We start from the raw sequence: 57671 nt of genomic DNA, 5'->3' as shown, positions 1-57671 counted from the left end.
TGAACCGCTGGTTGATCCGGATGATGTCGACCAGCTTGTGGGTGAGGTCGTCCTCGGAGCGCTGGCCGTTGTCGAGCGTGATCGAGGGACGAGTGGTCACCGGCGGGACCGGGAGCACCGTCAGGATCATCCACTCGGGGCGGGAGTGCTCGGAGTCGATGCCGAGGACCTCGAGGTCCTCGTCCGGGATGTCCTCGAACCAGTCGCGGATGTCCGAGGGCATCAGCTTGTTCATGTCCTCCTCGGTGAGGTCGACGTCCAGCGCCTTCTCGATGGCGCGGCGGTCCTCCTTGCGCGGGCGGAACTCGCCGGCCATGATCTCGTTGATCCGGTCGACGGCGATGTCCGTCTTCTCGGCGAGCTCCTGCGGCGAGGTGCCCGGGTCGTCCTCCTCCTCATCGGGCTGCATCGCGGCCGCGATTCGCTCGGAGTAGTCTCCGGAGAGCACGTCCTGAACCTCGTAGTAGGTGGTCGGCTTCTCGTGTTTGATGTCCGCCTGCGGCTCGCCGCAGAACGGGCACGTCGACGCCTTGCGGGCCTGCCGGACGGCGGCCTTCAGCACGTCGTGTTCGTCGTCGCCGAGCTCCTTCGCCCGCTCGTAGCGGTCGCGGAACTCGTCGCGCTGGGCGTCGTCCAGGGCGAGCCGACCGCACTCACGGCACGTCGAGCGCAGCAGCCGCCGGATGAGCTTCGTGAAGCCCACGTGGATGACCGGCGCGGCCAGCTCGATGTGGCCGAAGTGGCCGTTACAGGAGCCGGAGTGCGAGCCGCAGGTCCGGCACTCCAGGCCGGGGTCGATGACCCCCAGTCGCGGGTCCATCAGCCCCATGTCGATCGGATAGCCGTCGTCGTCGTACGTGTCGGCCGTGATCACCTTCGTCGCGGACATGTCCCGGTACGTCTCCGGGTCCATGAGGCCGAAGTCGATCCCGCCGAGCACTTTCGGTGTTTGCATTGACATCTAAATCGCGTCCTCCAGTTCGAGTTTCGGTCGGATGCCGAGGGCGATCATCTCGTCGAGCAGCAGCTTGAACGCGTAGCTGACCTCCAGCTCGTGGATGTCGTCCTCGTCGCCCGTGACCGGGTCGTACACGCGGCGCTGCTCGCGGTCCTCGACGGCGACGAGCCCGGTCTCCGCTGAGACGTGGACCGTCTCGGCGTCAGAGGACTCCAGCAGCCGCTCGTTGAGCACCATCGACGCGCCGTGGCCGATGATCGTGTCGCGCTCCATCTCCCCGACGCGCAGCCCGCCCTCGCGGGCGCGCCCCTCGGTCGGCTGGCGCGTGAGCACCTGGACCGGCCCGCGCGAGCGGGCGTGGAGCTTGTTCGACACCATGTGGTACAGCTTGTGGTAGAAGATCGTCCCGACGAAGATCTCGGCGTCGATCTTCTCGCCGGTGACGCCGGAGTACATGACCTCCTTGCCGGAGGACTCGAAGCCGTACTCCTCCAGCTGACCGCGGAGCTCCTCCTCGTCTTCCCCCTGGAACGGCGTCCCGTCGACGCGCGAGCCGCGGAGCGAGCCGACCTTCCCGCCGAGCATCTCCAGCACGTGGCCGACCGTCATCCGCGACGGCAGCGCGTGCGGATTCATCACGAGGTCCGGGACGACCCCCTCCTCGGTGAACGGCATGTCCTCCTGGGGCGCGAGGTGGCCGACGACGCCCTTCTGTCCGTGTCGGGACGCGAACTTGTCGCCCAGTTCGGGGACGCGCTGGTCGCGCACCTTCACCTTTGAGAGCTTGGAGCCGTCCTCGCCTTCCATCAGCGTCACCGTGTCGACGACGCCCGATTCGCCCGAGCGCATCGTCACGGAGGTCTCGCGGCGCTTCTGCGGTGAGAGCCCGCCCATGTCGTCCGGCTCTTCGAGGAAGCGCGGCGGGCTGGTCTTCCCGAGCAGGACGGACGACTCGTCGACCTTCGTCTCGGGGTTGACGAGGCCGTCCTCGTCGAGGTGGGTGTACGCGTCCTCGCCGCGCGCGCCGCGAACGTCCTGGTCCGGAATCTCGAAGCGGTCCTCCTGGCCGCCGGGGTACCGGCGCTCCTCGCCCTCGTAGGTCCGGAAGAAGTGCGAGCGGGTGAGCGCGCGGTCGACGGAGCCCTGGTTCATCACCAGCGCGTCCTCGATGTTGAAGCCCTCGTAGGACATCACGGCGACGACGAAGTTCTGCGCCGCCGGCCGCTTGTCGAAGCTGATCTGGTCGGACGTCTGCGTCTTCACCATCGCCAGCTGCGGGTAGTGCAGGAGGTGCTGACGCGTGTCCGGCCGGATGCGGTAGTTGGCCGAGGGGAGCCCAAGCGACTGCTTCATCATCCCCGCGCCCATGGTGATCCGCGGGCTCGCGTTGTGCTCGGGGTACGGGATCATCCCCGCGCCGATGCCGAAGACGAGCTGCGGGTCGATCTCGAGGTGCGTGTGGTCCTCGGTCACGTCCTCCTCGTCGACCGCGACGAGGATGTCCTCCTCCTCCTCCGCGTCGATGAACTCGACGTAGCCGCGCTCGACGAGGTCCTCGAACTCGACGTCGCCGCGTTCGAGGGCCTCGATCTCCTCGTCGCCGAGGAGCGGCTCGCCGTTCTCGACGACGATGAGCGGGCGTCGCGCCCGCCCCGCGTCGGCGTTGACGATGACCTCGCGGGTCCGGTCTTTCACCGAGACGTTCACCATCTCCGAGACGTCGCCGCGGCGGCGCGCCTCGCGTATCTGTTCGGCGAGCTCGTCCGGGTTCTCGTGGGTGCCGACGAGGCTCCCGTTGACGTACACCTTCGCTTCGCGTTCTGCTTGTGCCATGATCAGTCGTCCGCCGTCTGTCGTTCGACGCCCTCGATGCCGGGGATCCCCTCGACACCCATCGACGCCAGTTCTCGTTTCAGCCCCTGTTCGTCCTCAACCGTCTGCGAGAGCTCCATCGCCTGCGCGAAGTTCTTCACGAGCCCGCAGTTCGGCCCCTCCGGCGTCTCGGAGGGACAGATGCGACCCCACTGGGTCGCGTGGAGGTCCCGCGCCTCGAAGTGCGGCTGCGACCGCGACAGCGGCGAGCGCAGGCGCCGAAGGTGCGAGAGCACGCCCATGTAGTCGGTCCGGTCGACGAGCTGGGAGACGCCCGAGCGGCCGCCGACCCAGTTCCCCGTCGCGATCGGGTGTTCGAGGCGCTCGGTCAGCACGTCGGAGCGGACCACCGTGTTGACGGTGAGCTGCCGGTTCCGCATGTTCGCGCGCTCCAGCTGGTACTTCACGTCGCGCGCCAGCTTGTTGAGAGCGGTCCGGAACAGGTCGCGCATCAGGTCGCCGGAGACCTTCAGGCGCTTGTTCGCGTAGTGGTCCTTGTCGTCGGCCTCGCGGCGGTCGAGAGCGAGCTCGAAGCACGCCTCGGCCATGCGGCAGAGGTAGTACGCCTTGTTGATCCGCACGTCCTCCTCGTCGACGCCCTCCTCGTGGAGGTGCGGGAGGAGGTAGCGGTCGATGACGTAGTTTGCCCGCTTGAGCTGGTAGTTCTTCCCCTGACCGCTCGCGACGCGCTCGCCGAGGGTCTCGATTGCCTCCTCGGTCGTCTGGACCGAGGCCTCCTCTAAGTTCTCCAGCATGAACTTCACGATCTCGGGGTCGTCCGAGACGCGGTGGACGATCTCCTCGTCGGATTCGAGCCCGAGCGCGCGGACGAGCGTCACGAAGTCGATGGATCCGGAGACGGAGGGGAACGACACTTCGAGCAGCCCCTCGCGGTTGCGTTCACAGAGCACTAAGGCGCGGTAGCCCCGGCGCTGGGAGAACGTCTTCGCGACCTGGATCTCGTCGCCGTACTTCGAGTCGTACTCGGCGAGGATCTTGTTCGGCGCCAGGTCCTCCGAGGTCATCAGCACGCGCTCGGAGCCGTTGACAATGAAGTAGCCGCCGGGGTCGACGGGGTCCTCGCCGATGTCGATGAGCTCCTCGTCGGAGAAGCCCGCCATGTTACACTTGTCCGAGCCGACCATGATCGGCATCCGACCGACCTTCGTCTCGGTCGTGTCGACGACCTGCTCCGGTTCGTCCTCGCCGCCGCGGACGATGGACATCTCCATGAACACGGGCGCCGAGTAGGTGATGTTGCGGAGGCGCGCCTCCTGGGGATAGAGCAGCTCCTCGGAGCCGTCGGCCTCGCGGACGCGCGGGGTGACCATCCGCACGTCGCCGAGCTCGACGTAGACGGGCTCCTGGCCCTCCTTGTCGCCGATGTCCGTCTCGATCGTCTCCTTCTCGTCGACGACTTCCTGCATGCCGCGGTCCAGGAAGTTGTTGAACGAGCGGAAGTGGTGTTCGGCGAGCCGTTCGTCGGAGAAGTATTCGCGTGAAACCACGCGTCGGTCTTGCCTGTTCATGAGACGACCAGTCGATACACGACCGCCTCGTCGGTCGTGCGGGAGTCGCGGACGATCTTCACCACGTCCCCGACCTCGGCCTCGTCGGGGAGCGCGGGATCCGTGCGTTTGATCTTCGGTAAGTTCGTTTTCTTCACGTCGTACTCCGCCAGGACCTCTTCGACCTCCTCGGGGTCGTCGAGGAGGACGTGGTCCGGGACGAGTTCGTGTTGGCTTACGTCTACCATGGGTGCTGGTGGTGGGGAGAAGCTATCACGAGATACTACAGGTACGTATATGCGCCAGCGTCATAAGACTTACCAAGCGCCGCCGCGCGCGGCTCACGGGTCGCGGGGCGTTCGACACTCCCACACACGCGAGGTTGACACAAAAGGATATCGGAGGCGGCCCCCCTGTCACCGGACCTCATCCTCGTCGGCGATGACAAGCCTTATTTGCCAGACAGGGATACGAACTGGTACGACAAGCCCGGATGGTGTAGTGGCCCATCATACGACCCTGTCACGGTCGTGACGCGGGTTCAAATCCCGCTCCGGGCGTCCCCGGTTTCGGGGCGCTGTCGCTTGGTTGCCCGGATGGTGTAGTGGCCCATCATACGACCCTGTCACGGTCGTGACGCGGGTTCAAATCCCGCTCCGGGCGTTTCTGCTGTCGCAATTGCGAGCGAGGAGCGGTAGCGACGAGCGAGTACCGCGACAGCAGAAACCGTCGAAGGGATTTGAGTCAGGGAGTGAAGCGAGCGTAGCGAGCGGAACGACCGGGGTTCAAATCCCGCTCCGGGCGTTTCTGTCGACGCCGACTACGAGCGAGGAGCGATAGCGACGAGCGAGCCCGGTGTCGGCCCACCTTCCGGGCTACAGGTCCAGTTCCGCCCGCAGGTCGTCGACGAGGGACTCGGTCTTCGCGTCCGGGTCCTCGTCGGTGTCGACCGGGGGGCGCCCGTCGTACGTCTCGTGGACCATCGAGACCCCCTCGGCGAGCGTGTCGAGGCCGTATCCGCCCTCCAGCACGTACGCGTGGGCGGCGCCGGCGTCATCGGCGAGCGTCCGGATCCGGTCGGTCAACAGCGCGTACCCCTCCGAGGAGACGCGCATCCGCGAGATGGGGTCGTGGCGGTGCGCGTCGAACCCCGCCGAGACGATCAGCAGGTCGGGGTCGAACCGATCGATCGCAGGCCCAATCCCCTCGTCGACGGCGTAGAGGTAGTCGGCGTCGCCGGCACCGGCCGCCAGCGGGAGGTTCACCGTCGTCCCGTCGCCGTCTCCCTCGCCGGTCTCGTCGAGGTCCCCCGTGTCCGGGTAGAGGCCGTCCTCGTGGATCGACGCGTAGAGGACGTCGCCGCGGTCGTAGAAGATGTCCTGCGTGCCGTTCCCGTGGTGCACGTCCCAGTCGAAGATCGCGACGCGGTCAGCGAGGTCCTCGTCAAGGGCGGTCTGGGCCGCGACGGCGGCGTTGTTGAAGAAGCAGAACCCCATCGCGTCGTCGGTGACGGCGTGGTGGCCCGGCGGGCGGCCGATCGCGAACGGGGTCTGCCGCCCGGTCGAGCCGTCGAGCGCCGCGCGGGCGGCCCACTGGGCGAGCCCGGCCGAGGTGAGCGCCGCGTCCCACGTCCCGTCGCTGGCAACGGTGTCGGGGTCCCAGCTGCCGCCGCCGTCCGCGACGAACGACTCCAGTTCGTCGACGTAATCGGGGTCGTGAACGGCCGAGACGGCCGCCTTCGCCGCGGGATCGGCCTCGACGTACTCGACGCCGTGCCGCTTCGCGAGACCGCGGCGGATCGCGCGGAGTCGGTCCGGGTTCTCCGGGTGCCGCTCGCCGGTGTCGTGGTCGAGACACCGCTCGCTGTAGCCAAACTGCATCTACTCGAACAACGCGAAGTACGTCTCGATGTCCTCGGCCTGTACGGTCCGTCGGTCCGCGTGCCGGGCCAGCGTCGCGGCCGCGCTCGCGACGTTGTCGGCGTAGTCTTCCAAAATGTCGGCCAGCGCGACGCGCGCGTCGACGCCGACCCGATAGCGGTCGTCGATCCGGAGTCGAGCGATCCGGTCGATGGGCGCGACCGGGAGCGTGAGATCCTCCCGGCCGACGACCTGCTCGACGCCGAAGTCCGCGGCCATCAGCGTCTTCCGGCCGTCCGCGGTCGCATGCTCGGCCGCGTCGACGGCGAGCTCGGCGCCGTGCGATTGGATCCGTCGCGCGAGCTCCTCGGCGGCGTCCGCGCTGACGCGGAGTTCCCCCGCGTTCCGCCGGATGATCCCGTCGACCGGCGCGAACGGTAACTCGACACTCATACACACAGTCGCGTCCGTGTGTCGTATAACGCTTTCCGTTACCCGCTTTGCCGCCGGATCCGGACGGGCCGCCGCGGCGGTCGGGCGCGTCAGAAGACGTCGTCGGCGTCGATGGTCCCGTCGCGCTCCGGGCCGCGGACGGTTATCTCCTCGCCGAGCCGGAGGCTCGCGTCGGTGTCGACCGATTTCGTCTGCTGTCCGTCGTCGAGCACGACGGGGTCCCCGGTCTGGACGACCGTGCCGGTGAACTCGACGGCGCCGTCCGATCGCTCCGCCGCCGCGGTCGCCGCGCCGCCGCTCGCACCGCCCCCTTCCTCGTCGCCGGCCTCACCGGCGACGGCCTCGGCCGCCGCCTTCTTGCCGTCATCGGAGAAGGCACCGAGGCCGGTTTCGTTCGACCCGCGGCCGTCTCCGTCGCCCCCGGTGCTTCCGGCCCCGGACGCGCCGCCCGCGACGCCGGCCGCCGCGTCGCTCCCCTCGTCGAGGACGGAGACGGTCGAGCGCCAGTTCGCGGACGCCTCGAGGTCGTCCTGCCAGCCGTCCTGGATCTCGACGTCGGTGAAGACGACCCGGTCGGCCAGTTCGATCTCGCGGTCGGCCTTGTCGCCCCACAGCGCGACGCGGATCTCGCCGGTCTCGTCTTTGATCCGGACGTTGCGGACCTGTCCCTCGCTGCCGTCGTCGCGGTCGAACGTCCGCTTCGGGTCGGTCTCGATGACGCCGCCCCCGATGTCGACAGTCTGGCCGATCTCGAGGTCGGCGATGTCGGTGGTCTCCGGGACGTACTCGACGTCCTCGTCGACGCGCTCGACCGTGCCGCGGTCGCCGACGTGGAGCTCCAGGTCGCCGTCGCGCTCGCGGACGTAGCCGTCGCCGACCTCGACGACCTCGCCCGCCGCGAACTCCTCGGCGAGGTCGGCCTTCCCGTCCCAGAGCGTGACGCGCACGCGCCCCGTCTCGTCGCCGAGCGTGAGGTTGGCGACGCGTCCCTCGCTGCCGTCGTCGCGGTCGAACGTCCGGATCGAGTCGGTGTCTAACACCTGCCCCACGAGGTCCACGTCGGACGCCCCGAGCGTCAGGTCCTCGACGCGGTAGGTGTCGAGCACTTGGACGTCGACCTCGGCGTCCTCGTCCGGCTCGACCTTGTCCGCGCTCACTTCGAGGCCGCTGTACCCCTCCTTGGGACGGCCCATGACGCGGAGGACCTGCCCGACTTCGAGCTCCTCCTCGGCCGCCGCGGCCATGTCGTCCCACAGTGCGACCCGGACGGAGCCGGAGGCGTCGGCGACATCGACGTTACACACGCGACCCTCCTCCGCGTCCTCGTCGTCGCGCTCGAAGGTCCGGATCTCGCCGATGGCTGTCACCTTGCCGAGGAACTTCACCTCGTTCATCCCCGGTTCGATGTCGGCGATGGTGTCGGCCTCCTCGTCGCGCAGCTCGTGTGCGATGAGCATCGCGGCGGTCTCCTCGTCCGCGAGCCCGCCCATCTGCTCGACCTTGTCCTCGACGGCGGCCTCGAACTCCTCGAACTCGACGTCGGTGTCGAGGTCCTCGTACACCTCCTCTATGGCGCCCATACTCGTCCCTCCGTGGTCGACGGGTTCGCGCATAAGCGTTGCCGTTGGCCGGGGGTCGCGCCGGGCACCCCCCGGTCGGCACGGGGACCGGAGCGGGTCGCGGTCGCGGCTCGAAAGCGTCTCATGGGCGTTCATGGGTCCCGTCGATACAAAAGGTGTTCATCCGGCACGGGGAGTATGCGGACCGCAGGCACGCGGCCGCCGGACCGTAACCGTCTTAAGTTCCACCGCGATACGTAGAAATGAGTCCTGGTAGGGTAGTGGACTATCCTCTTGGCTTGCGGAGCCAGGGACCGGAGTTCAAATCTCCGTCAGGACGTTTTCGGACAAACCAAACGGCGAGCGTAGCGAGCCGTGCGTGTGTCCGAAAACTCCGCGAAGATTTGAGCAGGAAAGTCGCAGCGGCCGAGCGAAGCGAGGCCGAACGGCTTTCCGAGTTCAAATCTCCGTCAGGACACTCACTTTGCGGCTGCCTCACTTCGTTCGGCAGCGACTGCGTTCGGTCCCGACGTGCCCGACGCTTGTTTCACTCGCGTCGGACTCCGTCGAGACGTTTCGGCCACACCAAACGACGGGCGCAGTGGAGAGTATGTCGCCCCCGCGACTGGGGCTCAGAGCCGGTCACCCTCACTCCACGGGCGATCTGACCGAGCTGTTAATCGTGCGGGTGGAACCGCTCCATCGCTCGGCGGACCCCGTCGGTGGCGCCGATGAACGTCACGCTGTCGCCCATTTCGAGGACGCTGTCGGCCGAGGGAACGCGGTTCTCGCCGTCGCGGCTGATCACGGCGACGAAGGTGTCGTCCGGGATCCGCGCGTTGAGGTCGCGGATGCTCTTCCCCGCCAATTCGCGAGAGGTCACCTCAACCTCCTGAACGTCGTGGCTGTCGCCGAGCTCGTTCATCCAGTGGGTGAGCGCGGGGCGTTCTATCTCGTCGTCGATGGCCGCCGCGGTCGCCGTCGTGGCGTCGATGCCGGTGACGCCGATGCTGTCGAAGGCGTCGACGTTGTCCGGGTCGTTCACCCGTGAGTAGACGGACGCAACGCCGAACTTAGTGATGGCGAGCTGGCACGCGAGGAGATTGATGTCGTCGTCGGCCGTCGTCGTGATGAACCGCTTCGCGTCGTCGATGTCGGCGGCGCGAAGCGCCTCCGTGTCACTGCCGTCCCCCTCGTAGACGGTGAACCCCTCTGCGCGCGCCCGTTCGGCGACGTCCGGGTCCGTCTCGACGACGACGACGTACTCGCCCCTGTTCTCCAGTCGCGTGGCGAGCGCCTGACCGACCCGGCCCCCGCCGATGATTATCGTGCGCATTGGTGACACTCCGAGAAACTCTCCGATCTGCCGCGCGAACCCCGCCTCGACGAGGACCGTCGCGAAGATGACCGCGAACACCGTGCCGACGAGCAGTTCGCCGGCGGCGATGCTGCCAGCGAGCTCCAACTCGATGGCGAACAGCGTCGCCACGCTCGCCGGGATGATCCCCCGCGGCCCGACGGTCGCGATGAACAGGCGCTCCGGGCGGGTGAACCGCTCGACGCCGAACGTCGCGAGGAACGCACCGAGGGGTCGCAAGACGAGCATGATGACGGCGACGATCGCGATCACGCCGACCCCGAGGCCGGCGATCGCCTCGACGTCGATCAGCGCGGCGAGCGAGATGAAGACGAAGGATAAGACGATCGTGGTGGTGTTCTCCGCGAACGTCTCTATCTCCTCGCGGTTGTCGATCCCGAGGTTCCCGAGGAGGATCCCGCTCGTCGCCGCCGCCGCGATGCCCGCCTCCGCGGCGACGGCCTCGGCGGCCGCGAACGAGCCGATCGCGGCCGACAGCACGAGGAACTGCGACGCCTGCACGTCGCGTTCGGGGACGATGTCGCTGTCCAGTAACAGGTAGATGATCCCCGTGGCGAGCAGCCCCGCGGCGACGCCGACGCCGAACCGCTGGAGGAAGGACAGCACCGTCGCGGGGACGCCGAGGTCATCGAGCAGCAGCGTCTCGAAGATGACGACCGCGACGATCGCGGCCGTCACGTCGTTGACGATCCCCTCCGTCTCCAGCGCGGTCGCGACGTGGTCCCGCACCCGGACCACGTTGAGGATCGGCGTGATGACGGTCGGACCGGTCGCCACCAGCAGCGCGCCGATCAGCAGCGCGATCTCCCACGTGCCGTCCGTGAACGCGCGGACCGCCGCCGCGGTGCCGAGGAACATCACGACCGCGCTGATCGTCACCAGCCGGAGCGACACCGTCGACGCGCGGCGGATCCGGTCGATCCGGAGCGCGAACGCCCCCTCGAAGACGATGATCGCGACACTGAGTCCGACGATGATCTCCAGCCCCTCACCGAACGTCTCCAGCGTGACGAGGCCGAGCAGCTCGGGTCCGAGCACCACGCCGATTGCGAGGTAGAAGATGACGCTCGGCACCCGGAGCCGGTGAGCGAGCAGCTGGACCGCGAGCCCCGAGACGAGAATCACCGCGATCACTGGGAGTAGACTACTGGACACGTCGATCGACAGTACGACCCCCCACGTCGTTAGTGTACTGGTGGATCCGCCGACGCCGAGCGGAGTGGCGGAGACTAGCCACGACATTGGTTTCCATACACGGGAAACTATTAATCCGGTTCCGTCACACGGTGAACGTACACCCGGTCGGTCCCCACCGCCGGGTCGAATCCATGACCGTCCGCGACTCCATTCCGACGTTCGCCCCCCGCTGGAGCGTCCGGAAACGGGTCCGCGGGCCGGTCGCCGCTCTCCTCGGTGCCGTCGCCGCGTGACCCCGACGCGGGGGCGGCCCGCTCGCTGCCGACGCGAGCGACCGCTTCTACCGGACTGCTCTCGACACCGATCCGTCGCCCTCCGACCGCGCGGTGCGGTCTCCGGCGGCCGAACTGACGCCGACCGCGAGGCGCACGCCTCGCACCACACCCCAATCCGACGATGACAGCAGATCGACCCCCCTCCAGACGCATGGTTCGCCCCGACCTGTACGCGTGCCCGCACCCGACCGAGTCCCTCCCGTCGCTCGGCGCGACGATCGCCTTGGCGGCGCTGCCGGCCGTGGTGGTCGGAGTCCTCGCGTTTCCGATCGCGGCCGCGGTCGCGCTGGCGGCCCTCGCCGGCGCGGTCGTCGGCGCGGCGCTCCACCGACGGTATCCGAGCGCGGTCGGCCGGACGCTCCGCCTCCCGGCCGACGACGCGAGCATCCGAGAGACCTGACCGACCCCGCTGACGCACGAACCCTCCGCCTCCCGCTGACGCACGAACCCTCCGCCTCCTGCTGACGCTCCGCCCTCCCCCGAGCCGTTCGCGGAACTCGACATTTATCACTCGCCGCCACCGACCGCAACGCGTGAGCGACCGCGACTCGGAGGCACGGAGCGACCGCGGGGACGCCGTCCATCGCGATCGCGTCGTCGCCGGCGCCGCGCTGTTCAACGAGGGGCACCCCCTCGCGGCGCGTCACGTCTGGGAAGCGGCGGGGGCGTCGATCGATGACGGCGGCGGGGAAGACGCAGAGCGACCGGAGGACGCCGAGCGACTGCTTCGGGGGCTGACCGCGACCGCGACGGCGACGCACCGCGCGGCCGACGGCGACGAGCCGGGCGCTTCCGAGCGCGCGGCGGACGCCGTCACGGCGCTGACGGCGGACTCCGACTCGCTGGGGGTCGCGATGGCCCCCGTCCGGGAGTGGGCTGAGCGGCTCGCCGAGGCGCCAGAGGCGACGGGGCCGGCGACGCCGCCGCGGATCCGCGTCGACGGCGAGACGCCGACGTTCGGCGATCTGTCGCTCGGGGCGGTGGGTCTCGCGGTGCCGGCGCTCGCGGCGACGGGCGAGCCGGGCGACGCGGCGACGCTCGCGACCGCGGCCGAGTTCGCGTCCGCGGAGCGCGGGACCGGGCGGACCGAGTTCGCCGAACTGCTGCTCGCGTACCTGCGGACGCCGGACGCGCGGCCGCAGGTGGCCGCGCGACTGGGCGACCACGTGGAGCGAGAAGAGCGGAAGCGGCGGGACGTCGAGGACCTGTTCTAGCGGCGCGGTCCGGCGCGAGGGCGGCCGGCGGCGGCCACTCAGGCGTCGTCGCTCGGCGCGTCCGGGTCAGCCGGGAAGTTGGGCTCAGCGGGCGCGTCGGCGGCGTCCGCGCCGGCGGCGTAGCGGCCGCCGTTCGTCTCGGTGTCGCGGTCCGGCTTGGGTTCGCCCTCGAAGGTGTAGTCGCCCGAGTTGTCCGCGGGGTCGTAGCCCAGCGCCTCGCGGGCTCGCTCGATGGAGTAGTAGCGCCGGTCGTTGTCCGAGATGCCGTACACGACCTCGTAGCCGTACGTCGCCCGGAGACAGCGGTCGAACAGGTGCGCGCAGTCGCGGTGCGAGAGCCACATCGCCTGCCCCCGCTCGTACTCGCGGGGCGGGTGGTCCTTGGTGAGGTTCCCGATGCGGACGCAGACGACGCTCATGTCGAACTCGTCGTGGTAGAAGCGGCCGAGCGACTCGCCGGCCGCCTTCGAGACGCCGTAGAGGTTGCCGGGGCGCGGGAGTTCGCTCCCGTCGAGACGGTACTCGTCTTCGGGGCGGTACAGGTCGGGCGTCCGCTCGTCGGTCTCGTAGCCGCCGACGGCGTGGTTCGAGGAGGCGAACGCGAACTTCTCGACGCCGGCCTCGGCGGCGGCGCGCATCACGACCTGCGTCCCGTCGATGTTGTTCCGGAGGACGGAGTCCCACGGCGCCGTCTTCCGCGGGTCGCCGGCGAGGTGGATCACCGCGCCGACGTCGGCGATCGCCTCGCGGACGGCGCGCTCGTCGGTGATGTCGGCGACGTACCGGTCGGCGTCGGTGACCCCATCGGGCACCTTCGCCGCCGGGAGCGGCTCGCGGTCGAGGAGCCGCCAGTCGTAGTCGTCGCCGATACCGCGGAGGATGGCCTGTCCCACCCGTCCGCCGGCGCCCGTCAGCAGTACCGGCTCGTCCATTCGACTCTACGTGGGCGGGAGAACGGCATATATGACACGGTTCGACCGGTACGCCCGAATGCCGGCCGCGAGGCCGGGGTCACGAGAGGAAAACGGGGACGAGCGGTCGGGAGGGCGCGCCTATAGCTTCTGCCGCGAGACCTTGACGCCGGTGGGGGTGACGATGATCTGGTCGTCGCCCTTCTGGACGATGTCGCCGTCGACCTCCTGGACGACCTGCCGGAGCTCGTCGTAGACGTGTTCGATCGTCCGGTCCGACGTGGAGTGGCGGGTGATGTCGGCGATGACGAAGTCGCCGTCGTACACCGCGTCCTTGATCGGGATGACGTCGCTCTGGTCGGCGATCTCCGCGAAGTGTACCTGCGTGTCCGTTTCCGCGTGCGCGTCGGCGAAGTCGTCCGCGTCGAGTTCGACGTAGTCGTCGACGGAGCGGCTCCCACCCCCGCCGAGGATCTTGCTCATGATGCCCATACACACCACACGACGAGGTCGGACATTAGTTCTTACGTCAGACGCACCCCCCGGCGAGCGGACGCGGCCTCAGTCGAGTCGCTCCTGCCACTCTTGGACCTGCGAGAGCAGCTCCACCGGGGGCGTCTCCGCGACATCGACGTCGCTCAGCTCCTCGATCACGGCGCGGGTCTCGGCGTCGAGCCGCTCGGCCGCCTCGGCGTCGGATCCGGTCGCTGCGGTCTTCGCAGCGCCGCCGGAGCCGCCAGATTCGACCGGCGTGTCCGCGGAATTGCCTCCGTTCCGACGCGCGTTCGAGGGCTGGGCGTCCGCCCCTGTTTCCCCGTCGGCGTCGGACGCGTCCGAGAACGACCCGGACGAGAGGTCGAACACGACCTGCTGGGTGCCGCCTTCGCCGTCGCCGCCGGCGCCCCTGCGGCTCCCGTTTCTCCCGGTCCGCGAGCCGCGGGCCTCGATCGCCTTCTCCTCGCGGAGCCGGTCGAGGACCTCGTCCGAGCGGGAGACGACGGGGTCCGGGACGCCGGCGAGGTCGGCGACGTGGACGCCGTACGAGCGGTTGGTCGGGCCGTCCCGGACGGTGCGGAGGAACGTCACCTCGCCGTCGCGCTCGTCGACGGCGACGTGGACGTTCTCGACGCGCGGAAGGTGGTCGGCGAGCGTCGTCAGCTCGTGGTAGTGGGTGGCGAAAAGGGTGCGCGCGCGGACCTCGTTGTGGAGGTACTCGGTCGCGGCCCACGCGATGGAGATACCGTCGTAGGTGGCGGTGCCGCGGCCGACCTCGTCGAGGATGACCAGCGAGTCCTCGGTGGCCGAGTGGAGGATGTTCGACAGCTCTTGCATCTCCACCATGAACGTCGATCGACCCTGCGCCAGCTCGTCGAGCGCGCCGACACGCGTGTAGATGCCGTCGACGAGCCCCACCTCGGCGGCTCGCGCGGGGACGAACGAGCCCGCCTGCGCGAGCAGCTGGATCAGCGCGGCCTGCCGCATGTACGTCGACTTGCCGCTCATGTTCGGGCCGGTGACGATGAGGAAGCCGCGGTCGGCGTCGAGCCGCAGGTCGTTCGGGACGAAGTCGGTCGTCCCCTCGACGACGGGGTGGCGGCCGGCCTCCACGTCGAGCCGGCGCTCCGTCGTCAGCTCCGGGCGCGTCCAGTCGCGACGCGCGGCGTGGGTCGCGAGCGAGGCGAGCGCGTCGAGTTCGGCGACGGCGCGCCCGGCGTCCTGAAGCAGTTCCGCGCGCTCGGCGACGCGCTCGCGCAGTTCCTCGAACAGCTCGTACTCCAGCTCGCCGCGGGCCTCCTCGAGGCGGAGGACCTCCCGTTCCTTCTCCGCGAGCTCGTCGGTGACGAACCGCTTCGAGTTCTTCAGCGTCTTGATCTCGCGGTAGTGCTCGGGCACCTGATCGGCGACCGACTTGCCGACCTGAATGTAGTAGCCGTCCGTCTTGTTGCGGTCGACGGTGACGTGGCTGAGCCCGTGCTCTCGCTTCTCGCGCTCCGCGAGCCCGTCGAGCCACGAGTTCACGCCCTCGTGGCGGTCGATCAGGTCGTCGAGCTCGTCGTCGTAGCCGCGCTTCAGGAGTCCGCCGCTCGTCTTCGCCTTGGGCGGATCCTCGGCGAGGGCGTCGGCGAGCTCTTCCCGGAGCGCGGCCGCGCGGTCGCGGTCGACCCTACCGAGCACGGCGGCCGCGGGCGAGTCGGCGAGGGCGGTGTCGTCGAGCGCGTCCGCGAGGGCGGGCAGCAGCGCGAGCGTGTCGCGGATCGAGAGCAGTTCGCGCGCGCCCGCGCTCCCGCTCGTCGTGCGCGCCGCGAGGCGTTCGAGGTCGTAGGCGTCGCCGAGCACCTCGCGGAGCCGGTCGCGGGCGAGCGCCGCGGACGCCAGCGCCTCGACCGCGTCGAGCCGGTCGTCGAGCGTCTCGCGGTCACGTCGCGGCCGGGTGAGCCACTCACGGAGTAGCCGCCCGCCGGCGGCCGTGAGTGTGTGGTCCACCGTGTCGAACAGTGAGCCGTCGGCGTCGCCCCGCATCGTCTCCGTGATCTCGAGGTTGCGCTGCGTGGTCGCGTCCACGTCGACGCGGTCGTCCGCGCCGTACGCCGTCAGGCGCGTCATCGAGGCGAGCACGCCCGCCCCCGTCTCCTCGACGTACGAGAGGACCGCGCCCGCGGCGCGGACGGCGAGCGTCGAGTCGAGCCCGACGCTGTCGGTCGTCTCGCGGCCGAACTGCTCGCGCACCGCGTGTTCCGCGCGCCCGGCCGCAAACGCCTCCGCGTCGAAGGCGGTGACGCGCCCCGAGAGGTCCTCGCGGACCGCGCCGAGGAGGACGTCGTCGTTGCGGACCCGCGGCCCGGGCAGCACCTCGGCCGGGTCGAACCGGTACAGCTCCGCGCGCAGTTCGCCCCCGTCGTCGACGGTCGTGGCCAAGAATCGTCCCGTGGTCACGTCGGCGAACGCGAGGCCGTACGGCCCGTCGTCGGCGGGTCCGTCCGCCGCGCCGCGCCCGTCCTCCTCGCGGACGACCGCCGCGAGGTAGCGCGCGTCGTCGTCGCTCGTCTCCAACACCGTGCCCGGCGTGACAACGCGGACGATCTCGCGGGCGTGGTCGCCGCCCTCGGTCTCGTACTGGTCCGCGACCGCGACCCGGTAGCCGCGCTCGACCAAGGCGTTCACGTACGGCGTCAGCTCCGAGAGGGGCACGCCCGCCATCGGGTACGACGAGCCGTGGGAGGACTTCTGCGAGATCGACAGATCGAGCTCGTCGGCGACCAACTCCGCGTCGTCCGCAAAGAACTCGTAGAAGTCGCCGCACTGCATCGCGAGGACGTCCGCGTCCGTCTCCGCCTTGAGATCGAGGAACTCCCCGACGATCCCCGTTGCCATATGTCCCTACTCCCGCCGTGCGCGGCTAAAACCCTGCGGGTGTCCGTCCGGTCGGCCCGAGCCCCGCCGCGCGCCGGCGCGCCGTCATCCCAGCCGGTTCCGCTTCGTCGACGCCCGGTGAGCGATCCCGGACGCCCCGAACACGAGCGTGAAGAGCGCCGCGTACGCGTACCCGGAGACCGCGCCGAACGGGGCGGTCCCGGTCCACCCCGCCGTCGCCAGCAGTCCGCAGACGACCGCGAGCCCCGCGTAGTACTCGGCCCAGAGGATCTCGTTCTCCGAGACGATCTCCAGGTACACCTCCAGCTGTCGGCTCTCCTCGGTGAGCGACACCAGCCCCCGGTCCGACTCGTAGTCGATGAACCCGCTCGCCGCCAGCTTCGGCAGGTGCGACTGGTGGAGCGCGGTGTACACGCGCTTGCGCTGCTTGTACGTCACCGCCGGAATCTCGACGTCGTTCTCCCACGCGGCCAGCTGCTCGGCGATATCCCTGACGCGCGCCTCGGTGCCGTTGGTCTTCAGGTACTTGATCACGTTGCGACGCCGCCGATTGCTCAGCGCGGTGAACACCTCGTCGCGCGAGGGGCCCTCACCGTCGGTGTCCGACGACGCCGCTTGTTTGGCGAGTTGTGGTGTCATAGCTCATACATGCCGAATGAGAGTACGGTTATCATGGGAGGATATATCACTTCGCATTGTACCCACTAGAGCCGGTCCCCGGAAGATTCGCCCGAACAGAACCGTACACACTCGCCGTACTTCGGGCGTTCTTGACGTCTCCGACACAGTTCATCACATCGATACAAGTGGATTTGTCCGGGCGCTATAACGATGTTGTGGGCCGGAGAGCCCGCGTCGGACGCGGTAGGCGGCGCATACATAGGTCGGTGCGTCGCGTTCGGACCAGCATGAACGTGTCACGAGACTCGGTCGTCGGTCGCCTCCGGCAGCCCGCGCGCGCCGTCGTCGGTCGCCTCCGGCAGCCGGAGTACACCGGTGCGAACCGGTGTCTCCCCTGTACGGCCGTCAACGTCGGCATCGCGGCGGCCGGGGCGGGAGCGGTGGCCGCGGTGGGCGCGCCGCTACTCGGGGCGGTCGGGTTCGGCGGCGCGCTCGGGGCCATCTGGCTCCGCGGGTACCTCGTTCCCGGGACGCCGGAACTCACGAAGCGCTACCTCCCGGAGCGGGCGCTCGCGCCGTTCGGCAAGGCGCCCGGCAACGCCGAGCCCCGCAGGCTGGGCGTCGGTGAGGTAGACCCCGAAACGTACCTCCTCGACGCGGGCGTCCTCGTCGAGACGCCCGCGGGCGACGACTTCGCGTTCGCCCCCAACTTCGCCGCGTCGTGGCGGGCGGCGGCCGAGGACGGGGCGGGAGCGACGCCCGACGAGGGGAGACGGACCGACCGCGACGACCTCGCGGCGCTCGCGGCGCTCACCGGACTCGACCGGCACGAACTCTCAATCGACTGGCGGGGCGGCGCGGGGTTCGCGTACGCCGGCGAGGAGCGGATCGGTCACTGGGAGTCGCGGCCGGCGTTCCGGGCCGACGCCGCGGCCGACCGCGTGCTGACGGGGCTCGACGGCGACTGGGCGGATCGCCCGCTCGCCGAGCGGAGCGCGGTCCTCGGCGCCCTCCGGCTGTTCGTCGCGGAGTGTCCGTCGTGCGCCGGGGACGTGGCGCTCGAAGAGCGCGTCGTCGAGTCCTGCTGTTCCAGCTACGACGTGGTCGCCGGTCGCTGTGCGGGCTGTGACGCGCGGCTGTTCGAACTGCGACTGCCGGCGTCGCTCGCGGCCGCGAGCGAGTAGGAAGCCGAGGGAGGTCGGACGAGTCGAGAGGAATGGACGGTCAGTTTTCGGGGAGTGGGTTTCCTGGAAGTCGCGTCGGAGAGGCCTCAGCGTAGCCGCAGCTGTCGCAATACCGAGAAGCGGTTGACCCACAGCTGGGCGGCGCTGGCGGCGGCGAAGGCGCCGAGCGCGAGGCTGGTCCACAGCATGGGGTCGACCGCCGACACGAGCGGGACGTCGAGGAGCGCGGCGAGCACGACGAGCAGCGATCCCACCGCCAGCGCGCGGTACAGCTCCGACCACGTCGCGCCGCCGGGCGCGAGAATCTCCGTGTACAGGCGCACGTCGCGTGCGCGTCGAGAGAGTTCGAGCGTCTGCGACTCGCGGTCGTACGTTATCACGCCCGCCTCGGCCAGCTTCGGGAGGTGCGTCTGGACCAGCGACGTGTACACGCTCTCGCGACAGCGCTTCGGGGGCGGGGTCTCCCCCGTCTCGCGGCGCGCGACGAGCGTCGACAGCTCGTTGACCGAGACCGTCCCGCCGACGGAGCTGAGCTGTTCGATCGCGCGCCGTCGGCGCTCGTTCGCGAGGATGGCGTACACCTGTTCGGCCGGTAGCACGTCGTTTCGGAGTTTCATGGAGATGGGGGCCGGGCGGCCGCGCCCGGCGGCGCCCGAGTTCTGCTACTTCCTGCGTCTGACGGGGGTATATGTATGGGCTGGCTACCCGGGGGGACCGCCGATCGGGTGCGGGAGGTACGGGCCGCCTGCCGGGTTCGACCCGCCGAGTACGGTGTCCGTGCGGCGATCTGGGGTGTGGGTATGAATCGCATGCGGTCGCGATCCGCCACGGTAGGGGCGCCGGACCGCCCGTCGAACGCGACGTTTGACCGGTGGCGTGAAGGCTTCTACCGGCTGGAATCGGTCGTTCGACGGTGACGTGGGAGCGCGTAACTAGGTGGGTGTCCCTCGGAGGAGAAAGTAACCGATTCGGTCAGCCCAGCGCGGACGGGGGGCGAGTCGGAGGAGACACCATGAGCAAAGACACAAACGACAAAATCGGACTCTCGCGGCGCAAGGTGCTCGCGGGTCTCGGCGCGGTCGGCGTCGCGTCCGCAGGCGCGGGACTCGGTACCACGGCGTCCTTCAACGACACCGAGTCGTTCGACGGGAGCACCCTCACCGCGGGCGAGCTGGACCTGAAGCTGGACTACAAGTCGACGTACCTCGGCGGCCCCGGCCGTCTCGACGACATTCGGGCGATGGGGTACCCTGACGTCGAGGACCTCGGCGACGGGCGCTACCTGCTCGACCAGACGCCCGCGCCCGGAGAGGGGCAGAGCTGGGAGGACTACGTGACCGGCGAGATCGACTTCTGTTCACCGGCGATGGACGAGTTCCTCGTCAACGGCGACGGGATCCCGGTGTTCACGCTCGACGACGTGAAGCCCGGCGACTCCGGCGAGGTGACGATCAGCCTCCACATCTGTGACAACCCCGCGTACGTCTACCTCGCGGGCGAGCTAACCCAGGCGGAGAACGGGCAGTCCGAGCCCGAGGCGGACGCGGACGACACGCCCGACCAGGGCGACCTCGCCGACGCCATCGAGGTCTGCGTCTGGTACGACGAGGACTGCGACAACGTGTACGAGCCCACGGGCACGGGCGAGCGGCAGGAGCTTGAGGTCGCCTTGGTCAGCGACACCTCCGGCTCGATGAGCGGCGCGAACCTTTCGGCGCTACAGGCGGCCGCAACGAGCTTCGTCGGTAACCTCTCGTCGCCGGACGAGGCCGCCGCGATCTCGTTCGCGAGCGGCGCGTCGCTGGACCAGAAGCTGACGACCACCTACCAAGACGTCATCAACGCGATCAACAACTACACCGCGTCCGGCAGCACGAACGTCGCGGGCGGGATCAACGTCGCACAGACCGAGCTCACGAGCGGCACGAACGCGACGCCCGGCGCCTCGAAGGTCATGATCGTCTTGACCGACGGCTTCGAGAACGTCGGCGACGCTCGGACGGCCGCCACCGCGGCCAAGAACGCCGGCACGCGTATCTTCGGGATCGGGCTCGGCAACAACGTCGACGCCAGCCTCGTCCAGGACATCTCGTCGTCGCCCGGCGACGCGTTCCTCGCGCCCGACCCGGCCGACCTCGACACGGTCTACGCCGAGATCGCGCAGATCGTCTTAGCGGGCGAACAGAAGATCCTCTCCGGCACGATGAGCGAGGTCTTCGCGGAGCTGGCCGACGGCGAGGCGCTCGACGGCAACCGGCAGGAGGAGGGTCGGCAGCCGTACCCCGGCGCGACCACCCAGTGCATCGGCTTCGAGTGGACGCTCCCGGCGGATGTCGGCAACGAGATCCAGACCGACTCCGTGAGCTTCGATCTCGCCGTCTACGCCGAGCAGTCGCGGCACAACGACGACCCGCAGGTAGCGTTCAACGGGACCGACGTGAACAGCACCAGCCCCGGTCCCGCCCCCAACGGCACCGATAACGTGAGCAATCCGAACTAGCTCCTCTGAGCGACGCGGCCCCGGACGACGAGACACGTCCGGTTCCCGGCTCGGCGCCTTCGGGCGGCCGACGCGGCGGTTCACGACCGCCGCCGGGAGTTCCCTTCGGGGATGATACACAATGAACGACGACAAAATCGGACTATCGCGGCGCAAGATGCTGGTCGGACTCGGTGCGGTCGGCGTGGCCTCCGCGGGCGCAGGCCTCGGCACCACGGCGTACTTCAACGACACCGAGACGTTCGAAGACAACACGCTGACGGCCGGCTCGCTCGACCTGCGCGTGCTGTACGAGGCCTCCTACGACAGCGACGGTGCGGTCGAGAACATGGCGGACAGCGCCATGGGTACGCAGGACGGCGACCCCGCCGGGATGTTCTACGACCTCGACGACGTGAAGCCCGGCGACTCCGGCGAAGTGAAGTTCTGCTTCGAGATCGTCGACAACCCCTCGTACATGTGGGCGTGCGGTGACCTCTCGCAGGCGGAGAACGGCATCAACGAACCCGAATCGGCCGTCGACAGCACGCCCGATCTCGGCGAACTCGGCGACTCGATTATGGCGAGTCTCGCCTACTGTGACGAGGACGGTGAACCCCTCGCGGACGGAGAGATCGTCTCCGGCTCGCTCGTCGATGTCATCGCGGCAATCTCCAACGGCGCGGCCCTCGACGGCGACGGGATGGCCGGCCTCGTTCCCGGCGAGCAGGCGGAGTACGCCGACGTGGTCGAGCCCGAGGAGGGCGAGGCGTTCATCACCGGCCCGTGCGTATGCCTCTCGTGGGAAATCCCGACGAGCGTCGGCAACGAGGTTCAGTCGGACTCGCTGACGATGGAGTTCGAGTTCCACGCGCTCCAGTCGCGCCACAACGACGGCACGGCGAACCCGTGTGAACCCTCTATCACGACTACGACCGGCGAGGGCTTCGCCAAGCAGCAGGAGTTCGCCACCGAACAGGAGACCTCGTTCGCTCGCGGCCGCTTCGGTGGTCAGAACACGTGGGAAGTCGCGGTCGGCCCCGACGTCGGGAGCGCCAGCACGGCCGACTACAGCTGGTCGTCCGGTAGCACGGTCCCGTTCAGCTACACCTACGACGGCAGCGCCAACGCCTCGTTCACCCTTGACGGCGTGAACGTGGCCAGCACGATTCCCGCCCCCAGCGGGAAGCTCGGCATCACGACGAAGGCCGACGAGGCAACCGTCGCCGTGACAGACCTCGGACTGGACCTAGACGGCACCCCGGTGTCGCTCAGCGGTCCCGACGCGATCTCCGCGTCGAACGACGACGACGGTTCCGACCGCGATGTCACCTACCTCGTGTTCGACACCGACGCCGCGGACGTCGCGAACGCATTCACCATCAGCGGTAACGTGACGGTCACGCTACAGGGCGACTACGATCTGACAGCCGAGGAGGGAGTCGCCTTCGACATCAGCGTCGAATAAGACCGAAACGAGCGCGCGACTTCCGTCTGAAACGGGCGGGCGGAGCGTAGCGCACCCGACCGCGGCGGTCGCGGTCCTCCCACGTGGCGTACGACGGTTCGACTCCGTCGGTGGGACTCCCTTCGGGGATTCACAATCATGGCAGACAACGACAACATCGACTCCATCGGACTGTCGCGGCGGACCGTGCTGGCCGGCCTCGGCGCGGTCGGCGTGGCCTCGGCTGGCGCCGGTCTCGGTACCACGGCGTACTTCAACGACACCGAGTCGTTCGACGGGAACACCCTCACCGCGGGCCAGCTGGACCTGCTCGTCGACTGGCAACAGACCTACGACTTCGGCGAGGGCAACCAGTTCGTCAGCGCGCACCCGGACCACGACGGCGACGGCGAGCAGTCAATCGAGATCGACGGCGAGGTGTTCACGTACAGCGACTTCCCGGACGAGGACGACGAGGACAGCAACGGCGCGAACCTCCCGATCCTGGACTGCGAGACCATCCCGCCGCTGTCGGAGGCGGACTTCGGCACGGACCCCGTCACGGGCGAGGTGATGAAGACGCTGGTCCGGCTCACCGACGTGAAGCCCGGCGACTCCGGCGAGATCACCTTCTCGCTCCACCTCTGTGACAACCCCGGCTACATCTGGATGCAGGCGGCCAACGTCGACGACGACGGCGGCACCGAAACCGAACCGGAACTGATCGTCGACCCGGATAACCTCGGCGACCTCGGCGACGCCATTGAGGCGAAGCTCTGGTACGACGAGGACTGCGACAACGTGTACGACGGCGCGGAGCCGGTCGACATCATGCTCACGCTGGACTTCTCGGGGTCGATGCTGTACGATCAGTTCGACGGCGTGGTGAGCGAGGACAACATCACGGTGGGCGGGACCACCTACGACGAGACCACGAAGATCGACCTCGTCGAGCTCGGCACCCGCCAGTTCGTCGACTACCTCGAGTCGCAGGGGTCGGACGTCCAAGTCGGCGTCACGTACTTCGACGGCGAGGGGAGCGGCGACACCGAGCCTAGGACCGGGCTCCTCCAGCCGCTGACGGCCGACCTCGACGATGTCGACGACGCGCTCGACGGGCTCCGGAAGAAGCTCGCGAACGTCGTCAGCGGGACGAACAACGACCCCGACATCGACGACAGCGACGCGGACCCGTTCTCGAACGCGAGCGGCATCGCGACGGGGACGTACATCGGCGAGGGCGTCAACGACGCGCAGGCCGAACTCGACGCGAACGGCCGCGGCGGCGTCGAGTTCCGGAACATCGTCCTCTCCGACGGGGAGTCGTTCAACGGGACCGGCAGCACCCAGTTCGCCGACCCCGTGGACGCAGCCGACGACGCCCGCGCGGCGTCGCCGAACCCCGCGACGAACGTGTACACCATCTCCGTCGGCAGCGCGAACGACGCGGTGCTGTCGTCGATGGCCGGCCCCGCGGGGGGGCCGGGCGGCGATCCGTCATTCTTCAACGACGTCGACGACCCGCTCGTCATTCCCTCGGTGTTCGGGAACCTCGCGGCACAGACTGGACAGGAGAAGATCATCATCGAGGGCTCGCTCGCGGACGTGCTCGACGAGCTCGAGAGCGGCGACGGAATCCCGCTCGATGGGAACCGCGCGACGCCGTACGGCGAGCTGGCCGACCCGGCCGACGACGAGAACCGCGACCCGTTCGCGGGCGACGGCGTGATGCACTGCGTCGCGCTCGAATGGGAGCTGCCGATCGGCGTGGGCAACGAGGTTCAGGGCGACGCGCTCGGCTTCGACCTCGGCTTCTACACCGAGCAGGCGCGCCACAACGACGGCGCGGGGGTTCAGTCGGCCTGAGAGCGCGTCTCGGACCGCGTCACGGCGTCGGCGGGCGGGAACGAAGGTCTGTTGCCGATCGGCCGACCGCGGGCGGGTACGGCGTCCGTACCGCCCGGTACGGTCACCGATCCGGGCGGGTAGGGCGCGCATACATACGAGCGTCGTGAGAGTAGGAAGGGTATCGACGATACGGCCGTTCGGAGCCGCGACGACACACAATGACACAGAAAGAATCGGGACTCACGCGGCGGGAGGCACTCGCGGGCGCCGGAGCCGTCGGCTTCGCGGCCCTCGGGGCCGCCTCCGGACGACCGACGGGAACGGACAACTGGGACGAGTACACAAACTACACGTACGCTCAGACGGACACGCCGTTCAATCTGCTCGTCGGGTGGCGGCGCACGGAGAACGGGACGCTCGTTGATTCGAGCGCGGTCGGCGCGGTCGACGACGTCGGAGCGGTCGGCGTCCGGCTCGTCGACGTGGGCAACGCGCTGCCGCACGATTACGGCACCGCGAGCGTCGGGCTCCGGCTCGAAGATCCGGAGGACACCGCCCGCGTGTGGCTGCGGATCGACCCGCACCTCGACGGCGCCGACGCCGCGAGCGCCGCGCTCGCGGAGCGCGTCACGCTCACGGTCCGGCAGGACACCGGGATATTCGGCATCGGTAGCTGCGGCGGCGCCGAAGGCGAGTTCGCGAGCGCCGGGGAGCTGATCGCCGACGAGACGTTCGCGGACATCGACGGCTCCGCGCTCGCGGACGGGATCGAACTGCGCCCCGGGCTCCTCGGCGACGGCTGCCTCGCCCCGGGCGAACAGCGCTGCCTGACCTTCGCGTGGGAGTTCGACGGCGAGGGCGGCAACGCCGGACAGGGCGGCGCGGTCGACTTCCTCGTGGAGTTCGCCGCCGACGAGTGCGGCGCCGAGGGGAACCCCTTCGACGGGAACGTAGCGGCCGGGGGCGGCGGCGGCGCCGGAGGCGACGCATGAGCCCCGACGACGGCGGGCGGCGCCCGAGCGGGCTGAGCCGACGACGGCTGCTCGCCGGGATCGGCGGCGTCGGCGCGGTCGGCATGGCGAGCGGCATGGGCACGGGCGCGTACCTCGCCGATCGGGAGACGTTCCCGGGCAATGTCTTCGGCGCCGGCGAGGTCGGACTGACGGTCGATGGGGACCCCACCGACGGGACCGTCTCGCTCGGCCCGCTGACGGTCGATCGGACGACGTTCGACGAGCGTCCCGGGCCCGAGACGTTTGACGTGGGGGCGTCGGCGAACCCGGTACGGGTGTGGCTCGCGACCCCCTGTCCGGACGGCGATCGCCTCGGGAACGCCCTAGAGGTCGAGGTCGTCGTCGACGGCGAATCCGTGACCGGCGGGTACCGCCCCCTCGCCGAGGTCGAGCGCGACCTCGCGACCGGGGTGCGGATCGACGCCCGGTGTCTCGGGCCCGACGACGACCCGGTCGCCGTTGAGGTGTTCCCGTACCTCCCGGCGGACTCGCCCGACGTGGGCGGCGCGGCGACCGACCTGACGTTCCGGGTGTACGCGGAGCAGTGCCGCCACGTCGCCGAGGCGGACGCGGCGAGGTCGAACCCCTTCGTAGGGACCGAGTGCGCGTCGGCGTGCGTCCCCTGCGAGGACGAGAACGGCGTCGCGGTCGGCTCGCTCACGCTCCGGTACCTCGGCGACGACTCGGCGACCGTGGTCGTCGTCGCCACCGGCGGCGGCGCGGGCGGTCGAGGCACCGCCGGGACGACCGTGTTCGACGGCGAGGTGACTCCGGACGGGACTTTCGTGGTCGACGGGACCGCCGCGCCAACCAACGGCGACCCGGGCTGGATCGGCCCCAACATCTACCTCGACGACGGCGGGACGGGCACCGACCCCGAGACCGACGCCGACGGTACTGGCGGAAACGGCGGCGGCAGCAGAGGAAACGGAAATGGCGGCAACGGCGGCGGCCACGCGGGCGTCAACATCCACACGAGCTGTTCGGTTCCGCTCCGGGTCGGCGACGTCTACGGCGGGCTGTACGAGATCGCCGCGGCCGCGACCACGGGCGGTGAGCCGCTGTGCGGCACGGAGGAGAACTGATGACCAAACTACTCACATCACCACGGACGAAGCGCGCGGCGAACGTACTCGGGATCGTCCTGCTGATCGCCCTCGTCGCACCGTTCGCGGTGTACGCGGCGCCGGAGGTCGTCGGCGCGGACGAGAGCTTCGTCGTGCTCACGGCGAGCATGACGCCCGCCATCGCGCCGGGCGACGTGGTGATCGTCGCCGAGCGCGACCCGACTGCGATCGCCGAGGGCGACGTGATCACGTTCGTCCGCGGCACGAGCGACGTGCCGGTGACGCACCGCGTGATCGACGTGGTCGACGAGGCCGGGACGCTCGCGTTCGAGACGATGGGCGACGCCAACGAGGGGCCGGATCCGGGGCTCGTCCCCGCCGGGAGCCTCGTCGGCGCCGTGACGCTGACGATCCCGTACATCGGGTACGTGATCCAGTTCGCGGGGACGCGAGTGGGGTTCGTCGCGCTGGTCCTGTTCCCGTTCGGGCTGCTCGCCGCGACGGAGATCTGGTCTATCGTCCGGGGCCGCGACGGATCTGAATCGCAACCCTCGATGACCGTCGATCCGGTCGACCCCGTCGACGAACCCGGCGACGGAGACGGGGCGACGGCCGGACTCGATCCGGTAGTCGGGCCCGACCCGGCGGCTGGACCCGGTCCCGCGGCCGAAATCGTGACGGCGCAGGCGACGGAGGAGGCGAGCGGTTCCGGGGGCGTCTCGGTCGACGCCGTCGGCGGCGCGGCGGCGGTGCTCGCCGCGTTCGCCCCGTACGTGGTGTACGTCGCGTTCGAGCTCCGGACCGCCGTCGCGATATCGGTCGCGATCGGCGTGTCGACGCTGCTGCTCGGGGCGCTCGCCGCGTGGGTGCCCGCCAGCGGTGTCTTGGACCGCAGCGGTGGAACGCCGGATCCGGCTGTCGAAACGGACGCAAGCGGACCGACGACAGACGCGATGCGTAACAGAGACTCCCCCGAGTCCGACGGGGGCGCGTCCGAGCCGAACGACACCGTCGACTCGGCGGCGGTCGCCGCCGGGGCGGAGACGACGGCGGCCGAGGACGGGGCCGAGCCGGCGTCGACGCCCGGGTCGACACCGGTCTCACGTCCCGAGGCCGCCGGGGAGGGCGACTGATGGCCGCGAACCGTGGGCTCGTCGCGCTCGTCGCGCTGGCGGTCCTCGTGTGGGGCGTCGCGTTCGCCGGAGGGGGCACGGTCGCCGTCCTCTCGGCGAGCGTCGACGTGACCGCGACGTTCGAAACCCCGGACGAACTGAACCAGATCAACGAGACCTCGACCAACGGCAGCCAGACCAACGAGACCGCCGATGTCGATCTCACCGCGGTGGCCGTCGAGAACAGGACGAGCGACCCTGACGGAGACGGCGCCGGACTGGACCAGAATGTCTCGGCGCCCGTTGGGAGCAACGTTTCGGCGCCCGCTGGGAGCAACGTTTCGGCGCCCGCTGGGAGCAACGTCTCGGCGCCCACTGGCGGCAACGTCTCGGCGCCCACTGGCGGCAACGTCTCGGCGCCCACTGGCGGCAACGTCTCGGCGCCTACCGAAGAGAACGTCTCGGAACCCACCGCGGACACCAACGCCTCGGTCCCGGTAACCGACTCGGCGACAGCCGAAGCGGATCAGTCGGGGAACGAAACGGCAACCGTGGAAAACGAGGATAGTCCGTCTGAAACGCCGGACACCACGGATTCCGATACGTCTGACGCTGCGAACGAGAGCGCGTCGAGCCCGGCCGTGACATCATCAGACACGGACAGCAACGAGTCCGACCCGGCCGTGACATCCGCAGACACGGACAGCAACGAGTCTGACCCGGCCGTGACATCCGCAGACACGGACAGCAACGAGTCTGACCCGGCCGTGACATCCGCAGACACGGACAGCAACGAGTCCGACCCGGCCGTGACATCCTCGGGCACCGACGACACGTCGAACACCGACGACAGCACGTCTGACGCACAGAGTTCGGAGACCGACGCGAAGACTCTGACAGACGATGACGACACGTCGAACACCGACGACACGAACACCGACGACAGCACGTCTGACGCGCAGAGGTCGGAGACCGACGCGACGAGCCAGACGGACGATGACGACGCGTCGGAGCCGTCCGAACCGTCGCCGGAGCCGCCGGAGAACACGACCGAGCCGACGGCGAACGGATCGGCCAGCGCGGGGGACGCGACCGGCGCCGCCGCTTCGCCGAGCACGGTCGATGCCGTCGCGGTGGAGACCGACCGGTGACTTCGATTCGACCGCGGGGCGGATCGTGAACGTGGACGTACCGATTCGACCGCGACGGAGCGGAGTTCGAGGCGGCGGTCCGTCTTGTGCGCTCGGCACCAAGCTCGCAGTACTCCTGCTCCTCGTCGCGCTGTTTCTGTTGGTGCTTATTTCCGGTCTCGCTCACGGCTTGGGGTGAACTCGGCTTCGCCTCGGAGGGGTAGGTAGTTCCCAGCGCGTGGGGGCGTCCCTCGGAGTTATGACCCGGAGCGGCGTACCGTCGCGTACGAATGGTCGCACTCGACGCCTACGCGTTCGTGTTCGTCGCCGGGTTGATCACGGCGCTGGCGACCGGGATCGGCGCGCTGCCGTTCTTCTTCTTCGAGACGATCAGCGACCGCGGGAACGTGGCGCTGTGGGGGTTCGCGTCGGGGATCATGCTCTCCGCGTCGCTGTTCGGACTGATCCAAGAGGGGCTCGCGGAGGGGACAGCGGTTGAGATCGGCGTCGGGATGCTCGCGGGTGTCGTCCTCGTCGTCATCGCGCACGAGGTCCTGGCGGACGCCGAGATTGATCCGCGGGAGTACGAGGAGGCCGAGTTCAAGAAGCTGATCCTGATCCTCGGCGTGCTGACGGTCCACAGCTTTCCGGAGGGGATCGCGGTCGGCGTCTCCTTCGCCGACCTCGGGCTGGAAGGCGGGACCGCGCTGTTCGGCTTCACCGTCCCGCTGCTCGCCGTGTTCATGACCGTCGCCATCTCGATCCACAACGTCCCCGAGGGGACCGCCATCTCGATCCCGCTGCGGGCGATGGGCGTCTCGAAGTGGAAGATGGTGTGGTGGTCGGTGTTCTCAAGTCTCCCGCAGCCGATCGGCGCCGTGATCGCGTTCGCGTTCGTCCGGTACGCCCGCGAGTTTCTCCCGTACGGCTTCGGCTTCGCGGCGGGCGCGATGATCTACCTCGTCCTCTCGGAGTTCGTCCCCGAGGCGCTCGAAACGGGCGCCGACCTCCCGCGCGGCGGCAAACCGGTCCTCGTCGGCGGCGTCGCGCTCGGCGTCGCGCTTATGATCCCGCTCGCGTACCTGTGAGTTCCGGCGGCGGGGTCCGTCACTCCTCGCCCAACGCCGTGGGATTGACCGCGCCCGGGCCCTCTCCCACGTCGTAACCGCGTCGGACCGCTTCGGTCATCCCGGCGACCGCGGCGTCGACCGCGTCGCGGAGCGGCTCCCCTCTCGCCAGTCGCGCGGCGATCGCGCTCGACAGCGCGCAGCCGGAACCGTGCGTCGCCTCGGTGTCGATCCGCGGCGTCTCGAAGCGGTCGACGGTCGGCGCGACGCGTTCCGGGGAACTACCACCCGCGTCGTCGGCCCGGACGAGGGTGTCGACGACAGCGTCCCTCTCGGCGGATTCGCCGTCGAGGTGCCCGCCCTTCACCAGCGCCGCGTCGGCGCCGAGCGCGACGAGCTCGCGGCCCGCGCGCTCGGCATCGGCGGGGGTGTCGACCGGCGCGTCGGTCAGCACCGCGGCCTCGTCGGCGTTCGGCGTGACGAGCGTCGCGTCCGCGATCAGCCCCTCGTAGGCGTCCTCCGCGGCGGGCGAGAGCAGGCGATCCCCGGTCGCCGCGACCATCACGGGGTCGATGACGAGCGGGGCGTCCGTCTCCGCGACCAGTTCAGTCACTTGCTCGACGGTCTCGGCGGTCGCCAGCATTCCCGTCTTGATCGCCCCGACGGCGAAGTCGTCGGCGACCGCCGCGTACTGGCTCGCGACGTGATCGGCGGGGAGGGGGTGAACGTCCTCGACGCCGCGGGTGTTCTGCGCGGTCGTCGCCGTCACGACTGATGTGCCGAGGACGCCGTGCGCGCGCATCGCGGTCAGGTCCGCTTGGATCCCCGCCCCGCCGCCGCTGTCGCTGCCGGCGATCGTCAGCGCGACCGGCGGCTCGACCGGCTCGTACTCGGACATAGGCGTGATACAACCTAGTGGTATTAATTAGTGGTGCTCTTTCCGCTCGGCCGAGCTACCGGGTTCCTCGGACGGCGAACGGTCGGTGCCTCACCGCGACGACGAACGGATTCAGGTCCCCTCGACGAGCCGTTCGAGCTGCTCGGGCGGGACGGCGCCGCGCGCCGCGTACCCGTCGTATGCGAAGGTCGGCACGCCGGTAATCCCCTCCCGCTGCGCCTCGGTGAACCGCTCGCGGACGGTCTCGCGGAGCGTCTCGTCGTCGAGGGCCGACCGCACCTCGTCGGCCTCGGCGCCCGCGTCGACGGCGAGTTCGGCTAGGAGGTCGGCGTCGCCGATGTCCTCACCGTCCTCCCAGAGCGCGGCGAAGACCGCCTCGTCGAAGGCGAGCCACGTCTCGTAGTCGTGGTGTTCACGGAGGTAGTACGAGACGATCTGGGCGGGGAGCGAGTCGACATCCTCGGCGATGTCGAGGTCCATCTCCACGCCGTAGTCGTCGGCGAGCCGGCGGACGTTCTGTTTCGCCTGTTCGAAGTACTCGTCGTCTTTCCCGTCGTCGACGGAGTGGTCGATCGTCCCGTCCGGGCGGCGCTTCTGGCTCCGCAGGTCGAACGGGCGCCAGTCGATCGCGAGCTCCTCGTCGCGGTTCTCTTGATACTGTGAGAGGGACTGACGACCCAGATAACAGAACGGGCAGACGTAGTCCGAGTACACCGTGATGGTCTGTCGGTCGGCGCTCATGGGCGGGCGTAACGCCCGGCGATACAAAACGGTGTGTTCGGCGGCGGTCGAGGGGGTCAGTCGCTCGCGTTCGGCTCCGACGGCGGCTGGTCGTCCTCCGGGCCGTCGCGCGGGACTCCGGGGTCGGACCGCGGTTCGACCAGCCGGTACGCGAGCGCCACCGAGCCGAACGCGAGCGCGAACCCGGCGACGACGTCGGTGAGCCAGTGGATGCCGAGGTACATCGTCGCGACGACGACCGACAGCGAGAGCGGGACCGCGACCGGCGTCCACCGGGGGTACTCCTCGTGGGTCAGCACCGCGAACGTCCCGACGGTGACCGACAGCGAGGTGTGAAGCGACGGGAAGACGTTCGAGTTCACGTTCACCTCGCTCGTCAGCACCATCACGTCGGGCTGCGTGGTGAACAGCAGCGGCGTCACCATGTCGGGCATCACGTTCCGCGGGCCGTGGGCGAACACCGCCGTGTACAGCACCAGCCCGATCCCGTAGTTGAGCGCGTACGCGACGAGGACGCGGCTGAACGTCGTTGTCCGGGGGAGCGCGAGGTACGCGACCGGCGGGAACGCGAGCAGGAACGCGTAGCCGTACACGTACACCCACGAGAAGTAGGCGGTCAGCGCGGGGGTCGCGAACGTCGCCTGAACCCACGCGACGAAGCCGCCCTCCAGCCCGTAAATGAACGCCGTGGCCTGAAGGCCGAACAGCCTGGAGACGTCCAGTAGCGGGGGGCGCCCGACGGCGCTGGCGATCAGCACCGCGCAGACGACAGCGACGGCCCGACGCGCGTCCCAGAGCCGGTCGCGGAGCCCGCTCCACGTCTCGCGGAGCCGGGCGGGGCCGATCACCGCGACGCTCGCGACGACCAGCATCGCCACGACCCACGCCACGACCGACGTGAGGACCGAGAGGAACGGCGTCATCGCCCCCGTGAGAGCAGCCGCCCCTCGCCGTCGAACCGGTACCCGATTTCCCGGAGCGCCTCGCGGGCGGCCGCGACGTCCAGCGACCCACCGTCGTCGAAGAACGGGTGGACTGGGTCGCTCCCGTCGGCCCACGCCACCGACTCCGGAACATCAGCCGAGGACGCCGCGAGCAGCGAGGTCGCCGCCCGCGCGTAGCCGTCGAAGGCGCCGTCGACGATCGCGGTCTTATCGATCAGCCGAGCGATCACCGCCCGGAACCGGGGGTTCGACAGCGGGCTCCGGCGCACGTTGTACCCGACGTGGTAGAACGCCGCCGACCGCCCGCTCACGAGCCGGGCGTCAGCCGAGCGACCGATCCGCGGGACCGACTCGGGCCCGAGGTTCGAAACGGTGGCGTCCGCGAGTCCCTCGGCGACCGACTCCACGGCCGAGATGTCCGACGGCAGGACCTCGATGCGGAGCCGGCCGAAGGCGGGCTTCCCGTGGTATCGGGACGGGACCCCCGCTCGCGGGTCAGCGGTCTCCCCGGACGCGTCCGCGTCGTCCTCGGGCGTCGACCGGACGAGGAAGTGGTCGGGATTCCGCTCGAAGGCGACCGACTCCCCGGCGGTCGCCTCGACGAACCGGAGCGGCCCGCTCCCGACGGGGTCGGGGTTGTTCGAGACGATCGCCTCCGTGGTCTCGAAGTCGAACTCGAAGCCGGCGATCGTCGCCGCGCCGGTCCGCTCCGACCAGACGTGTTCCGGGAGGATCGGCACCCGGAGCGCCCTGGCGGCGACCGTCTCGTTCACGTCGGCCACGGTGAGTCGGACCGTCGACTCGTCGCGGGCGCGCGCCCCCTCGACGACGGAACTCCGGCCGCGGAACCGGGGGGTCGGAACCGGGGTCTCGACGTTCCCGAGGGAGGTGTCGCGGAGGAACGCGTAGGTGAACGCCACGTCGCTCGCCGTCACGGGCTCGCCGTCGTGCCACCGGGCCTCTCGGAGCGTGACGTCGAGCGTGGTCTCGTCGACCCGTTCCCAGCCGGTCGCCAGCCACGGGAAGAACTCGTCGCCGTCCGCGCGGACGAGGGGGTCGTACAACAGACCCGTGAACGTGCCGTGGTTCCGGTATTCGGCGGCGATCGGGTTCCAGTTCTCCGTGATCCGGTCGTCGGTCGTCACGAGCCGGAGGGCATCCCCCGTCGCGTCGGCGGCGGCCGCGTCGGTCGTCGTCTCAACGCCGCCCGCCGACGCGTTCGTCGCGGAACCGCCGCTTCCCGAGCCGTCGGCGGCGACATCGTCGAGTTCGAGGAGCCCGGTGACGGAGAGCGGCTGTCGGTCCTCCGTCCAGCCGTCGAACCGGCTCTCTTGGACGGCGGTGAGCGCGTCGGGGAACGCGACGACGGAGAAGGGCTGAAGCTCGCACACCGTCTCTTGGAGGGCGTCGACGGCGTCGTCGCGGTCGCGGCCGGCCGCCCGGCGCTGCCGTTCGAGCAGGTCGTCGACGGCCATCTCCGTGAGGCCGAAGGGGTTCTGCCACCCCGACTCCGCGACGAACCGCGAATGGGTCAGCCCGTACAGCGCGTCGGGGTCGAACGGCTCCGTCTCCACGAACTGCCCGACGTAGAGGTCGAAGTTCTGGTTGATGAGCACCTTCCGCCAGAGGTCGGTCTGTCCGACGGTGTTGAGCCGGACATCGATGCCGACGGCGGTCAGGTGCTCTTCGAGCTGTCTGGCGATGCGGATCCCGTTGGGGTCGGCGTCCGCCGGCGTGGCGTTGATCTCGAGGGTCAGCTGCTCGGGGGGATCGCGGCCGGCGATGTTCTCCGTGCGACCGAGACAGCCGGCGCTGGCGGCCGCGAGGCCGAGCCCTGCGAGCGCCGCTCGTCGACTGATCGATCGCGTCATTCGGACGTTTCCACCTGTTTTCAGCCGCTCGGTATATCTCTTCTGTGCCGTCGTCGCGCCGAGAGCGGTCGCACCGACGCCGTCGGGCCGCCCGAGCGCCGAGGCGAGCCGCCTCAGATGGCGTTCGGCAGCGGGAGCGCCAGCTCGGCGAGGAGCCCCGCGCGTGGGGGATAAGGGCGGGCGGAACCGCAACCCGAGCGCCGTGAAGTCAACGAGGAATCCGGTACCAAATCCGGCGACTGCGGCGAGGAGTCCGGCGACGGCGGCGGTCCGGTTCATGCGCCGCACCTGTACGTCTGAAAACAAACCGGGGCGTGTCGGACCGCGGCGCTATCGGTGGGTGCCTAGCGCCGGTCCCCCGTCACCACGTCTCGACGACGCCGTCGCGGACGTCCTCGGCGCACCCCTCGCAGTCGGGGTGACCCGACTCGAAGCAGGCCGGACGGCCCTCGGCGTCGACCGGGACGGTCCGGCGCTCCGCGTGGCGGCGGCAGACGATGCGCGCCGCGCCGGACTCGTCGGTCGGGAGGTCGAACCGCGCCGCGGCCGCCGCGTCGCCCTCGGGGTCATCGCGCCCCTCGGCGTAGGCGCGTTTGGCCTCCTCGAACTGTTTGCCCGCCTTGCGGAGCTGCTGGCGGATCACGCGTTCGAGCCGGTCGTCCATACCCGCCGTTTCGGCGCGGCGGATATAGGTCCGTTGGCGGCGCGGGACGCAGGCGCCGCGACGGCGCAAATCTTGAGGGACCGCCGCCCCGGGAAACCTTGATGAGACGGCCGAGCGATCGCTCGGGTATGTCCGACGACTGTATCTTCTGTTCGATCGTCGCCGGCGACATCCCGGCGCGCACCGTCTACGAGACCGATTCCGTGCTGGCGTTCCTCGACGCGAACCCGCTCGCGCGCGGACATACGCTCGTGATCCCCAAGTCGCACGCGCACCACGTCGGCGACCTCGACGCCGACCTCGCGAGCGACCTGTTCGGCGCGGCCGCGTCGCTCACGCCGGAGATTCAAGCGGCCGTCGGCGCCGACGGGGCTAACGTCGGCGTCAACGACGGCGAGGCGGCCGGGCAGGAGGTCCCGCACGTCCACGTTCACGTCGTCCCGCGCTTCGAGGGCGACGGCGGCGCGGCGATCCACGCGGTCGCCGGCGGGCGGCCGGACCTCTCCGACGACGAACTCGACGCGGTCGCCGACGAGGTCGCGGCCGCGATAGACGGGTAACGACGGCGAGGGAAGTAGCGCCGGCGCGACCCGCCGCCCGAGTTCGCGATTCTTAAGAACACCCTCCGGCGAGGCCGGCGTATGAACGCGACGACGCTCGCGCTGGTCGGGGCGACCGGCGGCGCGGGGACGACGCGGACCGCTGTCGAGCTGGCGGCGATGGGTGCGCGCGACGGCGCCGACGTGGCCGTCGTCGACGCCGCGTTCACGACGCAGGGACTCTCCGAGTACGTGAGCGGGCGCATCGACCCCGACCTCACGGCGCTCCTCACGGACGACTCGGACGCGGCGCTGTCGGCGGCGGCGTATCCGGTCGTCGGGACCGGCGGGGACAGCGGGCGGACCGCGGACGGCGAGCGCGACGCGCCGGACCTCCCGGGACGGGTCGACGCGATACCCGCGCGAGCGCCGTTCGAGCGCGTCGCGCGTGCGAAGACGGCGGAGGCCGCCCGGAAGCTGGAGCGCCGGATCGGCGAAGCGGCGACGACGTACGACGCGGTGGTCGTCGACGCCACGCCGGTCGGGTCGAACGAGGCCGTCGCGGCCGCGACGACGGTCGACCGCGCGGTCGCGGTCAGGCCGGCGACGGTCCACGGGCGCGACGCGGCCCAGCGGCTCCGCGGCCGGATCGCCGACGTCGGCGGGAGCCTCGACGCGACGCTCGCGGTCGAGCGACCGGGGAGCGGTGACGGCGAGGAGGGCGACGGGGTCGTCCGCGTGCCGGCGACCGATCCCGAGGTGGCGGCCGCGCCGACCGCGGCTAGAGGGGATGACGCGTACGCGCGGGCGATCGCGACCGCGTACGAGGCGGCGTTCGACGCGACGCTCGACGTGGAGTTTCCGAAGCCGAGCCTCGTCGAGCGGTTCGCGCCCTGACGCGGAGCGGAAAGACGGTATCGGCGCTCAGCGGAGGCCGTCGGTGGAGCCGAGCGCGTCGCCGAGGGGGTCGTCGGCGCCGAGTCCGTCTCCCAGCGGCGCGGAGCCGGCGACCTGCGCGTCGACCGCCTCCGCGACGGGCTCGACCGGGTCGTGCGTCTCGACGTACGTCGCCAGCGCGAAGTCCGCCTCGTCGCCGCCGGTGAGCGCGACGGCCTCGCTGCGGGGGGTCCGGCCGGCGAGCCAGTCGCGGACGATGTCACGTGCGGTGGGTGAGAGCGGACAGACGCCCGCGACGCCGCAGCGGTGGAGCGCCTTCGCGGCCGTCATCGGGCTGACGCCCGCCTCACGCGCCGCGTCGCCGACGCTCCGGCCGGCGGTGTAGGCGTCGACGAGCGTGGCGGTCGCCTCTGACGTACACGGGAGCGACTCGGCGTGGTCCGACAGGCGGTCGACGAGCGGCGTCTCCGTGTCGTCGGCGAGGGCGACTCCGCGATCGCGCTGGCGCGAGGTCACCTCGATCCCCGCCGCGATCTCCGACAGCGTCATGCGGATTCGTGTCTCGCACGAAATGTTAAAACCACCGTACTGCGGCGCGGTCGCCGCCGCGATCACCGACCGATAACCGGTCGGTTCGGCGGCGCCGATCCGGCCGATCGACCGCCGATTCGCCCGGGTTTAAGTAAGGCTTCGGGCCGGAGTTCGACGTGTGATGAGTGACGCACGCTCGACCCGCGTTCGTTCGCCCCGTACAGATACCGACGACATCGCGACGACGGACCGCTCGGCGACCGCCGACGGTGCCGCGACCGCGGACCGCACAGCGGCCGCCGAGGGGTCCGAGACCGCGTCCGCCGCCGAGACCGGAAACCGCGAGACGTGTCCCGAGTGCGGCGGCCGCACGCGCGTCGACGGCGCGGAGCGCGTCTGCGCCGACTGCGGGCTGGTCGTGGACGCCGACCGGATCGACCACGGCCCCGAGTGGCGGTCGTTCGACGACGAGGACACGGATCCGAAACGCACCGGCGCGCCCCTAACGCGGTCCCGCCACGACCGCGGGCTCTCGACGGAGATCGGCCGGTCGACCAAGGTGAAGGGGCGCAAGCGCCGCCGGCTCGCCCGGATGCGGACCCAGCACAACCGCGCGCAGATCTCGACGAAGCGCGACCGAAACAAGGTGTACGCGTACACCGAGATCCGGCGGCTCACCGGCGTCATGGGCCTGCCCGATAGCGTCCGCGACGCCGCCTGTGCGCTGTTCGACTCCGCGCAGGAGGAGAGCCTGCTCCGCGGGCGCTCGCTGGAGGGCTTCGCGGCCGCCTGCGTCTATGTCGCCTGCCGGACGGCCGACGTGTCTCGCACGGTCGGCGAGGTGTGCGCCGAGGCGAAGGCGACGGAGGACGAGCACCAGGCCGCCTTCGACGCGATGAACCGCGAACTCGGCCTGCCGATCGCGCCCAGCGGTCCCGCGGAGTACCTCCCGCGGTTCGCGAGCGACCTCGGCTGCGATCCCGCCGTCGAGCGTCGGGCGGGCGAGCTGGCCGAGCGCGCCGTCGAGGAAGGGATCGCCAACGGCCGAAACCCGGTCGGCGTCGCGGCCGCCTGTCTGTACACCGCGGCCCGGGAGCTCGACGCGGAGTGTACGCAGCAGGCGGCCGCGGACGTGGCCGGCGTGACGCCGGTGACCGTCCGGCGGACCTACGTCGACCTGACGGAGGAGTAAGTCGGAGAAGCGCCGACGGGGGACCCGTCGGCCGTGACGATCCGCCGGGCGGGCGCGGCGGCGTCAGCAGGGACCGGCCGCCCCGAGAGGGAGCTGGCGACCGGCGGCTGATAGCGGACAGGCGGTGTGGAGGGCAGGGAGGGCACCCCGACCGTCCGGCGGGCGTCACGCATCTGGATCGACGTGCGGGGGATAATTCTACGTTAGCTATTGACAGTACGGATAGACCGAACAACACGGTTGGGTCGGACGACTCGCGGTTTGCGTGTCGACCGTTTCGTCTGGGCCGCCCTGCTACCGCCCGTCGAGCTTGTGCTTGAACGCGAAGAAGACCCGGCGACCGGTCTCGGTGAGTCGGACCGTGTCGGAGCGTCCGATGTCCTCGAGATCGACGTAGCCGCGCTCCCGCAGCGGCGAGAGGACGTGCGTCTCTAAGGCGCGGTACTTCGCCGTCCGGCTCTCCCCCGCCTCGCGGAGGAACGACAGCTCGCGCTCGCGCGCCCACTCGATCAGGTTCCACTTGTCGGTGGTCAGGTTCCCCTCGGCGCGGTCGTGGAGCCGACCGAGCACCGCGACCTGGTCGGTCGTTGGGGCGTCCATGGGGTAGATCGGGAGGTCGACCGTGCGCTCGATGCCCGTCGTGAGCGGTTCCTCGCGCCGGTCGTGGCGGTGGCGCTCCGGCTCGACGCTGTAGGGCCGCGCGCCGACAATCATACAGGCGAGCGCGACGCCGACCGCGGCGATCCGCGGTCCGGTCGAGACGTTCCCGAAGAGCCGGTCGCCGTCCTCGGCGCTCGCCCGGTGGCGGGCGGCGACGGTCGTCGTCACGCCGAGCACGTCGTACACGTCCGCGTGGGCGACGGGGATCGCGCGGACCTCGGCGAACTCGGCGACCGCCGCCCACGCGTCGCGCTGGTAGGCCGTGAGCCCGTCGGGATCGATGCGGATGTCACCGGGGTCGACCGCCTGCGCGGCGTCGAAGTCAACGTCGCCGCGGGCGGCGTCGCGGTCCGGGGCGTCGACGAGGAGGTACGCGACGTCGGCGCCGTGGCGGCGGAGCGGTTCGACGATCCGGTCGCGCTCGTACCCGAGCGGGACCACGTGGACGCGGCGTTCGGAGACGCTGGGGACCGAGGTGTCCATACATCGGCTCCCGCCGGCGATCGCTTAAAGGGTGCGTCGGGGGTCGGCGGGCAAGCGTACGGTGGCGGCTCCCGGGCGCTCCCGACGCCTCGGTACCGATCACGTGACGTGAGGACTCATAGCACGAAAACCGTTAAGCCCGGCTGTCGCCTACAAGTCGGTATGAGCGCTGACCGGTCCGCCCTCCGGCGGGCCATCGAGCGCGGCGAGCGAGACGGCGGCGCGATCGAGTTCAAGGAGCGCCTGACGCGCGAGGTCCACCTCGCCGACGGGCGCATGGAGTCGCTCGTGGCTCAGCTCCGCCACCGTGTCCTCTCCGGCGACGGCGAGGCTACCTACGTCCTCGGCGTGACCGACGACGGCGGGTTGGCCGGCGTCTCCCCCGACGCCTTCTCCGAGACTATGGACGTGCTCTCGCTTTTGGCCGACGAGGCCGACGCCCACATCGCCGACGCCGAGACGTGGAGCGCCGGCTCCGGCGGCGACGGCGACGAGGCGGGCCTCGTGGGGCTCGCCACGCTCCGCGACGGCGGCGTGTTCGAGGCCGACGAGGACCACCTCGTCGTCGGCACGGCGGGCCACGTCGACCACGGCAAGTCGACGCTGGTCGGGACGCTGGTCACCGGGCGCGCCGACGACGGGCAGGGCGGCACGCGGGGCTTCCTCGACGTCCAGCCCCACGAGGTCGAGCGCGGCCTCTCGGCCGACCTCTCGTACGCGGTGTACGGCTTCGCCGACGGCGCCGACGAGCCGGTCAGGATGGACAACCCCCACCGCAAGTCCGACCGTGCGGGAGTCGTCGAGGCCGCCGACCGGCTCGTCTCCTTCGTCGACACCGTCGGCCACGAGCCGTGGTTGCGGACGACGATCCGCGGGATCGTCGGCCAGAAACTGGACTACGGGCTCCTCGTGGTCGCCGCCGACGACGGCCCGACGAAGACCACCCGCGAACACCTCGGCATCCTCCTGGCGACCGAGCTCCCGACTATCGTCGCGATCACGAAGGCGGACGCCGTGGGCGACGACCGGCTCGCCGCGGTCGAGCGCGAGGTCGAGTCGATGCTCCGGGACGCGGGCCAGACCCCGCTGCTGGTCGACCGGCACGGCGTCGACACCGCGGTCGCGGAGGTCGGCGACGGAGTCGTCCCCCTGCTGCGGACCAGCGCGGTGACGAAAGACGGGGTCGAGACGCTCGACCGGCTGTTCGAGCGCCTCCCGAAGCGCGCGACGCCGGACCGGGAGGCCTTCCGGATGTACGTCGACCGCAGCTACAAGGTGACGGGCGTGGGCGCCGTCGTGTCCGGCACGGTGAATTCGGGGACCGTCGAGACGGGCGACGAGCTCCTCCTCGGGCCCATGCCCGACGGCTCGTTCCGCGAGGTGGAGGTGCGGTCGATCGAGATGCACTACCACCGGGTCGACAAGGCGACGGCCGGGCGGATCGTCGGCATCGCGCTGAAGGGCGTCGACGAGGCGGAGATCGAACGCGGGATGGCGCTGGTCCCCCGAGACAGCGAGCCGGAACCGGTCCGCGAGTTCGACGCCGAGGTGATGGTACTCAACCACCCGACGCGGATTCAGGAGGGGTACGAGCCGGTCGTCCACCTCGAAACCGTCTCTGAGGCGGCCGCGTTCTTCCCGGACGAGGGGCGACTGCTCCCGGGCGACACCGGCGAGGCGCGCGTCCGGTTCAAGTTCCGGCCGTACCTGATCGAGGAGGGACAGCGCTTCGTCTTCCGCGAGGGGTCGAGCAAAGGGGTCGGAACGGTGACTGGCACCGGAGACGCCGCGGAGGACGCGGCGCCGAGCGAGCGCTGACTCGCCGGTCGGGTGCCGCACTCAAACTGACTCGCCGGTCGCGTGCCGCACGCAAAATATCAGTATTTTGTCCGATTTTTATCCACTGATATATCAATAAATTTCGGATCATGGCAGCCGTTTCTCCCTGATTCGGACGGAGTTCGACGGAGTACGTATGGACAAAAGGACAACAAAGCGAACAGAGATGACCATACGACCACGCCAACCCAAAGTACTTATTAAATAGAAACAAGTGGACGACTGTATGCGTCGACAACACACACAACGCATTTCGCGACGGAAGGTCCTCGCCGGCGGAGCAGCCGGCACCTCCCTCCTGCTCGCCGGGTGTGCCGGTGGGGGGGACGGCGGCGACGGTTCGGACGGCTCAGACGGCGACGGCTCTGACGGCAGTGACGGTTCGGACGGCTCCGACGGCGGCAGCGCCCCGACCCTGTACTTCGCGCAGGCGAAGGGCCCGCTCGACATGGACCCCGTCGTCATGAACGACGTGCCGTCCGCGCAGATTGCCGGGCGGATTTTCGACGGGCTCTACGAGTACAGCGACGGCGTCAGTCTGGAGCCGAAGATCGCCGCGGACATGCCGACGGTCGAGCGCGACGGCACGCGCTTCATCGTCCCGATCCGCGAGGACGCCCAGTTCAAGAACGGCGATCCCGTCACCGCGGAAGATGTCGTTCACACGATGCTGGCGCCCGTCGAGGAACAGACCGAGAACGCATCAGAAGTCGACATGATCGATACCGGGGAGGTGATCGATGAGAAAACCGCACAGTTCGACCTCTCGTACCCGTACGGCGCGTTCACGATCGCCATGGCCCGGAACGTCGTCAACGCCTCCGTCCGACAGGAAGACACGGACGCGTACAACATGGGTCCGGTCACCTCCGGGCCGTTCCGGCTCGCCGAGTGGGAGCCGGAGAGCTACGCGACGCTGGAGCGGTGGGACGACTACTGGGACAGCGATAACCTCCCGGAGATCAGCACAGTCGAGTTCGAGCCGATAGTCGAACAGACGACGCGGGTCACCGAGCTGGAGACTGGGAACGTCGACATCGTCGAATCGATTCCGCCGCAGCTGTACGAGACGGTCGAAGGGAACCAGAACGCCACGCTGACAGAAGAGCCGGGGATTGGGTACTTCTATCTCGCGTTCAACTGCGGCGAGGGACCGACGAGCGACCCGCTCGTCCGCGAGGCGGTCGACTACTGCGTCTCGATGGACCAAGCAGTCGAGAACTTCGTCGAGCCGGCCGGCGTCCGCCAACATAGCCCCTACCCGGCCTCGATCTCTGAGGAGTGGGACTTCCCGACCGACGAGTGGTCGGACATTCAACACGATCAGGACCTGGAAGAGGCGCAGGCGCTGTTCGAGGAGGCTGGGGTCTCGATGGACTACAACTGGCGGATCATCGTGCCGCCGGACAACAAGCGCGAGCAGATCGGCATCTCCATCGGCGACGGGCTCCAGAATGCTGGCTTCCAGAATGTCGAAGTCCAGCGTCTCGACTGGGGGACGTTCCTCGACGCGTACGTCACTGGTAGCGAGGACGACTACAACATGTACACCCTTGGCTGGTCGGGCTCGCCGGACCCAGACACGTTCGCGTACAACCTGCTGAGCCAAGAAACGGAAGGCACGAACAACGGGACGTTCCACGACTACGACGAGGCCTCGCAGATGCTGACGCAGGCCCGCGAGTCGTCTGACCGCGAGGAGCGTCGCCAGCTCTACATCGACGCGACGACGACGCTGCTCGAAGGGCGCGTCCACATGCCGGCGTACAACCTGAACAACTCTTACGGCGTGCGCAACGTGGTGGAGGGCTTCAGCTCGCACCCGATCTCGTCAGAGGTCCAGCTGGACGGCGTCACTGTGAACCGATAACCGGCCCCGGAGGTTTGGGGATCGGACCCACGGAGCGGACCCGGGCGGTGCGCGCTCGGAGCGGGTTGGGCCGTAAGTGTGCCCTCTTGGGCGGTTGGCGGCGGGGTCGGCTGCCCGCTTGCGGCTCCAAATTGGCACGTCGGCGGGAGCGAAACAGATAAGCGACAGCAAAAACCGAGTCGAAGCAACAAGAGATCCACGACAGTGAGTTTACTTCGGTACACACTCCGGCGGTTCGCACAGGCGATACCCGTACTGATAGGTATCGTGACGATAACCTTCTTCCTAGCCAACCAGATTCCCGGCGATCCGGTCGAGATCATGTTGGGGCCAACGCCGGCACAGGAGCAGGTCGAGGCGATCCGGGCCCAGTACGGCCTCGACCGACCGATACACGTTCGGTACTTCACGTACCTCAGCGGCGTCGCAACGGGAGATCTAGGGCTTAGTATCTACTACGACCGCCCTGTCTTGGAGATGATCCTGCTCCGGCTCCCAGTGACGCTGCTGCTCATGCTATCAGCGTTCGCGTTCGCGATCGTCACCGCGATCCCGCTCGGCGTGATCTCGGCGAAGCGGCGCAATGAGCCGGCGGACCACGTCTCGCGGATCGTCTCGCTCATCGGCGTCTCGACGCCGTCGTTCTGGATCGGGCTGGTGTTGATCATCGTCTTCGCGTTCTACCTCGGATGGTTCCCCGCGCGAGGGCTCGTCCTCCCGTGGGCCGACCCGGCGGACGTGCGGGGGGCAGCGACGCGGATTGGGGTGTTACGCCAGACGGCGCATCACCTCTTCTTACCCATGATCGGGCTCGGAACGCTCCAGATGGCGCAGATCACCCGGATCGAGCGCTCGTCGATGGTCGATTCGCTCCAGGGCGAGTACGTGAAGCTCGCTCGGGCGTACGGCGTGCCCGAGTCGACGATCGTGCGCAAGCACGCGTTCCAAGTCGCGCAGCTCCCGGTGATCACCATCATTGGCCTGGGGCTCTCAACCGCGCTCGGCGGCGCCGTCCTCACGGAGACCGTCTTCGAGATTCAGGGGATGGGCCGGTTGATCATTACTGCGATCAACAATCAGGACTACCAGCTGATCATGGGCACGACGCTCGTGTTTGGGTTCGTCTACGTGATCGGCGTGATCGTCACGGACATCACGTACAGCTACCTCGACCCGCGGGTCACATACGGTGACGAGTAATGTCTGTCAACAGCGCAACTTCGGACGACGACACGCCGGACAACAGCGACGAGAGCGGTGGGCCAGACGAGGTCGAGGCCCGCGTCGGGCTCCGGTACACGCTGAAGCAGGTCAGACAGGACACGACGGCGCGGATCGGGACCTACATCGTCGGGTTCATGACGTTCGTCGCGATCTTTGCCGCGTTCGACTACTACGTTCTCGATTACGCCATCGCTGAGGCGGTGCTGTATAATCCGGAGACCGACCCACAGAACGTGCGGCGGCTGCTCCCGCCGGTCGGCATGGAGAACCAGTTCGGACAGGGCGTACTCGAACACCCGCTCGGCACCGACCACCGGGGCCGCGACCTGCTCTCCCGGACAATCTACGGGACGCGGATCGCCATGACGGTCGGGTTCCTCGCGACCGCCATCGGCCTCGGCGGCGGTACCGTCATCGGCGCGGTCTCCGGCTACTACGGCGGCTGGATCGACGACGTGCTCCAGCGCGTCACCGAGACTATCTACGCCATCCCGTTCCTCGTCTTAGTCATCGCGTTCATGACCGCGTTCGGCCGGGACCTCACGTTCGCGATGGTGGGCGTCGGGATCACCGCGATCCCCGTTTTCAACCGTCTCATCCGGTCCCGCGTGGTGTCCATCCGTGAGGAGGACTACGTCGAGGCCGCGCGGGCGGCCGGGGTGAAAGACCGGAACATCATCTTCCGGCACATCATCCCCAACAGCTTCGCCCCGGTGCTCGTCCAGGCGACACTTCAGGTCGGGGTAAGCATCCTCATCGTGGCCGGACTCTCGTTCCTCGGCTTCGGCGCGCAGCCGCCGACGCCATCGTGGGGGCAGATGCTGTCCGCCTCGCGGGGGTACATGCTCCCCGCGCCGACGTTCAGCATCTTCCCCGGTATCGCGATTCTGATCACCGTCATCGGCTTCAACATTCTCGGCGACGGCCTCCAAGACGCCCTCGATCCGCGGATCAACAACTGATATGAGCGAACCACTACTCAGCGTACGCGATCTCAAGACGCAGTTCTTCACCGAGGACGGGACGGTCCGCGCCGTCGACGGCATCTCCTTCGACGTTCACGAGGGGGAGATCGTCGGGCTCGTCGGCGAGTCGGGCGCGGGGAAGTCCGTCGCGACCTCCAGTATCCTCCGGCTGGTCGACAGCCCCGGCGAGATCGTCGGCGGCGAGATCAAGTTCAAAGGCGAGACGATCTTCGGCCTCGAAGAGGACGGCGGCGGCGAGTTGCGCCCGCGCGACGAGATGCTCACCGAAGAGGAGATGCGGAAACGGATCCGCGGCCGCGAGATCGCGATCATCTTCCAGGACCCGATGGAGTCGTTGAACCCCGTCTTCACCGTCGGAGGGCAGCTCCGAGAGTTCATCGAAATTAACCGCGACCTCGGCACCGACGAGGCGAAAGGGGAGGCGATCGACATTCTCCGGGAGGTCGGAATTCCGGCGCCGGAGTCGCGGTACGACGAGTATCCGCACCAGTTCTCTGGCGGGATGCGACAGCGCGTGCTGATCGCGATGGCGCTCGCCTGTCAGCCCGACCTGATCATCGCCGACGAGCCGACGACCGCGCTCGACGTCACGGTCGAAGGCGAGATCCTGGAGATGGTGAAGGACCTCCAAGAGAAGTACGATACTTCGTTCATCTGGGTTACCCACGATATGAGCGTCGTCGCGGAGATCTGCGACCGGGTGAACGTGATGTACCTCGGCGAGATAATTGAGCAGGCGGAGGTGGACGATCTGTTCTACGACACGAAACACCCATACACGTCGGCGCTGCTCGACTCGATGCCGCGCCCCGACGAAACAGTCGACGAGCTCAGGCCGATCAAGGGAGTGATGCCAGAGGCGATCGACCCGCCCTCCGGCTGTCGGTTCCACTCGCGGTGTCCCGAGGCCCGAGAAGTGTGCCGTGAGGTCCACCCCGAGCCGCGGGAGATGAGCGGGGACGCCGAGGGGACGCACACGGCCGCGTGCGTGAAACACGACGCGTTCGACATCGGGTACGACACGAGTCCCCCGATCGACACGGAGGCGACCGGAGGGTTCTCCGCCGGGTTCACCGAGACCGGGGGTGAGGCGGAATGACCAAAGTCGGCCCGCCAGAGTCGGACCCCGAGGCGCTCCTCCAGGTGCGGAACCTCAAGAAGCACTTCGACAACGAGAGTGGACTCCTCGCGGGCGTCCAGCTCGACGACGAGTTCCCGTACGTCTCCCGGTCGACCTCCGATGTCCGCGCCGTCGACGGCGTGGACTTCGACATCAAGGAAGGGGAGACGCTGGGGCTCGTCGGCGAGTCCGGCTGCGGGAAGTCAACGCTGGCCCGTACCGTCCTCAGGCTGCTTGAACCCACCGAGGGAAGCGTCTACTTCCAGGGCAAGGACCTCGCATCGCTGTCCGGCGAGCCGCTGCGACGGATGCGGAAGAACATGCAGATGATCTTCCAAGACCCGCAGTCCTCTCTCGACCCCCGGATGAAGGTCGGGCCGATCGTCGAGGAGCCGATGAAGGCCCACGGCATGCTCGACGAGGAGGGGCGCGAGGCGCGCGCCAAGGAGCTGTTAGAGAAGGTCGGGCTCGACCCGCAACACTACAATCGGTACCCGCACGCGTTCTCCGGCGGGCAGCGCCAGCGCGTGAACCTCGCGCGGGCGCTGTCGGTGAACCCCGACTTCATCGTCTGCGACGAGCCCGTGTCGGCGCTCGACGTCTCGATCCAGGCGCAGGTGCTCAACACGATGGAGGAGCTACAAGAAGAGTTCGACCTCACGTACCTGTTCATCGCGCACGACCTGAGCGTCATCCGCCACATCTCCGACCGCGTGGCGGTGATGTACCTCGGGAACATCGTCGAGCTCGCCGACAAGGAGGAGCTGTTCGAGAACCCGCAGCACCCGTACACGCAGGCGCTCCTCGACGCGATTCCGGTCCCGGATCCGCGGAGCGGGGGGCGGACCGCCCTCCTGTCCGGCGACGTGCCGTCGCCGATCGACCCGCCCTCGGGCTGCCGGTTCCGGACCCGCTGTCCGAAGGTGATCCAGCCGGAAGAGTACGACATGAGCGACGGCGCCTGGCGGAACCTTGTCGAGTTCCAGCGAGCGGTCGAGCGCCGGGCGTTCGAGGAGACCGATCCGGATGTCCTCCGGTCGCGGTACTTCCAGGACGCGGTCCCGAGCGGCGACGCGGGCACCCTGCTCGACGAGGCGCTGGGCCACATCGAGCGCGACAAGTTCGAGGACGCCGAGCGGATCCTCGTCGAGCGGTTCGCGGACCAGAGCGTCTGCGCGACGGCCCGGCCGGCCTACGAGATCGAGTCGGAGATCGGCGACGGCCGCCACTACTCGGCGTGTCACTTGCGCCGCGACGAGGCGGTCGCGACCGCGGTAGACGAGGCCACGGTAGGCGGCGCGGCGCGGCCCGGAACGGAAGCGCCCGAAGCGGACGACTGACCGCCGACCCTTTTTAAAAATCACCTCGCCGCGCGGCGCCTCGGCGGCCCGCTCGCTGACGTCACCGGCGGTGTCAGCGGATCCGTATCTGCGTGGCGTCCTCGTGGCGCTCGTCGGCGCCGGGGACCGGCACGAACACGGAGATCGTGTGGTCGCCGCGATCGGCCCGGACCGATCGGTCGAGCCCGCCGTCGTCGGCGGTGCGGCGGAAGCGACCGTTCCACGTGGCCGTCGCCCGCTTCGTCTCGCCGGCGCGGAACGACAGCGAAGACTCCTCACCGCGAATGTAGCGTCGCTTGTCGGTGGCTTCCAAGACGCCGTCGACCGCCCACCCCCACGAGCGACGCGTCGTCGTCGGGACCTCGATTGGGACCGGCAGGCGGTTGCGGATGATGACCGTGATCGAGATGGGCTCGTCGGGCGCGTACTCGGCGGCGTCCGTGCTGACGCTCACCTCGAGCGCGCGCCGCGCCACCGCCCGCGGTACGACGCGGCCGAGGGCGGTCGAGAGGTAGTTCTTCGTCTCGTCGAAGCCGGTGCGATCCGTCCGACCGTCGTGGCGTCTGTCGACCATGGGCGTCTCTGAAAGCGGGGAATCGGAAGCGTCGGCCGCGTTCGGATTGCGGTAGGCGGGTCGCGATACTAAGCGTTCGGGTCGACGGCGATCGGGTCCGCGTCGGACAGAGTTGGCCCTGACTCTCCGGACCGCGACGGTCGGACCGGCCGAGTCGGCGCCCCCGGACCGTAACGACTCGCCGTCAGTCGTCGACCACGTCGACCAGTTCCATCAGCGGGTACCCGTCTTCCATCGCCATCCGCGTGTGAACCGTGACGCCCTCGTACGCGATCCGCATCTCCACGTCCATCAGCGAGCCGGTGAGCTCCGTGTAGCCGTTCTCGTGGTCGATCGCGTCGGCGACGCGGTCGTCGTGGATGTCGACGGTCACCGCCTCGCAGTGCGGTTGGTTCTCGATCGCCTCCGCCATCGCGGCCTCCATGCTCCGCGTGCTCGACGGGCTGACCGGCGTGCCGGCGAACTGGTGGTACAGCGAGCCGAACTTGATCCCGGCCTCGAAACACGCCTGCTGGGCGTCGGTTGCCATGCCCGCACTGCGGCGGCGCCGGCCTAAGAGGCTTCGGAGGGGCCCGGCGGAACCGAAGCCGTTTGGTTCGAGGAGCGGGATCGGTCCGTATGAACGCGCTTCGCGTGACGGGCGGCCGCGTCCTCCGCCCCGACGGCTCCGTGACCGAGGCCGACGTGACGATCGACCGCGACGCCGGGCGGATCGTCGAGGTACGAGACGTGAGCGCGGACGGCGAGGCGCCGCCCGACGCCGACGAGACGCTCGACGCGTCGGGGTCGCTCGTGATCCCGGGGCTCGTCAACGCGCACACGCACGTCGCGATGACGCTGCTCCGCGGGTACGCAGACGACAAACCGCTCGACCCGTGGCTCCGCGAGGACATCTGGCCGGCGGAGTCCGAACTGACGCCGGACGACGTTGAGGCGGGCGCGGAGCTCGGCGCCCTGGAGATGATCCGATCTGGGACGACCGCGTTCGCGGACATGTACTTCGCGATGGACCGGGTCGCGGACGTCGTCGACCGCGCGGGGCTGCGCGCGCGGCTCGGCCACGGGGTCGTGACGGTCGGCAAGGACGCGGCCGACGCCCGCGCGGACGTCGAGGAGAGCCTCGCGGTCGCCCGCGAACTTGATGGCGCGGCGGACAGCCGGATCCGCACGGCGTTCATGCCGCACTCGCTGACGACGGTCGGCGAGGAGTTCCTCCGCGAGGGGGTCGCGGAGGCGCGGGAGGCGGGCGTTCCGGTCCACCTCCACGCCAACGAGACGGCGGACGAGGTCGACCCGATCGTCGACGAGCGCGGGGAGCGACCGATCGCGTACGCCGAGGACCTCGGCGCGCTCGGCCCGGACGACTTCTTCGCGCACGGCGTTCACGTCGGCGGCGGCGAGATCGACCGGCTCGCCGAATCGGGAACGGCGGTCGTCCACTGCCCGGCCTCGAACATGAAGCTCGCCAGCGGGATGGCCCCGGTTCAGCGGCTCCGCGAGGCCGGCGTGACCGTCGCGCTCGGCACCGACGGCGCGGCCTCGAACAACGACCTCGACGTGTTCGACGAGATGCGCGACGCCGCCATGCTCGGGAAGCTCGCCGCGGACGACGCGAGCGCAGTCCCTGCGGGGGCGGTCGTTGAGATGGCGACGGCCGGCGGCGCGGACGCCCTCGGACTCCCGGGTGGTCGGATCGAGGCGGGTGCGGCCGCCGACCTCGCCGTCGTCGACCTCGACGCGCCGCACCTGACGCCGGTCCACGACCCCGTCTCGCACCTCGCGTACGCGGCCCGCGGGAGCGACGTGCGCCACACGGTCTGTGACGGCGACATTCTCATGCGCGACCGAGAGGTGCTGACGCTGGACGCCGCGGTCGTACAGGAGCGCGCCGCGGCCGCTGCGAGCGACCTCGTCGACCGCGTGGATTCGGCGTAGCGGACGCACGGCTATTCATATATAGAACTGCGGTGGCGCGTGCGACTCGCGCCCTGCGGGCGCTCGTCAGCACGCGCGAGGTCGCCGGCGCGTAGCGCCGGCTGCCAGGGAATCTTCGATTCTCGCTGGAGTCGGCCGACCGGAAGGAGGCCGACGACACTGGGGAGGCGTGAGGCTGCGGTGCCGGGCGGGGAGGGATTCAAAGGGGCAGCCACGGGGGCTTTGGGCGTGTTCTCTGCGGGAGCGACTCGGAATACGACCGGAGAAACGTGTCGCGCGCGAGCGACGACCGAGCCGAATCGGGGGCGAACTCTGGGGGATCACGACCGAGATACTCGCGTTAACGGCGATCAATCAAAACAGACGCAACAGCGCCGTTAACCCGGATACAAACCGGATTAAACCGCGTTAAGCGACTTCGCTTTTTATACCGAAAGGGAGACTGGACCCGAGTGGACATGAGCGAACGCACGAGAGCGATCCTACTGGCCGCAGTCGTCGCGCTCGGCGCCGTGACGGGCGTCGCGGCGACGGGCGTCGCGGCCGCCGACGGCGGCCTCGAAGTGGCCGTCGACGACGCGGACGGCGAACCGACGGTCACGGTGACCGAGAACGACACCGCGGTCGAGAACGCGACGGTCGTCGTGAGCGTCGTCGACGATGACGACGAGAACGCGTCGTACGCGGGGACCGGCGAGTACGAGACCGACGCGAACGGCACGGTCGACCTTCCCGCCGCCGAGGAGGACGTCACCGTCGCGGTGACCGCCGCCGCGGGCGACGACACCGCCTCGACGACGGTCGACCTCGAAGCGCCCGACGGCCTCGAACTCGACGTGGCGAACGCCGAGAGCGAGCCCGTCGTCACAGTGACGAACGACGACGACCCGGTCGAGAACGCCTCGGTGAACGTCACGGCCGTCGACGAGAACGCCTCCTACGCCGGCGCGGGCGAGTACGAGACCGACGCGAACGGCACGGTGACGCTGCCGGCCGCCGAGGAGGACGTGACGGTGAACGTCACGGCCGAATACGACAACGAGAGCGCCTCGGAGACGGTCGACATCGAGGCGCCCGACGGCCTCGAAGTGGCCGTCGACGACACCGACGGCGAGCCCGTCGTCACGGTCACCGACGACGACACCGCGGTCGAGAACGCCTCGGTGACCGTCGCGACCGTCGACGAGAACGCCACCTACGCCGGCGCGGGCGAGTACGAGACGGACCAAGACGGAACCGTCGGCCTCCCGGCCGCCGAGGAGAACGTCACGGTCGAGGTGACCGCCGCGTACGAGGGCGAGAGCGTCTCGACGACCGTCGACCTCACCGTCGGCGACGAGGACGAGGCCGAGGGGCAGCCGTTCGGCCAGCTCGTCCGGGAGTTCATCGAGGACATCGAGGACCGCGAGGGCGGCATCGGTGGCGCGGTCTCCGACTTCGTGACGGAGAACAACCCCGGTAACGCCCCGGACCACGCGGGCGGCCCCGGCGGTCCGGACGACGCGGACGATGGCGACGACGCCGAGAACGAGACCGACGCGCCCGGTAACGCGCCCGATCACGCCGGTCCCGACGGTGAGGATGACGACGAGCGCGGCCCGCCGTCCGACGCCGGCCCCGACCGCGAGGAGGACGGCGACGATGCCGAGGAGACCGAGGGTGATGCTGAAGACGACGACGCCGACGAAGAGGGCGAGGACGCCGACGAGGACGAAGAGGACGAGGAGAGCGCGGAAGACGAAGAGGACGAGGAGAGCGAGGAAGACGAGGCTGAAGACGACGCCGACGAGGAGAGCGAGGAAGACGAGGCTGAAGACGACGCCGACGAGGAGAGCGAGGAAGACGAGGCTGAAGACGACGCCGACGAGGAGGAAACGGAAGCCGACGAGGACGCTGACGAAGACGAAGCGGACGAGGAGGAAACGGAAGCCGACGAGGACGCTGACGAAGACGAAGCGGACGAGGAGGAAACGGAAGCCGACGAGGACGCTGACGAAGACGAAGCGGACGAGGAAGCCGACGATGACGACGGCGAGGGCGGACCGCCGGACCACGCTGGCGGCCCGGGCGGGAACTGACGACGCGGTCCGCAGCTCGGTTCGGTAACGCGGGCGACGGTCGCCGAGACCGACTCTCATTTTGCGGACGCACTCCGGTGTCGGCAGGGTTTAGTGCGCCGTGAGCGAACCGAGAGGTATGAGCGAAACCGCGTATCCGCCGGTGTCACAGCACCTCTCCGACGTCGATGCGGCCCGGGAAGAGGGCCGCCGGAAGATGGACTGGGCGCTCCAGCACATGCCGATATTGAACGCGCTGCGCGAGGAGTTCGTCGACGAGCAGCCGCTCGCCGGCGAGACGATCGCGATGGCGATGCACGTCGAGGCGAAGACGGCGAACCTCGTCGAACTGCTCGCCGAGGGCGGCGCCGAGGTGGCGATCACCGGGTGTAACCCCCTCTCGACGCACGACGACGTGTCGGCCGCGCTCGACGACCACGAGTCGATCACCTCCTACGCCGTGCGGGGCGTCGACGACGACGAGTACTACGACGCGATGCACGCCTGCATCGCCCACGAGCCGACCGTCACCGTCGACGACGGGATGGACATGGTGAAACTCGTCCACGAGGAATACCCCGACCTGATCGACTCCATCGTCGGCGGCGCCGAGGAGACGACCACGGGCGTCGACCGCCTGCGCGCGATGGACGCCGACGGCGAGCTCCACTACCCCGTCTTCGCCGTCAACGACACGCCGATGAAGCAGCTGTTCGACAACGTCCACGGCACGGGCGAGTCGTCGCTCGCGACCATCGCGATGACGACGAACCTCTCGTGGGCCGGGAAGAACGTCGTCGTCGGTGGCTACGGCCAGTGCGGGAAGGGCGTCGCCAAGAAGGCGTCCGGGCAGAACGCGAACGTCATCGTCTGCGAGGTCGACCCGCGGAAGGCGCTCGAAGCGCACATGGAGGGGTACGAGGTGCTCCCCATGGAGGAGGCCGCCGCGAAGGGCGACGTGTTCATCACGACGACGGGCAACCGCGACGTGATCACCCGCGAGCACTTCGCGGAGATGAGCGACGGCGTCCTGCTCGCGAACGCCGGCCACTTCGACGTGGAGGTGAACCTCGACGACCTCGACGACCTCGCCGTGGACCGCTACGAGGTCCGCGACGGCGTCGAGGGGTTCGAGATGCCCGACGGCCGCGTCCTCAACGTCATCGCGGAGGGCCGCCTCGTCAACCTCGCCGCGCCCATCGCCTTAGGCCACCCGGTCGAGGTGATGGACCAGAGCTTCGGCGTTCAGGCGGTCGTCGTCCGCGAGCTCGCCGCCAACGGCGACGCGTACGACGCCGGCGTCCACGACGTGCCCGACGAGCTCGATCGCGAGGTGGCGGACATCAAGCTCGCCGCCGAGGGCGTCGAGTACGACGACCTCAGCGACGAGCAGCGCGAGTACATGGGGAGCTGGGAACACGGGACCTGACCCGGCCGGACGGCGACCGCCGAGCCCGCCGGTTCGACCCGCTTTTGTGCCGCGCGACCGTACCGGACGTATGAATCTCACCGCGGTGTTACACTCCGGATTCGGTGTCTCGGTGTTAGCCGGAATCCTCGTCTCCGACACGACGCTTCGCGTCGCCGCGTTCGCGCTCGGCGCGGTCCTCTTCGTCGCCGGCATTGTCGTGTCGCGGCGCGGCGACTGAGACGAGCCGAACGGCGCGTCGCCTCGCCGAACGGTGACGACCGGCCCCGGCTCGCGTCCTTTTTCCCCCGCGACCGCTTACGAGAGCCAGTGACAGTCACGAGCGTCCACGACCCGAGCCACCGCGAGGCCCTCTGGGAGCTGGAGGACGCCTTCGAGCGCGGCGACCTGATCAGCGTCTTCGGCCGCTGTACGGTCAGCTACGAGGGGCGTGCGGCCTCGGACCTGGGCGCCGGCGACCGACTGCTCGTGTTGAAGCCCGACGGCGCCGCCCTCGTCCACACCGACGAGGGGCGGCAACCCGTCAACTGGCAGCCGCCGGGGTCGGAACACCGCGCCGCGGTGCGCGAGGGACGGCTGCGCGTGCGCTCGACGCGGAGCAACCCCGACGAGACCCTGACCGTCCGCTTCGCGGCCGTCGACCAGCTCTCCGCGATGGCCGTGACCGGCGGCCGCGACCTCACGCTCCACGGGAGCGAGGAGGACCTCCGGACCCGAATCTTGGAGCGCCCCGACCTCGTCGAGCCCGGGTTCGAGCCCCGCGAGACCGAACGCCCGTCCAGCGCCGGTCCGATGGACGTCTTCGGCGTTGACGCCGACGGCACGCCGGTCGTCGTCGAGTTGAAGCGCCGCCGGGTCGGTCCGGACGCCGTGGGACAGCTCGCGCGGTACGTCCGGGCGCTCCGCGAGGAGTTGGGGATCGAGGCGAACGACGGCGAGACCGACGACGCGGACTCGCCGGAGGTGCGCGGGATCTTAGTCGCCCCGTCGGTCACCGACCGCGCCGCGGAGCGGCTCGCGGAGCGCGGCTTCGACCACGTCGCGCTCGAACCGACGCCGGAGGAGTGAGCGGGCGGCGTGTCAACGCAGACCGCAATCCGGCGGATCGCCGGCGCTGACTCCCTGAGGAGCCGCGGCGGACGCCTCGCTATCGAAGGGTTTATCGCCGCAGCGCGGGCTACATCGGACAAGTAGCCATGTCTGACAAACCCGCCTCTATGTATCGGACGATCGACAAGCCGTCGTACACCCGCCGCGAGTACATCACGGGTATCCCCGGCTCGAAGATCGCCCAGCACAACATGGGCGACCTCTCCGCGGAGCCGGACGACTACCCCGTCCAGATCAGCCTCCGCGTCGAGGAGGAGCTCCAGGTTCGACACGGGTCGCTGGAGAGCGCGCGCCTCTCGGCGAACCGCCACCTGATCAAGGAGCTCGGCGAGGGCAACTACAAGATGACCCTCCGCAAGTTCCCCCACCAGGTCATCCGAGAGAACAAGCAGGCGACCGGCGCCGGCGCGGACCGCGTCTCCGACGGGATGCGCCAGGCGTTCGGCAAGCCCGTCGGCACCGCCGCGCGGCTCAACAAGGACGACGTCGTGTTCACCGCCTACTGCGACGTCGAGCAGGCCTCCGTCGTGAAGGAGGCGTTCCGCCGCGCGTACAACAAGCTCTCCCCGCCGTGCCGGATCACGGTCGACCGCGGCGAGAAGCTGCTCGTCTCGTAGACCCCTCGACCCCGACCCCGTCCGTGAGGCGGGTTTTTCTCCGCGCGTTCGCGTGACGTAGCCGCGGCGCCGCGTGTCTCCGAACCGGTTCCGATCCCCGAGCCGAACACCTGAAATACCTCGCTCGCGTACCGCACGGCAGTGTCACAGCAGCTGGCCGAGGTCGAGACGCTGTTCCTCCACGAGGCGCGGAGCGACTACACCGTCGTCGCGAACCGCGACGGCAAGCGCGTGCTCCGCGGGCGGCTCGAACTCAAGAAGACCTCCGCGGGCCCGCGCCCGGGGAAGTTCCGGGTGATCCGCGACGGGGAGGACCACCCCCGCCAGCCGGACGAGTTCGTCGACCTCGCGCGGGCGGCCGGTCGGATCCGCATCTCCGAGCAGACCTCGCCGGAGAACCGGACGCGGCTGAAGGAGATGCTCGACGGCTACCAGCTGGAGGCGACGGCGGTCCGGACCTGCCGGCGCTGCGCGAGCGACGGGCGCTACGGGCCGATCACGAGCGAGGACGCCATCGACCACAACGGCGAGCTGATCTGTCGGGACTGCGCCCGCCGGGAGCTAGAGCGGGAGCTGTCGTACAAAGGGGAGTTCACGGGCGCGGCCGAGGAGCGATTGGAGGAGCTGCTGTACGAGTCGGGCGACCTCGACCGGATCGTGAGTCTCCTCCAGGGCGGACTCGACCCCGACCTCACGAAGTACGACGAGGTGTCGGCGAACGTCGACGACGTCTCGCCCGTCCGGACCGAAGACTTGGACCTCCATCCGGACCTCTCTTCGCACCTCCAAGGCCGCTTCGAGGAGCTACTGCCGGTCCAGAGTCTCTCCGTGCGGAACGGCCTGCTCGACGGCGACGACCAGCTCGTGGTGAGCGCCACGGCGACGGGGAAGACGCTCGTCGGCGAGCTGACCGGGATCGACCGCGCGCTGAAGGGGGACGGGAAGCTGCTCTTCTTGGTCCCGCTCGTCGCGCTCGCCAACCAGAAGCACGAGGACTTCGAGGACCGCTACGGCGACCTGCTCGACGTCTCCATCCGGGTCGGCTCCTCGCGGGTGAACGACGACGGCAACCGCTTCGACCCGAACGCCGACGTGATCGTCGGCACCTACGAGGGGATCGACCACGCGCTCCGGACGGGCAAGGACCTCGGCGACGTGGGGACGGTCGTCATCGACGAGGTCCACACGCTGAAGGAGGGCCAGCGCGGCCACCGGCTCGACGGGCTCATCTCCCGGCTGAAGTACTACAGCGAGGACCGGATGGAGACCCGCGCGGGCTACGACGGGACGCAGTTCGTCTACCTCTCGGCGACCGTCGGGAACCCGGAGTGGCTCGCGGAGAAGCTCCGCGCGACGCTCATCGAGTACGAGGAGCGCCCGGTCCCCATCGAGCGCCACGTCACCTTCGCTGATAGCCGTGAGAAGGCCCAGATCGCCGACAAGCTCGTGAAACGCGAGTTCGACACGAAGTCGTCGAAGGGGTACCGCGGGCAGACGATCATCTTCACCAACTCGCGGCGGCGCTGTCACGAGATCAGCCGCAAGCTCCGGTACGACTCCGCGCCGTACCACGCCGGCCTCGACTACGGGCGCCGGAAGAAGGTCGAGCGCATGTTCGGGAATCAGGACCTCTCGGCGGTCGTCACCACCGCGGCGCTGGCGGCCGGCGTCGACTTCCCCGCCTCGCAGGTGATCTTCGACTCGCTGGCGATGGGGATCGAGTGGCTCTCCGTCCAGGAGTTCTCGCAGATGCTCGGGCGCGCCGGACGCCCGGACTACCACGACCGCGGCCGGGTCTACCTCCTCGTCGAGCCGGACGGCGTCTACCACGGGTCGATGGACCGCACGGAGGACGAGGTGGCGTTCACCCTGCTGAAAGGCGAGATGGAGGACGTGGCGACGCACTACGACGAGACCGCGGCCGCCGAGGAGACGCTCGCGAACGTCGTCGTCGCCGGCAAGAAGGCGAAGCGCCTCAACGACCGGATGATCGGCGAGGTCCCCACCAAGCACGCGCTCGGGAAGCTGCTGGAGTGGAACTTCATCGACGGCTTCGAGCCGACGCCGCTCGGCCGCGGGGTGACGCGGCACTTCCTCGCGCCCGACGAGGCGTTCTTCATCCTCGACTCGGTCCGGAAGGGGACCGACCCGTACGACATCGTCGCCGACCTCGAACGGCGCGACGACGAGGAGTGACGACGCGCAACGAAACCCTTTAGCGGCTCTTCGGGGTATGTAGGAGTACGGGACCGTGGGTTAGTGGTATACTCCGAGCCTTGGGTGCTCGTGACCCCGGTTCGAATCCGGGCGGTCCCATTCTGCTGTTGCGAACAATCCGTGAGCAGTGGCGACTATTTACAAATAAGAGGCGGTGGCGCGTGCCTGCGAGGCCGCCCCGCGGCCGAGCAGCACGCGCGAGGGAGTCAGTCACCGGAGCGAAGCGGAGGCGACTGACGAGGCTGGGGAGGTGTGAGGTGCGGTCGCGGTGCGGGGTGGGACTCATACTCACGGACATAAATACGTAAACACATCTGGGATTTCGACCCGGTCGAGTGCAGAGAGAGCAGCCTCACGGAGATCGTCGAGTGTGTCAAACAGGCGGTTCCCAAGTTCTTGATCAAGTTGT

The 57671-nt window shown here is 69.4% G+C and carries 50 protein-coding genes, 4 tRNA genes and 1 pseudogene (1 of these 55 running past the window's edge); 32 read left to right on the top strand and 23 right to left on the bottom strand.

Annotated features, from left to right (window positions below; translation table 11 throughout):
* The 4 genes in view from EXE41_RS08765 to EXE41_RS08750 are tightly spaced (at most 6 nt apart) and all read right to left on the bottom strand, a layout consistent with a single transcriptional unit that may run on beyond the window.
* Positions 1-955: the 5' portion of a DNA-directed RNA polymerase subunit A' gene (locus EXE41_RS08765; RefSeq protein WP_137690769.1), read on the bottom strand. 1973 nt of this gene lie to the left of the window's left edge; only the first 955 of its 2928 coding nucleotides appear in the window; the start codon lies at positions 953-955; its stop codon lies off the left edge, out of view.
* Between the two features lie 6 nt (positions 956-961).
* On the bottom strand, positions 962-2791 hold the full coding sequence (gene rpoB, locus EXE41_RS08760; protein ID WP_004599095.1) for a DNA-directed RNA polymerase subunit B: 1830 nt from the start codon (positions 2789-2791) through the stop codon (positions 962-964).
* 2 nt (positions 2792-2793) lie between these two features.
* Complete coding sequence (locus EXE41_RS08755; protein WP_006111499.1) at positions 2794-4359, bottom strand: DNA-directed RNA polymerase subunit B''; 1566 nt, start codon at positions 4357-4359, stop codon at positions 2794-2796.
* Complete coding sequence (locus EXE41_RS08750; RefSeq protein ID WP_004599097.1) at positions 4356-4586, bottom strand: DNA-directed RNA polymerase subunit H; 231 nt, start codon at positions 4584-4586, stop codon at positions 4356-4358. The genes EXE41_RS08755 and EXE41_RS08750 overlap by 4 nt, the downstream gene beginning before the upstream one ends.
* Positions 4587-4825: 239 nt before the next feature.
* Between EXE41_RS08750 and EXE41_RS08745 the strand changes: the two genes are divergently transcribed.
* Positions 4826-4898, top strand: a tRNA-Asp gene (locus EXE41_RS08745).
* Positions 4899-4928: 30 nt separating this feature from the next.
* Positions 4929-5001 (top strand) — tRNA-Asp (locus tag EXE41_RS08740).
* A 212-nt stretch (positions 5002-5213) separates the two neighbouring features.
* On the opposite strand, the gene EXE41_RS08735 is transcribed toward EXE41_RS08740, so the two are convergent.
* From EXE41_RS08735 to EXE41_RS08725, 3 genes are all read right to left on the bottom strand, one after another.
* Complete coding sequence (locus EXE41_RS08735) at positions 5214-6218, bottom strand: histone deacetylase (RefSeq protein WP_049932199.1); 1005 nt, start codon at positions 6216-6218, stop codon at positions 5214-5216.
* Entirely contained in the window at positions 6219-6650 is a 432-nt protein-coding gene (locus EXE41_RS08730) for a histone family protein (protein WP_094495612.1), read from the bottom strand. It lies immediately after the preceding gene.
* A gap of 89 nt (positions 6651-6739) precedes the next feature.
* The gene (locus EXE41_RS08725; protein ID WP_198943797.1) at positions 6740-8230 is read right to left on the bottom strand and encodes a single-stranded DNA binding protein; all 1491 of its coding nucleotides are present in this window, start codon (positions 8228-8230) and stop codon (positions 6740-6742) included.
* A gap of 246 nt (positions 8231-8476) precedes the next feature.
* Between EXE41_RS08725 and EXE41_RS08720 the strand changes: the two genes are divergently transcribed.
* Positions 8477-8549 (top strand) — tRNA-Arg (locus EXE41_RS08720).
* 336 nt (positions 8550-8885) lie between these two features.
* Here the strand turns inward: EXE41_RS08720 and EXE41_RS08715 are convergent.
* Positions 8886-10721 (bottom strand): sodium:proton antiporter, encoded by a 1836-nt coding sequence (locus tag EXE41_RS08715; protein ID WP_137690789.1) that lies wholly within the window; start codon positions 10719-10721, stop codon positions 8886-8888.
* A gap of 152 nt (positions 10722-10873) precedes the next feature.
* Between EXE41_RS08715 and EXE41_RS19050 the strand changes: the two genes are divergently transcribed.
* The 3 genes from EXE41_RS19050 (at position 10874) to EXE41_RS08705 (ending at position 12273) form a co-directional block, all read left to right on the top strand.
* On the top strand, positions 10874-11017 hold the full coding sequence (locus EXE41_RS19050) for a hypothetical protein (RefSeq protein ID WP_158294401.1): 144 nt from the start codon (positions 10874-10876) through the stop codon (positions 11015-11017).
* Positions 11018-11210: 193 nt separating this feature from the next.
* Complete coding sequence (locus EXE41_RS08710; protein WP_241897935.1) at positions 11211-11459, top strand: hypothetical protein; 249 nt, start codon at positions 11211-11213, stop codon at positions 11457-11459.
* A 133-nt stretch (positions 11460-11592) separates the two neighbouring features.
* Positions 11593-12273: a hypothetical protein gene (locus tag EXE41_RS08705; RefSeq protein ID WP_086215285.1), complete on the top strand. Its 681-nt coding sequence runs from the start codon at positions 11593-11595 to the stop codon at positions 12271-12273.
* Positions 12274-12311: 38 nt separating this feature from the next.
* Here EXE41_RS08705 and azf read toward each other — a convergent pair whose 3' ends face one another.
* The 4 genes from azf to EXE41_RS08685 form a co-directional block, all read right to left on the bottom strand.
* On the bottom strand, positions 12312-13205 hold the full coding sequence (gene azf / locus EXE41_RS08700) for an NAD-dependent glucose-6-phosphate dehydrogenase Azf (RefSeq protein ID WP_049932190.1): 894 nt from the start codon (positions 13203-13205) through the stop codon (positions 12312-12314).
* A 120-nt stretch (positions 13206-13325) separates the two neighbouring features.
* The gene (gene sepF / locus EXE41_RS08695) at positions 13326-13676 is read right to left on the bottom strand and encodes a cell division protein SepF (protein WP_049932189.1); all 351 of its coding nucleotides are present in this window, start codon (positions 13674-13676) and stop codon (positions 13326-13328) included.
* Positions 13677-13745: 69 nt separating this feature from the next.
* Positions 13746-16556, bottom strand: coding sequence for a DNA mismatch repair protein MutS (gene mutS / locus EXE41_RS08690; protein ID WP_137690768.1), 2811 nt, complete (start codon positions 16554-16556; stop codon positions 13746-13748).
* Between the two features lie 84 nt (positions 16557-16640).
* Complete coding sequence (locus tag EXE41_RS08685; protein WP_049932185.1) at positions 16641-17195, bottom strand: hypothetical protein; 555 nt, start codon at positions 17193-17195, stop codon at positions 16641-16643.
* Positions 17196-17464: 269 nt separating this feature from the next.
* Between EXE41_RS08685 and EXE41_RS08680 the strand changes: the two genes are divergently transcribed.
* The gene (locus EXE41_RS08680) at positions 17465-18361 is read left to right on the top strand and encodes a hypothetical protein (protein WP_137690767.1); all 897 of its coding nucleotides are present in this window, start codon (positions 17465-17467) and stop codon (positions 18359-18361) included.
* Positions 18362-18447: 86 nt separating this feature from the next.
* On the opposite strand, the gene EXE41_RS08675 is transcribed toward EXE41_RS08680, so the two are convergent.
* Positions 18448-18978, bottom strand: a complete 531-nt coding sequence (locus tag EXE41_RS08675; protein ID WP_049932183.1) for a hypothetical protein — start codon at positions 18976-18978, stop codon at positions 18448-18450.
* 395 nt (positions 18979-19373) lie between these two features.
* Here EXE41_RS08675 and EXE41_RS08670 point away from each other — a divergent pair, with 395 nt between their 5' ends.
* From EXE41_RS08670 to EXE41_RS08635, 8 genes are all read left to right on the top strand, one after another.
* A complete protein-coding gene (locus EXE41_RS08670; RefSeq protein ID WP_137690766.1) occupies positions 19374-20861 on the top strand; it encodes a VWA domain-containing protein in 1488 nt (495 codons plus the stop codon).
* 121 nt (positions 20862-20982) lie between these two features.
* Entirely contained in the window at positions 20983-22308 is a 1326-nt protein-coding gene (locus EXE41_RS08665; protein WP_137690765.1) for a choice-of-anchor W domain-containing protein, read from the top strand.
* A gap of 138 nt (positions 22309-22446) precedes the next feature.
* Positions 22447-24153, top strand: coding sequence for a SipW-dependent-type signal peptide-containing protein (locus EXE41_RS08660; RefSeq protein WP_137690764.1), 1707 nt, complete (start codon positions 22447-22449; stop codon positions 24151-24153).
* Positions 24154-24353: 200 nt separating this feature from the next.
* The gene (locus EXE41_RS08655) at positions 24354-25127 is read left to right on the top strand and encodes a hypothetical protein (RefSeq protein WP_086216600.1); all 774 of its coding nucleotides are present in this window, start codon (positions 24354-24356) and stop codon (positions 25125-25127) included.
* Positions 25124-26233 carry a hypothetical protein gene (locus EXE41_RS08650; RefSeq protein WP_137690763.1) on the top strand — a complete coding sequence of 370 codons (1110 nt, stop codon included), beginning with the start codon at positions 25124-25126 and terminating at the stop codon, positions 26231-26233. Before EXE41_RS08655 ends, EXE41_RS08650 begins: the two co-directional genes overlap by 4 nt.
* The gene (locus EXE41_RS08645) at positions 26233-27348 is read left to right on the top strand and encodes a signal peptidase I (RefSeq protein WP_137690762.1); all 1116 of its coding nucleotides are present in this window, start codon (positions 26233-26235) and stop codon (positions 27346-27348) included. The genes EXE41_RS08650 and EXE41_RS08645 overlap by 1 nt, the downstream gene beginning before the upstream one ends.
* Positions 27348-28478 carry a hypothetical protein gene (locus tag EXE41_RS19605; RefSeq protein ID WP_241987209.1) on the top strand — a complete coding sequence of 377 codons (1131 nt, stop codon included), beginning with the start codon at positions 27348-27350 and terminating at the stop codon, positions 28476-28478. Before EXE41_RS08645 ends, EXE41_RS19605 begins: the two co-directional genes overlap by 1 nt.
* Before the next feature lie 269 nt (positions 28479-28747).
* Positions 28748-29545 (top strand): ZIP family metal transporter, encoded by a 798-nt coding sequence (locus EXE41_RS08635; protein ID WP_137690761.1) that lies wholly within the window; start codon positions 28748-28750, stop codon positions 29543-29545.
* A gap of 19 nt (positions 29546-29564) precedes the next feature.
* On the opposite strand, the gene thiD is transcribed toward EXE41_RS08635, so the two are convergent.
* From thiD to EXE41_RS08610, 5 genes are all read right to left on the bottom strand, one after another.
* Positions 29565-30422 (bottom strand): bifunctional hydroxymethylpyrimidine kinase/phosphomethylpyrimidine kinase, encoded by an 858-nt coding sequence (gene thiD / locus EXE41_RS08630; RefSeq protein WP_137690760.1) that lies wholly within the window; start codon positions 30420-30422, stop codon positions 29565-29567.
* 111 nt (positions 30423-30533) lie between these two features.
* A complete protein-coding gene (locus EXE41_RS08625) occupies positions 30534-31163 on the bottom strand; it encodes a DsbA family protein (protein WP_049932168.1) in 630 nt (209 codons plus the stop codon).
* Between the two features lie 56 nt (positions 31164-31219).
* Positions 31220-32086 (bottom strand): phosphatase PAP2 family protein, encoded by an 867-nt coding sequence (locus EXE41_RS08620; protein ID WP_137690759.1) that lies wholly within the window; start codon positions 32084-32086, stop codon positions 31220-31222.
* Positions 32083-33978 carry an ABC transporter substrate-binding protein gene (locus EXE41_RS08615; RefSeq protein ID WP_137690758.1) on the bottom strand — a complete coding sequence of 632 codons (1896 nt, stop codon included), beginning with the start codon at positions 33976-33978 and terminating at the stop codon, positions 32083-32085. Before EXE41_RS08615 ends, EXE41_RS08620 begins: the two co-directional genes overlap by 4 nt.
* Before the next feature lie 361 nt (positions 33979-34339).
* Positions 34340-34642, bottom strand: a complete 303-nt coding sequence (locus EXE41_RS08610; RefSeq protein ID WP_049932161.1) for a hypothetical protein — start codon at positions 34640-34642, stop codon at positions 34340-34342.
* A gap of 128 nt (positions 34643-34770) precedes the next feature.
* On the opposite strand from EXE41_RS08610, the gene EXE41_RS08605 reads away from it, so the two are divergent.
* Together EXE41_RS08605 and EXE41_RS08600 are read left to right on the top strand one after the other, a co-directional pair.
* Entirely contained in the window at positions 34771-35202 is a 432-nt protein-coding gene (locus EXE41_RS08605; RefSeq protein WP_049932159.1) for an HIT domain-containing protein, read from the top strand.
* Between the two features lie 81 nt (positions 35203-35283).
* Positions 35284-36078 (top strand): CpsD/CapB family tyrosine-protein kinase, encoded by a 795-nt coding sequence (locus EXE41_RS08600; protein WP_137690757.1) that lies wholly within the window; start codon positions 35284-35286, stop codon positions 36076-36078.
* 27 nt (positions 36079-36105) lie between these two features.
* On the opposite strand, the gene EXE41_RS08595 is transcribed toward EXE41_RS08600, so the two are convergent.
* A complete protein-coding gene (locus EXE41_RS08595) occupies positions 36106-36627 on the bottom strand; it encodes a hypothetical protein (RefSeq protein WP_137690756.1) in 522 nt (173 codons plus the stop codon).
* A gap of 163 nt (positions 36628-36790) precedes the next feature.
* Here EXE41_RS08595 and EXE41_RS08590 point away from each other — a divergent pair, with 163 nt between their 5' ends.
* Positions 36791-37801, top strand: coding sequence for a transcription initiation factor IIB family protein (locus EXE41_RS08590; protein WP_137690755.1), 1011 nt, complete (start codon positions 36791-36793; stop codon positions 37799-37801).
* Positions 37802-38095: 294 nt separating this feature from the next.
* On the opposite strand, the gene EXE41_RS08585 is transcribed toward EXE41_RS08590, so the two are convergent.
* Positions 38096-38944, bottom strand: a complete 849-nt coding sequence (locus tag EXE41_RS08585; protein ID WP_049932841.1) for a DUF6293 family protein — start codon at positions 38942-38944, stop codon at positions 38096-38098.
* Positions 38945-39106: 162 nt separating this feature from the next.
* Here EXE41_RS08585 and EXE41_RS08580 point away from each other — a divergent pair, with 162 nt between their 5' ends.
* From EXE41_RS08580 to EXE41_RS08555, 6 genes are all read left to right on the top strand, one after another.
* On the top strand, positions 39107-40762 hold the full coding sequence (locus tag EXE41_RS08580; protein ID WP_049932842.1) for a GTPBP1 family GTP-binding protein: 1656 nt from the start codon (positions 39107-39109) through the stop codon (positions 40760-40762).
* Between the two features lie 247 nt (positions 40763-41009).
* Positions 41010-42653, top strand: a complete 1644-nt coding sequence (locus EXE41_RS08575) for an ABC transporter substrate-binding protein (RefSeq protein ID WP_049932843.1) — start codon at positions 41010-41012, stop codon at positions 42651-42653.
* Positions 42654-42857: 204 nt separating this feature from the next.
* The gene (locus tag EXE41_RS08570) at positions 42858-43853 is read left to right on the top strand and encodes an ABC transporter permease (RefSeq protein WP_222104443.1); all 996 of its coding nucleotides are present in this window, start codon (positions 42858-42860) and stop codon (positions 43851-43853) included.
* Positions 43853-44839 (top strand): ABC transporter permease, encoded by a 987-nt coding sequence (locus EXE41_RS08565; RefSeq protein ID WP_049932845.1) that lies wholly within the window; start codon positions 43853-43855, stop codon positions 44837-44839. The genes EXE41_RS08570 and EXE41_RS08565 overlap by 1 nt, the downstream gene beginning before the upstream one ends.
* A gap of 1 nt (position 44840) precedes the next feature.
* Positions 44841-45962, top strand: coding sequence for an ABC transporter ATP-binding protein (locus EXE41_RS08560; RefSeq protein ID WP_049932846.1), 1122 nt, complete (start codon positions 44841-44843; stop codon positions 45960-45962).
* On the top strand, positions 45959-47323 hold the full coding sequence (locus EXE41_RS08555) for an ABC transporter ATP-binding protein (RefSeq protein ID WP_049932847.1): 1365 nt from the start codon (positions 45959-45961) through the stop codon (positions 47321-47323). Before EXE41_RS08560 ends, EXE41_RS08555 begins: the two co-directional genes overlap by 4 nt.
* Positions 47324-47396: 73 nt before the next feature.
* Here EXE41_RS08555 and EXE41_RS08550 read toward each other — a convergent pair whose 3' ends face one another.
* Positions 47397-47897 (bottom strand): hypothetical protein, encoded by a 501-nt coding sequence (locus EXE41_RS08550; RefSeq protein ID WP_049932848.1) that lies wholly within the window; start codon positions 47895-47897, stop codon positions 47397-47399.
* Positions 47898-48081: 184 nt separating this feature from the next.
* Entirely contained in the window at positions 48082-48426 is a 345-nt protein-coding gene (locus tag EXE41_RS08545; protein ID WP_049932849.1) for a dihydroneopterin aldolase family protein, read from the bottom strand.
* 89 nt (positions 48427-48515) lie between these two features.
* Here EXE41_RS08545 and EXE41_RS08540 point away from each other — a divergent pair, with 89 nt between their 5' ends.
* The 8 genes from EXE41_RS08540 to EXE41_RS08510 all read left to right on the top strand — a co-directional run bounded on the left by EXE41_RS08540 (position 48516) and on the right by EXE41_RS08510 (position 57361).
* Entirely contained in the window at positions 48516-49832 is a 1317-nt protein-coding gene (locus tag EXE41_RS08540; RefSeq protein ID WP_086216825.1) for an amidohydrolase, read from the top strand.
* Positions 49833-50290: 458 nt separating this feature from the next.
* A complete protein-coding gene (locus EXE41_RS08535) occupies positions 50291-51910 on the top strand; it encodes a DNA primase (protein ID WP_137690754.1) in 1620 nt (539 codons plus the stop codon).
* A 118-nt stretch (positions 51911-52028) separates the two neighbouring features.
* On the top strand, positions 52029-53318 hold the full coding sequence (locus EXE41_RS08530; protein WP_086220818.1) for an adenosylhomocysteinase: 1290 nt from the start codon (positions 52029-52031) through the stop codon (positions 53316-53318).
* A 70-nt stretch (positions 53319-53388) separates the two neighbouring features.
* Positions 53389-53538, top strand: a complete 150-nt coding sequence (locus tag EXE41_RS19275; protein WP_167373095.1) for a hypothetical protein — start codon at positions 53389-53391, stop codon at positions 53536-53538.
* Positions 53539-53627: 89 nt separating this feature from the next.
* Positions 53628-54386 carry an endonuclease NucS gene (nucS, locus tag EXE41_RS08525; protein WP_049932852.1) on the top strand — a complete coding sequence of 253 codons (759 nt, stop codon included), beginning with the start codon at positions 53628-53630 and terminating at the stop codon, positions 54384-54386.
* 128 nt (positions 54387-54514) lie between these two features.
* Entirely contained in the window at positions 54515-55045 is a 531-nt protein-coding gene (locus tag EXE41_RS08520) for a 50S ribosomal protein L16 (protein WP_004599151.1), read from the top strand.
* A 141-nt stretch (positions 55046-55186) separates the two neighbouring features.
* Positions 55187-57241: a DEAD/DEAH box helicase gene (locus EXE41_RS08515; RefSeq protein WP_137690753.1), complete on the top strand. Its 2055-nt coding sequence runs from the start codon at positions 55187-55189 to the stop codon at positions 57239-57241.
* A 49-nt stretch (positions 57242-57290) separates the two neighbouring features.
* Positions 57291-57361 (top strand) — tRNA-Pro (locus EXE41_RS08510).
* A gap of 189 nt (positions 57362-57550) precedes the next feature.
* Here the strand turns inward: EXE41_RS08510 and EXE41_RS08505 are convergent.
* Positions 57551-57671, bottom strand: a pseudogene (locus tag EXE41_RS08505) (IS630 family transposase); the annotation flags it as partial.

It is taken from the genome of Halorubrum sp. SD690R (assembly GCF_005435035.1).
In the GTDB taxonomy this organism is placed as follows: Archaea; Halobacteriota; Halobacteria; order Halobacteriales; family Haloferacaceae; genus Halorubrum; species Halorubrum ezzemoulense.
Note: the sequence above shows the minus strand (reverse complement) of the source record. Positions and strands in the feature narration are given on the sequence as shown.

Bases quoted from the DNA above. Each gene is read 5' to 3' on its own strand.
- EXE41_RS08660 (WP_137690764.1), top strand. From the start codon at position 22,447: ATGGCAGACAACGACAACATCGACTCCATCGGACTGTCGCGGCGGACC.
- EXE41_RS08585 (WP_049932841.1), bottom strand. From the start codon at position 38,944: ATGGACACCTCGGTCCCCAGCGTCTCCGAACGCCGCGTCCACGTGGTC.
- EXE41_RS08600 (WP_137690757.1), top strand. From the start codon at position 35,284: ATGAACGCGACGACGCTCGCGCTGGTCGGGGCGACCGGCGGCGCGGGG.
- azf (WP_049932190.1), bottom strand. From the start codon at position 13,205: ATGGACGAGCCGGTACTGCTGACGGGCGCCGGCGGACGGGTGGGACAG.
- EXE41_RS08540 (WP_086216825.1), top strand. From the start codon at position 48,516: ATGAACGCGCTTCGCGTGACGGGCGGCCGCGTCCTCCGCCCCGACGGC.
- EXE41_RS08655 (WP_086216600.1), top strand. From the start codon at position 24,354: ATGACACAGAAAGAATCGGGACTCACGCGGCGGGAGGCACTCGCGGGC.
- EXE41_RS08750 (WP_004599097.1), bottom strand. From the start codon at position 4,586: ATGGTAGACGTAAGCCAACACGAACTCGTCCCGGACCACGTCCTCCTC.
- EXE41_RS08665 (WP_137690765.1), top strand. From the start codon at position 20,983: ATGAACGACGACAAAATCGGACTATCGCGGCGCAAGATGCTGGTCGGA.
- EXE41_RS08650 (WP_137690763.1), top strand. From the start codon at position 25,124: ATGAGCCCCGACGACGGCGGGCGGCGCCCGAGCGGGCTGAGCCGACGA.
- EXE41_RS08645 (WP_137690762.1), top strand. From the start codon at position 26,233: ATGACCAAACTACTCACATCACCACGGACGAAGCGCGCGGCGAACGTA.
- EXE41_RS08535 (WP_137690754.1), top strand. From the start codon at position 50,291: ATGAGCGAACGCACGAGAGCGATCCTACTGGCCGCAGTCGTCGCGCTC.
- EXE41_RS08735 (WP_049932199.1), bottom strand. From the start codon at position 6,218: ATGCAGTTTGGCTACAGCGAGCGGTGTCTCGACCACGACACCGGCGAG.
- EXE41_RS08565 (WP_049932845.1), top strand. From the start codon at position 43,853: ATGTCTGTCAACAGCGCAACTTCGGACGACGACACGCCGGACAACAGC.
- EXE41_RS08520 (WP_004599151.1), top strand. From the start codon at position 54,515: ATGTCTGACAAACCCGCCTCTATGTATCGGACGATCGACAAGCCGTCG.
- mutS (WP_137690768.1), bottom strand. From the start codon at position 16,556: ATGGCAACGGGGATCGTCGGGGAGTTCCTCGATCTCAAGGCGGAGACG.
- EXE41_RS08550 (WP_049932848.1), bottom strand. From the start codon at position 47,897: ATGGTCGACAGACGCCACGACGGTCGGACGGATCGCACCGGCTTCGAC.
- EXE41_RS08670 (WP_137690766.1), top strand. From the start codon at position 19,374: ATGAGCAAAGACACAAACGACAAAATCGGACTCTCGCGGCGCAAGGTG.
- EXE41_RS08610 (WP_049932161.1), bottom strand. From the start codon at position 34,642: ATGGACGACCGGCTCGAACGCGTGATCCGCCAGCAGCTCCGCAAGGCG.
- EXE41_RS08635 (WP_137690761.1), top strand. From the start codon at position 28,748: ATGGTCGCACTCGACGCCTACGCGTTCGTGTTCGTCGCCGGGTTGATC.
- EXE41_RS19605 (WP_241987209.1), top strand. From the start codon at position 27,348: ATGGCCGCGAACCGTGGGCTCGTCGCGCTCGTCGCGCTGGCGGTCCTC.
- EXE41_RS08580 (WP_049932842.1), top strand. From the start codon at position 39,107: ATGAGCGCTGACCGGTCCGCCCTCCGGCGGGCCATCGAGCGCGGCGAG.
- EXE41_RS19275 (WP_167373095.1), top strand. From the start codon at position 53,389: ATGAATCTCACCGCGGTGTTACACTCCGGATTCGGTGTCTCGGTGTTA.
- EXE41_RS08755 (WP_006111499.1), bottom strand. From the start codon at position 4,359: ATGAACAGGCAAGACCGACGCGTGGTTTCACGCGAATACTTCTCCGAC.
- EXE41_RS08620 (WP_137690759.1), bottom strand. From the start codon at position 32,086: ATGACGCCGTTCCTCTCGGTCCTCACGTCGGTCGTGGCGTGGGTCGTG.
- sepF (WP_049932189.1), bottom strand. From the start codon at position 13,676: ATGGGCATCATGAGCAAGATCCTCGGCGGGGGTGGGAGCCGCTCCGTC.
- EXE41_RS08615 (WP_137690758.1), bottom strand. From the start codon at position 33,978: ATGACGCGATCGATCAGTCGACGAGCGGCGCTCGCAGGGCTCGGCCTC.
- EXE41_RS08530 (WP_086220818.1), top strand. From the start codon at position 52,029: ATGAGCGAAACCGCGTATCCGCCGGTGTCACAGCACCTCTCCGACGTC.
- thiD (WP_137690760.1), bottom strand. From the start codon at position 30,422: ATGTCCGAGTACGAGCCGGTCGAGCCGCCGGTCGCGCTGACGATCGCC.
- EXE41_RS08545 (WP_049932849.1), bottom strand. From the start codon at position 48,426: ATGGCAACCGACGCCCAGCAGGCGTGTTTCGAGGCCGGGATCAAGTTC.
- EXE41_RS08675 (WP_049932183.1), bottom strand. From the start codon at position 18,978: ATGAAACTCCGAAACGACGTGCTACCGGCCGAACAGGTGTACGCCATC.
- EXE41_RS08605 (WP_049932159.1), top strand. From the start codon at position 34,771: ATGTCCGACGACTGTATCTTCTGTTCGATCGTCGCCGGCGACATCCCG.
- EXE41_RS08625 (WP_049932168.1), bottom strand. From the start codon at position 31,163: ATGAGCGCCGACCGACAGACCATCACGGTGTACTCGGACTACGTCTGC.
- EXE41_RS08575 (WP_049932843.1), top strand. From the start codon at position 41,010: ATGCGTCGACAACACACACAACGCATTTCGCGACGGAAGGTCCTCGCC.
- EXE41_RS08590 (WP_137690755.1), top strand. From the start codon at position 36,791: ATGAGTGACGCACGCTCGACCCGCGTTCGTTCGCCCCGTACAGATACC.
- EXE41_RS08725 (WP_198943797.1), bottom strand. From the start codon at position 8,230: ATGGGCGCCATAGAGGAGGTGTACGAGGACCTCGACACCGACGTCGAG.
- rpoB (WP_004599095.1), bottom strand. From the start codon at position 2,791: ATGGCACAAGCAGAACGCGAAGCGAAGGTGTACGTCAACGGGAGCCTC.
- EXE41_RS08560 (WP_049932846.1), top strand. From the start codon at position 44,841: ATGAGCGAACCACTACTCAGCGTACGCGATCTCAAGACGCAGTTCTTC.
- EXE41_RS08680 (WP_137690767.1), top strand. From the start codon at position 17,465: ATGAACGTGTCACGAGACTCGGTCGTCGGTCGCCTCCGGCAGCCCGCG.
- EXE41_RS08710 (WP_241897935.1), top strand. From the start codon at position 11,211: ATGGTTCGCCCCGACCTGTACGCGTGCCCGCACCCGACCGAGTCCCTC.
- EXE41_RS08685 (WP_049932185.1), bottom strand. From the start codon at position 17,195: ATGACACCACAACTCGCCAAACAAGCGGCGTCGTCGGACACCGACGGT.
- EXE41_RS08595 (WP_137690756.1), bottom strand. From the start codon at position 36,627: ATGACGCTGTCGGAGATCGCGGCGGGGATCGAGGTGACCTCGCGCCAG.
- EXE41_RS08730 (WP_094495612.1), bottom strand. From the start codon at position 6,650: ATGAGTGTCGAGTTACCGTTCGCGCCGGTCGACGGGATCATCCGGCGG.
- EXE41_RS08555 (WP_049932847.1), top strand. From the start codon at position 45,959: ATGACCAAAGTCGGCCCGCCAGAGTCGGACCCCGAGGCGCTCCTCCAG.